We start from the raw sequence: 57,215 nt of genomic DNA, 5'->3' as shown, positions 1-57,215 counted from the left end.
GAAGACCTGCGCCTTCAAGATCGTCAAGATCGCGATGAATGGTCATGCGGGAAACGGCAAAGCGGTCGGAAAGCGCGTCCAGATCGACTTCGCCTTCTGTCACCAGCAGATCCATAATTGCCTGTTGTCGGTCGTCACGTTTCAAGCTGACCCCTCCTTTTCATAACATTGCACGCCACACAAATATCGTCAATAACGTTATTTTGTGATTTTGTATTGTGATATTTTTGGGATTGCGCTATCCAACCGCCAACGCAGAAGGACACCATGTCCAAGGATCCGCCGCCCCGACAAGGCCATAAAGGGGCTGCATCTGGCGCATTGGATCGGTGATGACGAAACACGCCTCACACAGACTATCTGGTCGGAAAATCCGACACAGGAGGACGGCACCCTTGCACGCATCCCGATCGTGCGGCCGCGCCAAAGCACCGGACATGGCCTGAAATGACATCGACTTACTGAAACGGAACCAAGGAGAAATGGAATGAAATTTTTTGTCGACACCGCCATCATCGCGGAGATCAAGGAACTGAACGATTATGGTCTGCTCGACGGTGTCACCACGAATCCGTCGCTGATCGCCAAGTCGGGCCGGAATTTCAAGGAAGTCATCGCCGAAATCTGCGAGGTGGTCGACGGGCCGGTCTCTGCCGAGGTGGCCGCGATGGATTACGACGGCATGGTCGCCGAGGGCGAGCATCTGGCACAGATCGCCGACAATGTGGTGATCAAACTGCCGCTGACACTGGACGGGCTGAAAGCCTGCCGCCACTTCACCGCCAAAGGCATCAAGACAAATGTGACCCTGTGTTTTGCCGCCAATCAGGCGCTCCTGGCCGCAAAGGCGGGTGCGACCTATATTTCACCCTTCGTCGGGCGGCTTGACGATCTGAACATCGACGGCATGACCCTGATCCACGAAATCCGCGAAATCTATGACAATTACGGGTTCGAGACGCAGATTCTTGCGGCGTCGATCCGGTCGGCCAATCACGTCAAGGATGCGGCGATCGCGGGCGCGGATGTGGCCACGATCCCGGCCTCGGTGATCAAGGGGCTGGCCAATCATACGCTGACCGACAAGGGGCTGGACCAGTTTGCCAAGGATTGGGCCGCAACCGGGCAGTCGATCCTTTGACAGTGGCTTGGCCAGGCCCCGTCAGCGGGGCTTGGTCGAAACCTCGTCCAGGAGCGCGCGCGCCGTGCGTTCGTCCGTAATCAACCCCGACAGGCGCCCGCTTTTCAGCACGGCGCGGATTGGTGCGATCTTCTCGGGCCCGCCTGCCAGCGCAATGATCCTGTCGTCGCGCGTGCCATCGAGAGAGACAGAGAGCGTCCGCAGGGTCAACGGCGTTTCCAGCGCATTGCCGTCCGCGTCAAAGAAATGCCCCAGCAACTCGCCAACCCCGCCAGCGCCGGCAATTTCCTCGATCTCGGCAGGTTCGATCATGCCCGAGGTCACAAGCTGGGTTTCCGCCCCAACCGTGCCGATGCCGACGATCTTCAGCGGGGCCGTCTCGGCCATCTGGAACACCTCCGCCACGCCGCGTTGCGAAAGCAGAACCTCACGATCCTCGGCCGTATTCGCAAAGAACGGAACCGGCATGACATAGGCGCGCGCGCCGGTTTTCTCTGCCAGAAGGTGCATCACATCATGCGGGTTGGCGGCAAAGTTGCGGGTCAGCCCGCCCAGCAGCGAAACAAAGCTGAGACCCGCAGTACCGAAATGGGGCATTACGCGGACGGCATCGGCCAGGGTACGGCCATGGCCGATGCCGATGGTCAGTTCCTCGCCGCTTTCCATCCAACGCCTGAGCCGGGACGCACCGGCCAGACCGAGCGCCCGGAACGGTATCCCCTCTTCTTCCAGGTCCGGGGCGACTTCGCAGTTTTCCAGCCCGTAGCGAATGCAGAGCGCCTGTTCCAGCTCGATGCACTCAATGATATCGCCCTCGATCGAAACCTTGACGGCACCCTCTGCCACAACCCGAGCGATCAGCCGATGAGCCTTGACCGACGGAACGCCAATCCGTTTGGCAACCTCGGCCTGGCGCAAGCCGCCGACATAATAAAGCCATGCGGCACGGATCGCCAAGGAATGCTCGGCGTCCCCCGAGTTGCGGTCCTTGGCCATGTCACATCCTCCGTTGGTCAGCGCCTAGCGCGCTTTGTCCATTATCTCCGCCAGTGCCGCCGGATCCAGCGGCACCGGGTTGGCTTTCATCGACGACGAACTGGCCGCCATCCGGGCCGCCGTTGCGCGATGTTCTGCGGTGACGCCTTGCGCATCCAACCTCGGCAGCCCGGCGTGTCGCGACCACTCGGCCAGCGATGAAAAGGCGTTGTCCGGGCTCGTCGACAGCGCGTTCGCCAAACAGTGTTTTACCCTGTCGATACGGCGAGCGGTGTCGCCCGTGGCCCGGGCGGCGTTCGCGGCCAGCCCGTGCGGCAACAAGGCACCGCAAATCGCACCATGAGACGCGCCCGACAGCCCGCCCAGCGGTCCGGCCAGCCCGTGCACAACACCCAAGCCCGCATTGGCCAGCGCCAAGCCGCCGCACAGGCTGGTCCAAGCCATGGCGTCGCGCGCGCGCCCATCCTCGCATTCCATCAAGGTCATCAGCGCGGGCAATCCGTTTTCTATCGCAGAAAGACACAGCGCATCTGTCACCGCATTGGCCTGCGTACACAAATACGGCTCGATCACTTGCGTGAGGGCATCAAGACCTGACGCCAGCGTCACGGCGCGCGGGCAGCCATCAGTCAGGGACGGGTCCACAACCGCCAAACGCGGCAACATGCGTGCATCCCGCAGGGACACCTTGCGTCGGGCCTCGGGCACCGCGATCACGGCGTTTCGCGTGACTTCCGCCCCGGTCCCGGCGGTGCTGGGCAGCGCGGCGAATGGCAGGGGGTCCAGATCCAGCGGCAGACCCTTGCCGACCACCTCCAGATGATCGTGGATCGGCCTCGTCGCAGGAACAAGCGCGGATATGGCCTTGGCCGCGTCGATCGCCGCACCACCGCCAATGGCGATGACGGCCCGTGCGTTGGCCTCGCGCGCGGCGAGAACGCCCGCCGTGATCAGCGCAATATCCGGTTCGGCCGAGACCGCGAAATTCGTCACTGCGCAGCCTTCGCCGGTCAAGGCATCGCGCAGCCAGTCGGCACGCGCTGCCGAAGCGCCATGCACCAACAAGACAGCCCGCCCGAGGCGCGCCAGATCCGGCACCGCCCGCCGCGCTTCGCCACGGCCAAAGCGAATTTCGGCAGCAGTGGCAAAGCGGAAGGCAGACAGGTTCATTGCTTAGAACTCCAACGCCGAGATCATCAATACCGCATCCGCAGCCTCTTCGCCCTTGCTGACGAAATGCTCACGGAAAAATCCGATATGTTCTGGCGTCGGTTGGAAATGATGCGGCGTCAATGAGACCGAAAAGGTCGGCACGCCGGTGTCCAACTGCGCGCGCATCAGCCCGTCCACAACCGCTTGCGCGACGAAATCATGGCGATAGATGCCGCCATCGACAACCAGGGCCGCACAGACGATGGCGTCGTATTTGCCGCTTTGGCCCAGCTTCTGCGCGAGCAGGGGCATCTCGAAGGCACCCGGCACATCGAAGGCGACAATCTCTACCGCCTTGCCTGTCTCGGCGAGGCGTTTTTCGAAACCCGTCAGCGCCTGATCCACGATCTCGGCGTGCCACCTGGCTTTGATGAAGGCGATTTTGGTCTTTTCAGTCATGGAACCATCCTTTGCTGTTCAAAAGTGGTCCCAAGGCGATTCCAACCGTCCGGGCACAGGGTGCCAGACGGCTGGTTCTCTTCCATCCGGACTTTGACCGTCGGCCCCGGAATTCCACCGGTGTCTGCTTGTCCTTTTCGACATTCATCGAAAAGCGCTCGCGGGCTGTCACCGCCGGTGGGGAATTTCACCCCGCCCTGAGAACGCGCCTCACATGACGGCAATTTCCGGAAAAGGCAAGTGTCTGTCATGCGCGCCGTTTCAGACATTCAGATCATCGACCCCACTGTCGATATGCGGTGCCCAAAAGGCCACACTTTCGACGATTTGCGGGATCACCTGCCGGTCATTTGGTTCGCGTTCCTTGAACGACAATTCCAAGCAGATTTCATTGTCCCCTGCCCCACCCTCGGTGAGGGTCTTCAACAAAGGCTCCGGCTGGATTGCCCCCTTTGCGTTGAACTGGGCCGTGAACGGGCGGTGGCCCGATTTATCCATCATGGATTGCTTGATGTGAATGATCGGCGAAACCCTGGGTACGGCGCGGGCCCAAGCATAAGGATCGGTATCGTCGGGATCAGGCGACGTGACGTCGCCGTGATCAATGTCGGCCATCATCCACATCGGCACCGCCATGTCCGCAGCAGTCAGACGGTCCTGAAGCTTCATGCATTCCGCAATAGTGTGGCCAAATTCGCGTCCCACCGACATCGGCTCCCAGAAGACATTAGTTAGCCCGGCGCGTTTTGCGTGCTCCGCCACCTCGGACCAGCAGTCGATGGCAATTTGAAGCAATTCCTCGCGGCGGGTGGGATCATCAAAGTCCCGATAGGTGAAGATCGCGAATTGCGTGCCGATCGACGTGCCGCCGAGATCGCCGATGATATCCGCGAAGGTCTTGAACCAATCGACGTAATAGCGCCGCACGTCCCGGTCAGGATGACCGAAATGATTGAGCCGTCCGTACGGCCCTGTCATGCCCGACGTAACCCGCGCGCCGGTGCGCGTCAGGGCCGCGCCCATATCTCGGGTCAGACGACGGATCACCGGGGCGGGCCAGGACGGGTTGATGAATTCATGGGTCAACTGGATGTCGCGAATGCGGATATCGCGGGCGATGGCGTCGATCAGGTCATCGGGTTCAGCAAATCGATTGACCAGCGGATTGGTGTTGAGCGACAGCGTCAGCGCCATTACGCGGCCTCCCGCTTGTCTTCGAACCATTTGGTAAATGCGGCCTGTTCGGCATCGGTAAGATGCAACCGATGCTTGGTTCGGCGCCAAAGAATATCCTCAGCGGTCTGTGCCCATTCATGGCTTTCAAGATAGGCCACTTCCGCTTCATAAAGGGTGCCGCCGAAATACCGCCCCAATCCGTCAAGCGAGCTTGCACCGTCAACGATCTGCGCAATCCGGGTGCCGTAAAGCCGCCCGTAATGCCGCCGAAGATCGCGCGGCATCCAGGGGTAGTCCTGCTTCATCCGGTTGCGGAATTCCCCATAATCGGCCGCGTCCATATCGCCGCCGGGCAGAGGCGCATCTTCGGTCCAGTCGGCACCCATCCGGGGAAAAAACTTCTGGATCTTGTGCAAGCCGCGTTCAGCCAGTTCGCGGAAGGTAGTGATCTTTCCACCGAAGATGTTCAACAGCGGCACGCCGCCCGTTTCGTCGATGTCGAAGACATAATCGCGAGTCACAGCCGACGGGTTGCCCTGCCCGTCGTCGAAGAGTGGCCGCACACCCGAAAAGGTGGTCAGCACGTCTTCGCGGGTCAACTGTTCCTTGAAGTATTTGTTCACCGCGTCAATCAGGTATTGCACCTCCATCTCGTCGGCGGTCACGTCTTCGGCGCGGCCTTCATAGGCGATGTCGGTGGTGCCGATCAGCGCCTTGTCGCGTTCGTAGGGATTGATGAAGATCACGCGCTTGTCGTGGTTCTGTACCAGATAGGCATTCTCGCCCTTCCAGAATTTCGGCACGATGATGTGGCTGCCTTTGACCAGTCGCACGTTGCGCGCGCTGTTGGAGCCTGCCACGCGGTTGACCACGTCCGTTACCCAGGGGCCGGCGGCGTTGACCAGTAGTCTGGCCTCGAATTCGCGGGTCTCGCCGGTCACGGTGCTTTCTGTTGTCACCCGCCAGATATTGCCGTCGCGCCGCGCCGAAACGCATGGCGAGCGGGTGAGCACGGTCGCGCCGCGTTCGGCCGCATCCACGGCGTTCAGCACGACAAGTCGCGCATCATCCACCCAGCAGTCGGAATATTCGAAACCCCGTTTGTATTGGTCCTTGATGGCCGCGCCTTCCGGATCGCGGTGCAGGTTCAACATGCGGGTGCCCGGCAATTTCCTGCGCCCGCCCAAGTGGTCGTAAAGAAACAGGCCAAGACGCACCAGCCAGGCCGGACGGTCCTGCGGCGAATGCGGCAGAACAAAGCGCATCGGCCAGATGATATGCGGCGCGTTCTTCATCAGCACCTCGCGTTCGATCAGCGCCTCGCGGACCAAGCGGAACTCGTAATATTCCAGATAGCGCAGGCCCCCATGCACCAGCTTGCCCGAGCGCGAAGAGGTGCCCTCGGCCAGATCGTCCTTTTCGCAAAGAACAACGCTCAGCCCCCGCCCGGCTGCATCGCGGGCGATCCCGGCACCGTTAATACCGCCGCCAATCACGAACAGGTCGACTTTCTGAATATCTGTCATCTCTCAGGCTCCTTGCGAGGCACGCCCCGCCGCCAGCCCGTCCCAGACGGGGGCAAGGCTTTCGCGCGCATGTCTATAATTGGTAAAAAGGGCGTCGTAGACTGGCACCAGATCCGGGTCGGGTGCCTCCGGTTCTCCCAAAAGCGGCGTTGTCCAGTCTGCAATGCAGGCGTCCATCGTGTCGTAGGCACCGATCGCGACAGCGGCCATCATCGCGCAGCCCGCGGCCCCCGCCTCATCACGCGACGACACCCGAACCGGCGTATTGAGCGATGCCGCCAGAACCTTCCGCAAGGCATCGGATCGTGCCGCCCCGCCGGTCAGGCGCAATTCGCGGGGCATATCGCCCATGGCGGTGTAGCAATCACGCGCGGCCATCCCCAGCCCTTCGATCACCGCACGAATCACGTCGGGGAAGCGATGCGCTGCGTTCAATCCGACAAGACTGGCCCGCGCATCGGCATTGACGAAAGGTCCGCGTTCGCCCGCTTCCGAGATATAGGGATGGTAAATCAGCGCGCCGGGGCGCGACCGCGCCATCCAGCCGTCGATTTTGGCAACCATCTGGGCATGGGTGGGCGCGCTGCCGACCTCTGCCATCAAATCTTCGGCCAGCGCCAGCGCCCAGTCGATATTAAGCGTCGCTGCCATGTTGGTCTGCACCTGCGTGACAAGGTCAGGGATGGGCAGGCAGATGACATATCCCGTCCCCTCGGCATTGAGATGTACCTCGTCGGATCTGACCGCCCGCATATGTACGCCGGTCGACCCCACCGTGGAACAGGCCGCGCCTGCGTCGCCGGTATGCACGCCCGCGCCAAGCGCCGTCATCACCATGTCGACATAGCCCAAGGAAACCGGCGTGCCTGCACGAAGGCCGGTTTGCGTCGCAGCTTGGGCGGTCAAGGCCCGTGTCTCCTGCGCACCGTCGATAATCTCGGGCAGCAGGCGCCGGTGATTTTCCAACCCCAGCGCCGCGATCACGGTGTCGCTGTATCGCCGGCTCCGGAAGTCACCAAAGGTGAAGCTCGCCTCGGAGGGGTCGGTTGCCCGAACTCCGGTCAGATTCAGAAACAGCCAGTCCTTGCAATGCAGCGCCACATCCGCACGATCCAGCAATTCAGGGCAAGTGGCAGCCATATGCGCCATCTGACTGCCTTGCTGGCATGTGTTCAACCCGGTGCCCGTCGCCTCGAACCGCGCACGGTTCGCTTCGCCCGAGGACAGCCGCCGTACCGTCGGGGCCGCCCGCGCATCAAGCCAGAGCCAAGCATCGCCGACGGCCTCGTTGGATTTGTCGACGAGCCATGTCCCATCGCCTTGACCCGTCAGCGCCACGGCAACGGTACGTTCGGAAAGCCGACCGACCTTTTCGCCCAAACCGCGCAGGGCGGCGACGCAATCGGCCCAGGTCTGAGGCAGCGATTGGGTGGCCGATCCGTCGGCACCCATGACATAGCAATTGCGCACCGAGGCAGACGCCAACTGCTGACCCTTCAGGTCGAACGCCACCGCCTTGATGACGGATGTTCCTGCATCCACGCCGATGATCAGATCGGACGAATCGGCCATTTGCTGTCTCCTTGCAGGGGTTTGTCACCGCGGTCTTCCCTACGCGACGCCCTTGTTTATCCCACGTTTCAGCGGTGTTTTTCGAAGACGTCTCAATGTCCTTGAAAGTCGAACCTCACTGCGCTTGGTTAAACTGGATGTATCACAAATAAATTGCGCCGTGTGAAATTTTTTACAGACAGAGTAATTTTTTTCTACTATGGTCTGGTTAACTAGTCGCACAAAGGGTGCGGCGAGTCGCTAATCCATACGCAGGATTGAGGAGTCCTTTGGATCAGTGACGGTGGAGGAGAAGCCCAACATCGAAAGGTGGGCATTTCCATTCAATGACGGCGCCAGAGGTTTCTGACGCAGAATCACGCGGCCCGGCTTTCTGGGTCGGACAGCAAGGGGGCACGTCCGCAATGGCAAAAACCGGCACCGTATCTGCCAGCGCATCCAAGGCGACGCGACGCAAGGCAATCACAGCTATCGCGGCGGCTGTACTTTTGGGCGCGATCGCCTTTGACACCAAGGTGGTCACGATAGGCGGCGACGAGGATCTGCGCCAGCAAGCCTTCAATCCCGACAGTTTCGGCACGCGGGAGTTTCCCCGCATCCGCGACCATGTGACTGATAAAGCGCCCGATGCGGCACGGCTGGCCGAAGAACTGGTGGCTGACAAAAACGCCGCCATCGCCGCCTATGGCACGATGGCCGGGGCTTTCCCGGTGATGCCGGTGACATTCACCGGCACCGTCGCGGATGGCAAATCCGGCATCTTCACGGTTGACGTCGAAGGCTTGCCCGAAGGTTTCGGCCTGCGGGTTCAGACCGGTCCGGCAATCAACGGCACGGAATTGCGCGACGTCACCGGGGACATCGAATTTGGCGCTTTCAAGAACCAGATTGAATACCAAGATGCCGGCGCAGGCATCAACCGCGCCATGGCCGCAGAAATTCTGGCAGATATTGACCGTGAGTCGTTAAGTGGCAAGACCATCACCGTCACCGGTGCCTTTACCATGATCAACCCGAAAAACTGGCTGGTCACCCCGGTGGCTTTCGAGGTGCAGTGATGAAAACCTCGGTCCATGACGAAACCTTGACGCGCGCGCCGGAAACAGCCGATGTGGTTCTGGCCGCGCGGGATGTCACCAAGAGCTTTGGGGCTGTTCACGCTTTGAAGGGCGTGAATTTCGATGTGCGGCACGGACAGGTCACCACGCTGTTCGGGGAGAATGGCGCGGGCAAGTCGACATTGATGAAAATTCTCTCGGGCGTGCAATTACCGACATCCGGTGAGTTGCTTCTTGATGGCAATCCCGTCGAGATCAAATCCACCGTCGAGGCGCGCGAACTGGGCATTTCGATCATTCACCAGGAACTGTCGCTGGCACCCAACATGAACGTGCGGGACAACATCTTCATGGGCCGCGAGATCATGGGACCGCGCGGCGTGAATTTCGCCGAAGAAGAACGCCAGTGCCGCGCGCTGATGGAAGAGCTGGAGGAAGACATCGACCCGCTGACGCCGGTCGAGGAGCTGCGCCTTGGCCAGCAGCAGATTGTCGAGATCGCCCGCGCGCTTTCGGTAAATTCCCGCATTCTGATCATGGACGAGCCAACATCGGCACTGTCCGCATCGGAAGTCGACGTGCTGTTCAAGGTGATCCACGACCTGACGGAACGCGGGGTCTCCATCGTCTATATCTCGCACCATCTGGAAGAGGCCCTGACCATCACCGACCACGCGGTCGTGCTGCGTGACGGGGTGATGACAGCCTATGCGCCGCGCGCCGACATCGACCTGGAATGGATCGTGCGCAACATGGTCGGCGAGAATTTCGACCTTGGGTCGCCGCCCGACACGACCTTTGGCGACGTGGCGCTATCGGTTCAGGATCTCACGGTGCCCGCTCCGGGCGGTTCGGGCTATTCGGTCGTTGATCGGCTGTCGCTGGATGTACGTCAGGGCGAAATCGTCTGCATCTACGGTTTGATGGGGGCGGGCCGTACCGAATTGATGGAATGCATTGCAGGGCGTCTGTCCTCCTCCGACGGCAAGGTGGCCCTGCATGGCCGCGACATCGCCGGTATGACCATCGCACAGAGGATAGACGCGGGGCTCGTCCTTACGCCCGAAGACCGTCAGCGCGACGGGCTGGTGCAGACCATGACCGTCGGTCAGAATCTGTCTCTGGCCTCCATCGGGGCCTTTACCCGGCGGCTGTTCACCTCGAAAGCCGATGAACAGGCGATCATCGACCGTTCGATCCGCGAGGTCACGATCAAGACCGACGGCGGCGGGGCGGCCATCGGGTCGCTTTCAGGGGGCAACCAGCAGAAGGTGGTGATCGGAAAAATGCTGGCGACCAAGCCTTCGGTGGTGCTTTTGGACGAACCGTCGCGCGGCATCGACATCGGCGCAAAGGCGGAGGTGTTCGGTCTTTTGGCCAAGGGTGCGCAGCAGGGTCTCGCGGTGGTCTATTCGACGTCCGAAGTCAGCGAATGTCTGTCCATCGCCCACCGCATCATCGTCATGCACAAGGGCAAAATCTCGGCCACTTTCGGCCCCGACGCCACCAAGGAACAGATCATGGCGGCCTCGGGCGAGGTCGATCTGCGACAAAGCCTGATCGCGTCTTTCGGACTGGATCATTGCGAGGTGGTGACAGATCTGCACCAGGACGATCTGGCGCTTCGGGCGCTTGGCATCGCCGGCGGCAAATTTCTGTCGGCAGAAATTTTAGATGGGCGCGACAAGATAATCGGCGCGGGTCATGGTCGGACGCTCATAGCCTGTGTCGAAAACCTGGATGGGAAACCGGCCCCCGGCCTGAAGGTCGTTTCGCTGATGGGGGCGCTGACCACCGGCGCGGATCTGAACCCCCATGCCATTGTGGCGAAACTGGCGGAACTGACCGGCGCGGAACCGGCGTCGATGCCGGTGCCGTTCATCGCAAACTCCACCGCCGACCGGAATGTTCTTCTGGGCCAGAAGGCGGCGCAGAAGGCGATAGATCTGACAAGTCGGGCGGATCTGATGATCGTCGGTATCGGCACCACGGCCCCGGAGGCCGAACTGGTTGCCACCGGCATGATCGAGCAGGAAGAAATGGTGGAAATCTACCGCGCCGGGGGCGTTGGCGAGATGCTGGGCCATTTCTTCGACGAGCGCGGTAAATCGGTGGGGCAGGACATCAGCGATCGCATCCTGACGCAGCCGCTGGATAAATTGAAAGGCCGTCGGATCGTCGCTGTCGCAGGGGGAGCCGTCAAGATCCATGCGATCAAGGCGGTTCTGGAAAGCGGGCTATTGAGCGGCCTGATCACAGACGAACACACTGCTCGGGCCATTGTCGACATGGACAAGCCCGACGCGGCGCAGCACTGAAACGGAGATCCTCGACATGACCGATGTCACCACCAACAAGAAACATGGCTCCGGCGGGTTGTTCGCCAGCGTTTTCGGAAAAAATGCCAGCATTGTGCAAATCCTGCTGGAAGGCCGGGCATTCTTTGCTCTGATCCTGATTATCGCGGTATTCTCCTTCCTGTCACCGAATTACGCGACGGTGTCGAACTTTTTGATCATGGCCAACCATGTGGCGATCTTTGGTCTTCTGTCGGTCGGCATGTTGCTGGTCATCCTGAACGGCGGCATCGACCTGTCGGTGGGTTCGGTGCTGGGTCTGACCGGAGTGTTTGCCGGGTACCTGATGCAAGGGATCGAGGTGGAAGCGAGCGGTGTGATCCTCTATCCGCCGGTCTGGGCCGTCGTGGTCCTGACCCTCGCGCTTGGTGCTTTCGTCGGCGCGGTCAATGGCGTGCTGGTGGCGTTCTTCCGGGTGCCGGCCTTCGTCGCGACGCTCGGGTCGCTTTACGTTGCGCGGGGTGTGGCCCTGTTGATGACCAACGGGCTGACCTTCAACAACCTTTCCGGTGATCCCAGTTTCGGCAATACAGGCTTTGACTGGCTGGGCTTCAACCGCATTGGCGGAGTGCCGATCGGGGTGGTTGTGCTGGCCGTGGTGGCGATTGCCGCCGGGCTGCTGCTGTCGCGAACTGCCTTCGGCCGCTGGCTTTATTCGTCGGGCGGCAATGAACGTGCAGCGGAATTGTCCGGCGTTCCGGTCAAGAAGGTGCAGATCGCCGTCTACGTGCTGTCGGGCATGTGCGCGGCAATCGCGGGCCTTGTGCTCAGCTCGCAGCTGACCTCTGCCGGGCCGACCGCAGGCACCACCTATGAACTGACCGCCATCGCAGCGGTCGTGGTGGGCGGCGCATCGTTGATGGGCGGGCGCGGCTCGGTACGCGGCACGCTGCTGGGTGCCTTTGTCATCGGCTTTCTGTCTGACGGCCTCGTCATCATCGGCGTCTCGTCCTACTGGCAGACCGTTTTCACGGGTGCCGTGATCGTGCTCGCCGTGATGCTCAATTCCATCCAATACGGGGGCAAGACCCGCAAGGGCTGACCCCGACCCAGTTTCGCGCTGTTTCGGGCGGAAAGACCCGACGCGAAGATCCGCCGGGCAACCGGCAACAACCAAAATACCATGGGAGACATCAAAATGATCAAGTTCACCAAACGCGCCCTTCTGGCCGCGGCAACCGCTCTGCCCCTGATGGCAGGGTCCGCCTGGGCCGAAGGCCTGATCTCTATCATCGTGACTGATCCGGCGAACCCCTACTGGTTCACCGAAGGCGAAGTCGCGAAGGCCACCGCCGAAGAACTGGGATATGACGCCACCGTGGCCGCGCACAAGGGCGACACCAACGTTGAATCCAATCTCATCGACGCTGCCATCACCAACGGTGCCAAGGCGATCATCCTCGACCCGGCCAATGCGGACGGTTCTGTCGGTGTCGTACGCAAGGCCACCGAGGCCGGCATCCCGGTCTTCCTGGTGAATGCCGAGATCAACGAAAGCGGCATTGCAATCGCACAGCTGGTGTCGAACAACGCCCAGGGTGCGGCGCTTGGTGCGGTTCAGTTTCAATCGCTCGTGGGTGACGAGGCCAAATATGTCGAGTTCTTCGGCAACCCGGCCGACAACAATGCGGCCACGCGATCAAATGGCTACGAGACGGTGCTGAGCCAGTATCCGGACCTTGAAAAAGTGGCCGAGGAAGTCGCCAACTGGGACCGCACGCAAGGCTACAACAAGATGCAGTCGATCATTCAGGCAAACCCGGAAATCGATGCCGTTATTTCGGGCAACGATGAAATGGCGCTTGGTGCGATTGCCGCGCTGAAGGAAGCTGGCAAGCTGGAAGGCATGATCGTCGGCGGGTTCGATGGCTCGCCCGACGCGGTGGACGCGGTCAAGGCCGGTGAAATGGCCTATACTGTCCTCCAGCCCGTCGCGGTCTTTTCGCGCGAGGCGGTGATCCAGGCTGACCACTACATCAAGAACGGTGAGCCGATGGTCGACACAGAAAAGCAACTGTTCGACTGCCTGCTGATCACAGCCGACAATGTGGGCAATTACACGGCTGCATTCACGCTGTCGGAATAACGACATGGATGGGCGCGCGAGACCGGGCGCGCGCCCATCATCTCCTTCTTTCGTTTGAAATGCCCCGAGGTGCCGACCTTATTGAATTACAGCCGGAACAAGACGGTTGCCATTGTGGACGCTCATGGAAAGTCACGGTTGGGTGCCAATTGACCTGGCAAGGAACCGTTTGTGCCATGAGCGTCCTGCAACACCTACCCGCCGAGTTTGGGACGGGCCTCGGCAGTGGTTTCAAGTACTGACATCGTCATGATGTCGTCTACTTTCGGTGGATCTTGTGCGAATTGGTTAAGTGACGAATAGATATCGATCTGCTTTTGCCATGTGGCTGGGTCCATCGTGCCCCATCCGTTTGCTGCGGTTTTTTCGTCAAAGGAATAATCCATTGCAAGGTCCACGGCTGCCATTTCATTGTCCCGGTCGAGGTTCGGATAACGTTCAACGAGAAAATCAACGGCCTCTTCGCGGTTGTCATAGACCCAGCCCCAGCCCTTTGAGCCGGCTCGGATCATGGCGTCCACCTGAGGCCGGTAATTCGCAAGCGTCTCATCCGTCACATAGTACGGGTTGGCGTAGAGTTTGACGCCTGCATCCCACAACGTCATGTCCACCCGTTGATCGCCCAGAATTTCAAGCGCGCTGGTATTTGTATTCCACCCAGTCACGACATCGACCTGGCCGGTCATCAGCGGTGTCATGTCCGCCCCCATCACCGAGAGCTCAATATCGTCTTCGGACATTCCGTTTTCAGCCAGCAATGCCTGAAGCAGCACCCGAGCCAAGCCATTGGTCGCAACCTTCTTGCCAATGAGATCTTCCGGCTTGTTGACCGGGTTGCTTTTGAGAGAAAAGTAGGTGAACGGATGCTGCTGATATCCAACGGCGATACATTTGACCGGTATCCCGGCGGAACGCGCCAGCATGAGCGACGGACTGGACGAGATGGACCCCAGGTTCGCGCGCCCACTGGCCACCGACGCCACACCATCAATCTGCGGGCCACCTGGCATTACCTTTAACGTCAACCCTTCGTCCGCGTAATAACCCAGTTTGTCGGCGGCGACTTCGCCGATGATTCCGTTGCTGGCCAGCCAGCCAAGCTGCAAGGTTACGGCAAAACTGTCCTGCGCGTGTGCCGGCGAGATCTGGAACAAATTTCCGGCGCAAGCCATGCCGGCGGTCGCACCGGCAGATTTCAAAAGGCCCCGGCGGGTGAAACCGGTTTTGGAAGTGCTCTTCATTGTACTCTCCTGTTGGGTATTTTGTTATTTTCAAGTTTGCGTGTCGGGCACTCTGACAATCATGCCGTCCATGCTTTCGTCGACCGTCAACTGACAACTCAGACGACTTTCCGTGGCGGGATCGATCACGAACTCAAGCATGCCCACTTCGTTATCCCTGGCCGGTGTCAGCTTTTCGCGCCAGGGGGCGTCGATGTAGCAATGGCAGGTGCCGCAGGCACAGGATCCTCCGCACTCTGCTATGATCCCGGCCACCCCGACATCAATCGCAGCCTGCATGACGGTTCCGCCTACGGAAACCTCTGCTTCTGTTTCTTTACCATCTGCTTCGACAAATTTAATCAACGGCATATCAGGCTCTAGGCCTCCTTCAGTTTGATCATGAGGGTTTTTGGTCCCCGCACCGACAATCCGCGCTTGTATTCCGGGTTCTCATCGACAAGCTCGATCTCGCTGTAGCGCTTGAACAAGGTGTTGAAGATCACGTCCATGTCCAGACGCGCGAGGTGGTTGCCAAGACAGAAATGCGTACCGCCCCCAAACGAGATATGTCGGTTGGGTGAGCGCCCGACATCGAAGACATCGGGATCATCAAACTGTGCCGGATCGCGATTTGCGGCCCCGTAAAGCAGACCGAACCGTGTGCCGGCGGGGTAGTCGTAGCCCCCGACCGTGACATCCCGCGTCGCGAAGCGGTGGAAGTATGGCAGCGGCGAATTATAGCGAAACATTTCCTGGATCGCGGTCTTCATCAACTCGGGCTGAGCCCTGAGCCGTGCCATCTGATCCGGAAACTGAAGCAGCGCATGCATGCCGGACCCGATCGTATCGATGGTTGATCCGTGACCTGCGCGCAGAACCTGCATGGCAAGCGCGACCAACTCATCTTCGGTCAGTTCACCGGCCTGCTTGGCCTCGAACATCCGGGTCAGCAGGTCATCCTGAGGTTTGACTGCCCGTTGGTCCAGAAGTGTCGACAGATACTCGTAGAACTCTCGTGTTGCATTCTCTGCCAGATCCTTGCCGGCCTGCGTCCGCCCGATATTCCAAAACGATACGATGTCTTCCGACCATTTGCGCAACCGCGCACTGTCATCAGCCGGCACACCGAGGACACGACCAATGATGTGACCCGGCACATGGGCTGCAAAATCCGCGATGAAATCAATTTCGGACTGATTGGACACCTTGTCGAGCAACGCGTTGACGATATCCTGCACCGCAGCCCGCTGGCGCTCCACTATTGCCGGGGTAAATTCACGGAAAACCACTTTGCGAAGACGGGCATGGGTATCGCCTTCGCTGTCCAGCAGGCTGTTTTGCACAAACCTTTCATGATGCGGCATGTCGTGCATGTTCATCCGGGTCTTGCGCGCCAGTTTTTCGGTTTCGCTCAAATTCTCGTCGACGACCCGCAGCATCGACTTGTCCAGGGCGACTTCCTGAACATCGGCAAACCGCGTGAGCATCCAGGTCTTTTCGCCCTCGTAGAAATAAGGCCGGTCGAGCTTTCGCATCGCGGCATAGGTAGGATACGGGTCTTGGGCGAATTCGGCCGAAAGCGGCCGGAAGTCGATCGTATCGCCTTGTTCATCCAGCATGTCCTGATCTCCCCTGCTTGATGTTGATGTTGTGGCGTCAGATTGCTTCTATCACCTGCGAGCGACAGGAAGGATGTTCCCAACTCTCAAAGAAATGGATATTACTATCACATGTCAGACCCCCTGAAGCCGCCAGCATTCCATCGCTACCGTGAGATTCACTACTACACACCCGGTACGCTGGATCAGCCTTTCCCCTATCAGATCCTTGCGGCAGGGCGCAGCCGAACCGGGCCTGAGCGCCCTGCCCACACTGCGGTCTATCAACATCACACGTTTATCCTGACGCTCTCCGGAAAGGGCAGGATCACATGGGCTGGCCGATCAACGGATGCATGTGCCGCTACGGTCACTTGGTTGGACACTTCACAGAAATATGCACATTCCTGCCATCCCGATAGCGACCATTGGGAACATATCTGGCTCGGCATGTCCGGCTACGGGCTGGATATGCTGTTCGAAAGGATAACCGGTGGCCGAAATCCCGTACATCGGGCGAATGTGAAGATGCGTGGAGTGTTCGAGGACGTATTGCAACATCTGAAAGACACCAGTGGTGTCAAGGCACCGATATCGGCACTATTGGCGGCACATCTGGTCGAGATCCTGGCCAATACCGACGAAGTTCTGGAAGAGCCGTCATCCTCGCCATTCCATCTCCTCATGACGGCGGTGAAGAACGAATTGAACGAGCGATGGGACGTGCGCAAAATGGCTTCACTCGCAGCGTGCAGCGCGTCACATTTTCACCGGAAGTTTCAGAAAATCCAAGGGGTATCCCCAATGGAGTGGCTCAAACTTGAGCGGATCAATGCGGCCAAGTATCTTCTGTCCGCGACCGATCTTTCGATATTCGAGGTTGGTCAGAAATGCGGATATCCGGACCCATATCATTTCAGCCGGGTCTTTTCCCGCACGGTCGGAATATCGCCGACCGGATTTCGAAAGATGACTGGCCGTTAGCAGGTCTATGGTTCCGCATGAAAAGACCGGTCCATGCGGTTATACCTGCATAGAACCAACCGAACGAAACATAGGCCGTCTTGACGGCAATATAGAAGCCGGTTCCAACTTCGTGACATGCAGATTGATCGTGCCCGCATTCAGCGACCTCCTGACCCACTTGTCCAACAAGGACAGCAGCGGCTGAATTTTTAGCACGAGCCGCTTTCGAGGCGAATTGAGCAGTCCGAACCGATATTGCGCTACGCGAGCATCAGCCAGCTGCCTGCCGTAGGAAAGGCGGCATTGTCGAGTTGGGTCACCGTGAAAAGAAAACGTAGGGCAGAGATGCGTCAGTTCTTATCAACCGGTCGGGATCGCATCCGCGCGGCGGTCTCCCGTTCCGCCCGTTTACAGCACATCGGTGGCAGACCGCGGTCCATCAAGTCCATATCTTCGAGAACCATGTCCCCCATCTGCTTGAAGGCAACATCCAGCGCGCCCGCCCGGTGCGCAGAGCGCAGCAATCCAGGCAGCGTCCGCGCCCGATGACCGGTTGGTAGTGGTTCTTCCGGGAAGACATCGGTGGCGGCGATGATATGCCCTTCGGCCACCGCATCAAGCAAGGCGTCAAAATCGACTACATCCGCGCGGCTGAGCAAGATAAACGCCGCACCCTCGCGCATCTGCGCAAATGCATCGGCACCCAGAAAACCGCGATTGTCCGTCGTCACAGCAGCAACGACGAAAACCACATCAGACTGCGCCAACACCGTATCAAGGGTCGCAGGTATCACTTGATGGTCGCGCAGGATGGAGGGTGCAATCCATGGATCATGAACCTGAATGTTGCAGCGAAACCCGGCCAGAACACGGGTCAGCGCACGCCCCAGATCGCCAAAGCCAATGATCCCGACATCGGCACCTGTCAAAAGCCGTGCTTGCGCGTTGCCATCCCCGCCCCATTGTTCGGTTCCATCGGCAAATCCGGTATCCGCAGGGGTAATGCCGCGCAACAGGTCCAAAGCAAAGCCTAGACCAATCTCTGCGACGGGTAGCGCGAATGCGGCACCCGTTGTCAGAACATGGATGCCTCTGCCAAACACTTCATCGTAAGGCATGTTATCTTGCAAGTTGGATTCGACGTTCAGAACCGCGCGCAGTGACGTAAGTCGCGCCAGTGTCTCTGACGACAAGGGCGGCTGGCCAAGGATGTAGCGCGCACCCGCCAGCACCGAACCGTCCAATTGCGCCACGTCTGCCGCGCTGGTTTCCACGATCTCATACTTTGCGCGCAACTGGGCCAGTTTGTCGGGTGTAAAAATCAGATCCAGGCTGCGCGGCTCGGGTGCAGATATGACGATTGGCTTGTTTCCAGACACGAGAGACTCCTGTTAACTTCGGCCGTTGAACCGATTTACTTTTGATATAAACCGATTTATCTTTCGATTCGAGCCATATTTTCGTTTTCATTGATTTCGATGGCCCAGGGGGAGCATGACAAACAGCAGGCGCGCGACCATCCACGATGTTGCCCGTATGGCAGACGTGTCGGCAGCGACCGTATCGAAGGTCATGCGTGGGGTCACCTCTGTGAAACCCGCCAATGTCGTGCGCGTCAAAGAAGCCATTTCGCAACTCGATTACCGGATGGACCCGCTTGCATCCGGCTTGCGCAACGAACAACGCCGGATCATCGGGGCCGTCGTCCCTGATCTGGAAAGCCCTTTCTTTGGCGCACTTGTTACCGGGCTTGAAAGTGCCGCAGAGGACGCCGGTTACACGATGATCATCGCCAGCTCTTGCGAGGATGAGGGGCGCGAGGCGGATCTGATTACCCGGATGGATGATTGGCGTGTGGCTGGGACCGTTCTGGTGCCGGTCCGGTCCGAACGCGGGCGTGGTGCCGAACAGTTGCACGCGCTCGATATGCACGCAGTGCTTGTTGATCGGGTCTCTGCCAGTGATCGGTTCGATACAATCGCCGCAGATAATTTTGCGGCATCCGCCAGCGTTGCCGATCTCCTGGTTGGGCAAGGGCACAGATCCATTCTGCTCCATAGTGCGACGCGGATTTCAAAGGCGGCGCGCACCCGGCAGGAAGGGTTCATCTCACGGGTGCAGGCTCTTGATCCCACTGTGCGCATCGACACACTGATTTCGGACGGCGGCGTCGAAGGACACCGCGCAGGGATCCGCTCTTATTTTGACAAGATGGATCCCAATGATCCAATCACTGCGGTTTTTTCGCTATCGCAACACTCTACCCTGATCGTGCTGGGCGAGATCCGGCGCCGCGAAATGCGAATCCCCGATGACGTGGCGCTTGTGGGTTTCGACGATGCCGAATGGATGCGGATCACCTGGCCTTCGATAACCGCTGTCGCTCAACCTGTCGAACAGATCGCGCGGCGGTCGATTGCCACGCTTTTGGGCCGGGTCGAAGGCAACATCGATGGGTTTCGCGTGCAACATCTGGAGCCGTGTGAATTGCGGCCTCGTCAATCCAGCGGGCAGCGCCCGATGATGCTGCGCAATTCAAGACAATACCAACGCGATTAAAACAAAGTGGAGGAGAGACCATGTTCAACAAGATGTTCAAAACAAAACTGAGTGCTGCCGTATTGGCTGCTGCGGCAGCGGCAAGCCCCGTACAGGCCGAAGGGGAATACGGCATTTTGATGAAAACCCTCGCGAACCCGTTCTGGGGTGCGATGGGTCAAGGCGTAGAAGACGGCGCAAAGGCCGCTGACGTCGAATACTTCATTCAAGCTGTAGAAAGTGATCAGGCGGCAGAAAGCCAGCTGAACGTGTGCAACACGATGTTGGAACGCCGCCCCGTCGCCATGATCACAGCGGCGATCAACTCGACCAATCTTTTGCCTTGCCTGAAATCCGCGCAAGATGCCGGAATCAAGATCGTTGACCTTGACGGGAACCTTGACCCCGCAATTCTGGACGCAGAAGGGATTGAAATCACCTTCCGCATCGGGTCGGACAACGTACTTGCCGGGGCGCAGGGTGCCGAATTCATGGTCGGCCAGCTGGGCGCGGATGCCACAGGTCCGGTCCTCGTGATCGAAGGGCTGTCGGGCAATATCACGGGTCAAAACCGGACCTCTGGCTTTGCTGACAAACTGGCGGAACTGGCCCCCGGACTTGAGATCGTGGCCTCCCTGCCGGGTGACTGGGATCGCGGCAAAGCGGCGAACATCACCAACGATATCCTGACCCGCAACCCTGATCTGGTCGGCATTTTTGCGGCCAATGACGGTATGGCGCTAGGGGCGGTTGAAAGCGTGTTTGCCGCAGGTAAGGGCGGTGATGTCGTCATCATCGGAGTCGATGGCAACTCGGACGCTGTGACGTCAATTCAGGCCGGACGCTTGACAGCTTCGGTTGCGCAATTGCCGTATCTGGTTGGTCAGCAAGCGGTCGAAAACGTGAAGGCCGTGCTCGAGGGCGGCGATGTCGAGCCCCAGATCACCGTTCCGACACTTGTCCTGACCAAAGAGGTCATGGATGCAGGCACTGATCCATTGCTCGAGTCCGTCAAGTAATCCTTCCGGTGGTGCAGGATCAATTCCTAGCCTGCACCATATCACCGGCGCGTACACCGTGCCGGTGATACATTTCTTAACACGAGGGCAATATGGCAACTTCACCAACCCGGACAGACGCACGGCGACCGGGCCGATGGGCGCGTCTTCAAGCCCGATCCATCGAACAACTTCACGTCCGACTTGAAAGCCTGATCGTCCTGATCGCGTTGTCGACGTTGATGGCGATCCTGTCACCGTATTTCCTTTCGGTCAGCAACTTTCTGAACATATTGCTCGCCACGTCGACGATTGGCGTGCTGGCGATTGCGGCGACGTTCGTGCTCAGTTCCGGCGGGCTTGATCTTTCCTTGGGCTCTGTTCTGGGCTTCTCGGGTGTCTGCGGGGCGGCCGTTGCGGTCAAGCTGGGTGCGCCCATGCCGATCGCAGTGATTGCAACGATCGGGGCCGGGGCGTTGGCCGGGTTGGTAAATGGGCTGATTATTACGCGGGCCTTTGTTCCGGCATTCATTGTAACGCTGGGCATGCTGGGAATTGCGCGCGGCCTCGCTCTGGTCATCTCGGACGGACGGGTCATTTACGGTCTGCCCAATGCGATGGTCTATTTGGGCCAAGGACGACCGTTTGGTATTCCAATGCCTGTCATTATCTTTATCGTGACCGCCATCGTCACGCATATGGTGCTGGCCTACACACGGTATGGGCGGCACACGCTGGCCATTGGCGACAGCGAGAACGCCGCGCGCACCTCTGGGATCAACGTCGATTTTCATCGATTGACGCTTTATGTCCTTTCAGGCGGTCTGGCTGGCCTTGCCGGTTTGCTTTTTGCAACCCGGATCAACTCTGGCGATCCGACGGCGGGAATTGCCTATGAACTGACCGCGATCACGGCAGCGATCATCGGCGGCACAAACCTGTTTGGCGGGCGGGGTTCCATCCTCGGGACGATGATTGGCGCGTTGATCATGGGTGTTCTTCAGAACGGCCTGAACCTGCTGGCCGTCCAAAGCTACTATCAGCAGATGGCCATTGGTGGTGTGTTGATCCTGGCCGTTTTCATCGACCAATATCAGGTCCGCAAGGAGAGCCGGATATGACCCTTTTGACCGTCAGCGGTATCCGAAAAAGCTTTGGCGCGGTTGATGTGCTGCATGGCGTCGATTTCAGTGTCGGTGCCGGCGAAGTTCTAGGCCTTGTCGGTGACAACGGTGCTGGAAAATCGACCCTGATGAAAATTGTGACCGGCATGTATAAGGCAGACGCGGGTGACGTGGTTCTTGGCGGGACTTCCGTTCTGGACCTTTCGCCGGGCGAGCGGCGCGCCAAGGGGATTGAGATGATCTATCAGGACCTTGCGCTGGCCAAACAACAGGATGTCGCCGCCAACATCTTTCTGGGTCGTGAACCTGTACGGCGGGTCTTTGGCGTGAACTTTGTCGACCGCACCAAGATGAAACAAGATGCGCAAGCAATGATCACGCGACTGGGTGCCAACCTGCCCGCGATCAACAGACCTGTTGGGTCCTTCTCTGGCGGTCAGCAACAATCGGTCGCTATCGCCCGTGCACTGACTTTCAATCCCAAGGTCGTGATCATGGATGAACCGACCGCGGCCCTTGCGGTCCGCGAAGTGCAAGGCGTGCTGGACCTGATCCGTCAGTTGCGGGATCAGGGGATCGGCGTGATCCTGATCTCACACCGCTTGAACGACGTATTATCTGTCACGGATCGGATCGTCGTTCTGCATCACGGGCGTGCAGCGGCCAATCTGGTCACCAAGGAAACAACGATGACCGATGTCGTCTCCGCGATAGTCGGTGGTGGTGACATGGCAGAGGCCGCAGCACATGAGGCACAGGGTTAGATATGGCACAACTTGGATTGCACACATTCGCCGTCGCCCCGAAATGGGATGTCGCGACCATGCGCACACTGCGCATGAAATTTGAAACCCACAAGGTGCGCGTTCTGGAAATCCCTTTGCTCGACCCATCGGAAATCGATGTCGCGGAGACACGCGCGTTCTGCGAGGAAACCGGCATCACACCTGTGTGCTCGCTTGGTCTTCCGCCAGAAATTGATGTGATCACCGATCCGGATGCAGGCATGGCGTTTCTCGAACCTGCCTTTGACGTAGCTTCTGGCATTGGGGCGCCGTCGCTGTCGGGCGTGACCTATGGAACCATCGGCAAAATCTCTGGTAGCCCGCGCACGCAGGCTGAATTTGACGGCACGGCCAGCTTTATCAAGCGCGCGGCGGCGCGCGCAAAGGCGTTCGGCTTGGGTCTCGGCATCGAACCTTGCAACCGATACGAGACCCATATCATGAACACTGGCGCAGACGGGCGTGCCTATTGCGAGGCCGTGGGGGCGGACAACCTTTTCATCCATCTTGATACCTACCACATGAACATCGAAGAGGTATCATTCGCCCAAGGTTTTGCCGACTGCGGGCCACATCTGGGTTACGTCCATCTGTCAGAAAGCAATCGCGGCGCACCGGGAACAGGCATGATCGACTGGCAGGCAGCATTTCAGGCCCTCGTCGACGTTGAATTCGATGGCATCACTACCCTGGAAAGCATGAATCACGTCCATGAGGCCATTGCGTCCGCCCTTGCCATCTGGCGACCGGTGGCGGCAAACCCAAATGACGTGATCGATAATGGTCTACCTCACCTGCACAAAGCTGCAAGAATGGCAGGGTTTCACTACAGCTAGGGCAAATTGGCGCTTCAGAAAATAGTGGGGCCATTATCGTTACCAGCTGCGCAGATCGCACGCACCGACCCTCCAGAGGCGCGGCAGAATGACACCATGAAATCGCAAAGTGCCTTGCGTGCGGAAAGCGCAAACAGACAGATTACTCCTCGCTTTGTCCGCGTCCCGAGACATCCGTTTGATCGAGAAAGCGCAGCCGATTTCCAAACGGATCGAGAACCTGCATCTGAAGACCCCAGGGCAGTTTTTCCAACCCTGGTCGGCTGTTCGGATAGGGCAGCAGAGAGCTGTGCCAGTCCCGCAATCCGCAAACGTAGACCATAGCGGCCGCCCCCGGCGTGCCATCGCCATGATGCTCGCTCAGATGCAAATGAAACTCTCCCAGCCGCAGAAAAGCGTAAAGCGGCGCGGTCGCATCAAAGCGATGCTCGCCCTCCCATGTGAAGCCCAGCCAGCCGACATAGAACTCCCGCGCCTTTGACTCGTCGAAACTGCGGAAAATCGGCGCGATCTGTGTGACCTTCGGGATCATGCCGGTTGTTTTGCGTCGATTTTCTGAATGGCGCTGAACCCCTCAAAACGTGGCGCTCCCTCATGCAGCTTGCGGCTTTGACCGGCTTTCGCATGGGCGGCGCGGAATTCTTCACTGGTTGTCCACGCGCGGAAATGCGCCTCGCTTTGCCATGTCGTGTGCGAGGCATACAGAATGCGTCCCTCTGTCTCAGCGCCTTTCAGCATCTGGAACGACACGAAGCCCTCCATGTCCTGCAAGCGGCTTTCGCGGGTGAGCCAAAGCTCTTCGAATTCCGCGGCATTTTCAAGCGGTACGGTAAAGCGGTTCATGGCAAGATACATGGGGTGTCTCCTTAGTTCGATGTCAGGGAATTGCAGGGATCTTCACGCTCGGCGCGCGGGACGATCCGGGTTTCGTCAAAGGGCGTGTCCGTGTCGCCTTCGACAAAGCCGATGGAATGGGTGGTGACGTCGGGCGCTGCAAGATCGATCAGCGCGGGCACGCCCCAGTCCGTTCGCGCATGGCCGTTGCCCGCTATCAGCGCCACTGGCGGCCCGTAGGTTTCAAGCGCCGCCAGTGCCGCGCGCGCAAAAACCGCATCGCGGTAGCGTTGAACCGCAACCATGCCTGCCATCGCCTCCAACGGCATCGCCTCGCAATGCGCTACAAACTGCATTTCATCACGGGCTTTCTGCTGGTCGCCCGGCAGGGGCTCGTTCAGTCCGAAACGCGCCGCATCAGGGCCGAACAGGCCCTCTGGCCCGTCGCTGTAGACGGTGCGCACCGTCTCGCGCGGTGCAGCGGCTCCGATGATGCGCGCATTGCCCAAAGCGTCGAAGATCGGTGCGTAGATCGGAAAATCGCGCCAGCCGCTTGCGTTCCATGCCTCGGCGATCAGGGTCCGGTCGGCATCGGCTCTGGCGGCCTCTTCGGCGGTCAGCATCTCGAACACGATTGCCGTGGGCCGCAGGTCCTCCAGCACAGCGGCCTGTCCCAGATGCGCATCGGAGTTGTCATGGACTTCGCCCAGAATGACGATGTCAGCGACAGGTTGCGCCAGCGCGGGCGTGGCAAGACAAAACAACAGGATGGCAAGGCGCATATGCGCTCCTTTCAGGCGGATGCCGCATGCGGCAGAATAAATGGCACACCCGAGGGCGGTGTCGCCGAGACCCGCAGAGCACAGCCATAGGCTCGCGACAGGGTCTCGTCTGTCAATACCTCGGCAGGGGTGCCGAAGGCGAGGCGTTCGCCGTCGGCCAGCACCGCCACACGGTCGGCATAAAGCGCAGTCAGGTTCAGATCGTGCATGACGGCAAGCACGCCACCACCGGCGCGGGCAAAATCGCGGGCGATCTCCATGACCTGCAACTGGTGCGCAATATCAAGGCTGGACACGGGTTCATCCAACAACAGCCAACGAGGCTGTCCGTCTTCAACCGGTGCCCAGACCTGCGCCAGCACGCGGGCAAGCATGGCGCGCTGTGCTTCGCCACCCGACAGTTCCTGAAACGTGCGATGGGCGTAATGCGCAAGGCCGACGCGCGCCAGCGCCTGCATTGGCACTTCGGGCCTGTCGCCCGCGGTGCCGGATTGAAGACCGATGCGCACGACCTCGATCACGGTGAAGGGAAAGGCCAGCCGCGACGCCTGAGGCAAAACAGCCCGTATCGCCGCCAGTTCCCAGGGTTTCATCCGCTCGACGCACCGACCGTTCAGGCTGACGCGGCCCTGATAGGCAAGAGAGGCGGTGATCGCGCCCAGCAGGGTGGATTTTCCCGACCCGTTCGGACCAACGATGGCCGTGACCTCACCCGGCAAAGCGGTCAGGCCGACACCCCTCAGCGCCTCTCGCTTGCCGTATGACACGCGTATATTCTCGGCGATCAGGCTCATAATTCGACCAGTCCCCGCCGCTTGAGCAGGATCCAAAGGAAAACCGGTGCCCCCAGAACGGCCGTGACGATCCCGATGGGCAGTTCGGCGGGGGCGATCACCACGCGGGCAATCATATCAGCAAGGATCAGCAAGGTCGCGCCAAGCAAAGCCGCGTTCAGCAGCAACGTCCGGTGATCCGGCCCCGAGGCCAGCCGCAGCAGATGCGGCACGACAATGCCGATGAAACCGATCCCCCCCGAAACGGCGACCGCGGCACCGGTCGCCCCGGCCACGGCCAGAATGCCGGTGGATTTCATCCGCTGAACGTCAATGCCGATATGGGCGGCGGTCGCTTCGCCCAAAGCCAGTCCATTCAACCCCCGGCCCAGCGTCAGGGACACCCCGATGGCAAGCAGGATCATCGGGCCGGCAGCAAACACTTTGGCCCAGCTTGCGCCCGCCAGCGATCCAAGCCCCCAGAAGGTCAGGTCGCGCAGCTGCGTATCATCGGCGATATAAACAAGAATGCCCGACAGCGCGCCTGCCAGCGCCCCAAGCGCGATCCCTGCAAGAAGCATGGTGGCAACAGAGGTGCGCCCATGGCGTGTCGAGACGCGATAGAGCAGGATCGTCGATCCCCAGCCGCCCAGAAACGCAGCAAAAGGCGTCAACTGGTTGCCCGTCAGGTCAATGAGCCATGCAGGTAGCAACGTTCCCAGCACAATCGCCAAGATCGCCCCCAACCCGGCCCCCGCACCAACGCCGACGATCCCCGGATCGGCCAGCGGGTTGCGGAAAAGCCCCTGCATCGCGGCCCCCGAAACCGCCAGCGCGGCCCCGACCAGCACACCCATGGCAAGCCGGGGCAAACGTATGTCGAACAGCACAACACGCTCGATCTGGCTCAGCGTTTCGCCATGGATCAGCTTCGCCAGCATTGTAGACAGCGTCACATCGGTGGCCCCCACCTGAAGGCTGGCGAAACAGGACAGGACCAACGCCCCTGCGAGCGCCCAATGCAGGGTGTTCGCGCGGGTTTCACGGTGGTGGGGGATGGTTTCGATGTCGCTCAGGGCTGCCAAATTTCACGCTCCCTTGCCGTAAAGCGCGTCGTTCAGCGTGGCGATGGCCTGCGCTGTACGGGGGCCGAAGCCCAGCATCAGCAAACCGTCCATGCGGATGGCGGAACGGGTCTGCGCGGCCGGTGTCAGCTTGATCGCCGGCATTGCGAACAGTTCGTCCTTTTGCGCGCCGTGATCTCCGCCGCGATCCATCATCAGGATCACATCCGGTGCCGCCAGTCCGATGGCTTCGTCCCCGATCTGCTTGTAGCCTTCGAAAGCGGTCACGGCATTCACGCCGCCGGCCATGCGGATGATCGCGTCCGCCGCCGTTCCGGTGCCGGACACATTGATCTTGCCGCCCTGGGTGGACAGCACGAAAAGCACGCGCTTCTTGCTGTTCGCAGGGCGTTCTGCATCCGCCAATGCCGACGCCATCGCGCCTTCGACCTCGGCCGCAAGACCTTTGGCGCGAGCCTCCACGTCAAGGGCCGCTCCGATAACCTCGATCTTGCGGATGATGCCCTCGGCGGTCAAGGCGTCCGGCACTTCGACAAAGTCCACATTCGCGGCGCGAATGACATCGAGCGCTTCCGGCGGCCCGGCCCCTTCCTCTGACAGGATCAATGACGGGCCGACCGACAGCACCCCTTCGGGCGACAGTGCGCGCATATAGCCGACATCGGGCAGGTTCGTCACGTCAGGCGGGTAGCTTGACGTGGTGTCGCGCGCCTTGAGCCGATGTTGCTGCCCCAGCGCCACGACAATCTCTGTCACGGAGCCGCCGATCGACAGGACATCCGCATGTGGATCGCCCCCCTGCTCGGCCTGCTGCGCGCTGACTGTCAAGGCCGCGACCGCACCGAACATCGCGATCCATATGCCTGTGAAGGCGGCAAAACCATTGCGCTTGCGGGTCATGCGGGCACCTCTGCCAGCGCGGGCAGCGCCGCGACAATCCCGCCCCATTCGGCGCGCGAATCCCGGCCTTGCTTGCCAACGCCAAAGGCCTGAAAGATCAGCCCGCCTTCGGCATCGAAGGCCTCGACGGAAACCGCAGGCCCGCGTTGCGTGGGCTTTTCGACGGCCCAGACCTCGGCCACCTTGTCCAGACGGAGATGCAGGTTGAAGCCCGGATCCATGACGTTCTGCCACGGCCCCATCGGGTGCAGCTTGTGGATCGGGCCGGTATGAATCTGGATGCAGCCGCGATTGCCGACAAAGATCATCACTTCGATCCCGGCATCGCGCACCGCCTGCAACATCGCATCGGCGGCCTGCGGTTCAAGCCGGCGCACCCAAGGCGCGCCGGCGATCCGGTAGGCGCCCAGCCGGTTCATCTTGAGCTTGGCGCACAGCCGCAGAAACTGATGCGTATCGGTCAGGCGCGCCCATTCCTTGCGCAGGATGTCCACTTTCTCCGGGTGGGATTTCGCGCCCTCGACGGGTTTGCGCGGCTCCACCTGCTGTGTTTCGGATTGATCCTCGATGGCCAGATCGGCCAGGATCCCGGCCCATTCATCCAGGTTCGATCCGTCGCGCAAATGGATCTTGTGAACCGCATCGCCGGCCGCATCGAATACTTGCAACGAACGACGCACGCCCTGCTCGGACAGTGTTTCGACCGCATAGGCATGCACCCAGTGGGACGGAAAGATGCGCAGGTCGATATTTTCGGTCAGCGTCATCGCGGCATGTTCGCCGGGGTGATAATTGCCGTATTGCCCGACCTTTTCATGCACGCAGGCCGCGACACGGGTCAGCGCCATGACCTCGCCCAGCTTTTCGGCGGCGGGAATGATCCGGTCAGGATGCGCGTCGATGCGTGTTGTCCCCTGCCCCATTCGGGCCGCGACAAGCTGCGCCTCGGAAATGCCAAGCGCATCCGCTGCATCCCTGGCACGCAGCTTGGGGTGTTCAGCCTGATAGGCACGGATGTCTTGCGGGGAGACAACGGTTTGCTGTGTCATGGGCGTCCTCGGAGAGTGGTTGGGGTCCGATGGCTGCGCCCGAACAGATGCGGTGCGTGGCTTTTCAAATTATTTGACTGTTTTAGTTTGATACGATTAACGCTGCAACCCATTGCGGTTGGATTTATCGCATAACCACCAAAAACACCCGCGCCAGCTTTCGCAAGCAACGGAAATGGAACTCAAGAAGGATGGCGCATATGCTTACCCCCCTGTTGCGCGGCACCACCGCGCTTGTCTGCCTGTCACTGGCCGTGCCTGTCGCGGCACAAGACGCCGATACCTCCGGCTTTCTGGGCACATTGATTCTGACCGGGGGCAAACGCGACCTCAGCTTTGGCACTGCATTGTCGCGCACCGTGGTGGGCGAAGAAGAGATCCAGGATCGCCAAGCCAGCACGGTCGCGCAACTGATCGACTCGGTCCCCGGCGTCACGTTGGTCAATGGCACAACGCCGCAAGGATCAGGCATCAACATTCGCGGCTTTGGCGCGAACACGACCTTCGGCTCGGACCAGAAGATCGCCGTTCAGATCGACGGTGCCAGCGTCGGCTCGGAAGAGCTGTACCGGATCGGCACGCAGCTTTTCACCGATCCGCTGCTCTACCGCGAAGTCGAAGTGCTGCGCGGCACCATCGGCAGCTTTGCCTATGGGTCGGGGATCGTCGGCGGTGTGGTCAAGCTGGAAACCAAGGATGCGTCGGACTTCACCGGTGGCGCGCCGGGGGTCGGTGGATCGCAGACATTCGAGTATGGCTCTAACGGCAATGGGTGGGTCAGCTCGACAAACCTGGCCTGGATGCCGACGGACCGCGCCGAATTCCTGCTCAATTATTCGCTGCGTGATCAGGATGACCTGACCGCCGGCGATGGCTCGACAATCGGCAACAGCGCCTTCCGCACGCCTTCATACCTCGCGAAAGGGAAATTCACTTTCGGGCAGGACGACGCCCATTCGCTGATGCTCAGCCATTCGCGGACCGTGGCGGATGACAAGGATGTGCCCTACGATCAGTTTGACACATCCGGCGGCACTTTTGGCAATGTGGACCGGCTGACAGAAACCGCGCAAACCGTTCTGGAATACCGTTTCAACCCGGCCAGTGACCTGATTGATCTGCGCGCCAACCTGTCCTACGCCGATCAGCAGATCGCGTATGACTACATTCCCGGCTCATCTCCGGCGGAAGGCACCCCGTCGTTTCCTTTCCTCGTCAACACGGTCAATGCCGATCAGCGCTACGAGACGACGAAACTGACCCTGACCAACCGGGCGCTGCTCGACACTGGTGCTGTGTCGCATGACATGCTGTTCGGGCTTGAGGCGCAGCGGCGTGTCCGCGCGGACAACACCGATGCGGGCGCGCCGGGTGGGCGCAATGACCGGTTCGCGCTGTTTGTCGTCGATGAGATGGCGATGGGCCAGGTCACCCTCACACCTGCCCTGCGCTACGAGACGTCCCGGATCGAAAGCGAGAACGACCTGGGCACATTCCCGACAAGCTACGAGTCGGATGCGCTGATGGGCGGGCTGGCGCTTGCCTATGATTTCGGCAACGGTCTGTCGGTCTTCGGCAGCGCGGCCTATACCGAGGGTCTGCCGATCATCGACGATCTTGGCACCAGCGCGACCGCACAACGGCGCATCGACATGACGGAAAAGTCGCAAACGTTCGAGCTTGGGGCGGAATATACCGGCACGGGCGTCTTCACCGCGGATGACAATTTCACCATTCGTGGCAACCTGTACCAGACAAGGCTATGGGACATCACCAGCTATACCGTTGCCGGATCCACCTCGACAGAGCTGGAACGGGTTGACTCCCGCGGCGTCGAACTGGAGGCCTCTTACGGGATGGCAAGCGGGGTCTATGTCGATATTGCCGGGCATCTGGGCGACGCAACAGAGTTCAACCCCGATGGGTCCGATACGACCTGGCGCAACAGCCCGGCCGACCGTGTTCAGTTGACCCTGGGCAGGAAATGGACCGAGACTCTCGATCTGAGCTGGGAAATCGTGCACAGCGCTGATCGCCGTGATGCGCTAGGCGATGGTTTGCCCGACAGCACGGTCCATAACCTGCGCGCCACCTGGAAACCCGAGGGCCAAGGCTGGCTAGACAACACCGAGGTTCGTTTCGGAGTCGAAAACATCCTCGATACCGATTATGTCGGCCACCTCTCATCCCCAACCCGCAAAGCCCCGGGAAGAACACTCAAAGTCGCCCTGACAAAAACGTTCTGAAAACCATGGCCGGAGCAACTGCTCCGGCCATCTTTGCCGTGCGGTAATGCACAACTCAACCCCAACCCAAACTTCCCCGGATCCTGATCCAGGCACATTGAGTTGACGCGCGGTCCAAACACTCCACCACACCGTTTCCGCGAACAAGCGGATCACGCCCGGCCTGCCCCGGATCGCTGAGCTTTCCCAGGCAATAGGGTTCGATGATCACCCGTTGCACGTTGGTTAAAACGTGCCGGATCAAGGCTGCTCTCCTTATGTTTGCAACCTTGACCCAAAGCCAGAGGATCTGAAGATCCTAGACGTCAAAAGCACCCAGATCGAATGTGTAGAGTTCGGCATTTGCGGCGACATCTTACATGTGGTGGAGAATGACGGGCTTTCCGTCGATCGACACAACACGGATCGGCATTCCGAAAAGATCTGACAAGATGGGTTCTGTCAGTACTTGGTCGGGGGGGCCTGAAAACACAAGGGCTCCATCTTTGAGCGCAACAATGTGGTCTGCCCAGGCCGCGACATAATTGATTTCATGTACAACCATGACGATGCTGCGGGAACGCTCTGTTCCGGGGCGGCTCATTGCGTGCAAGCCGGCCGTGAGCTCTTTGGCGTGGTACATATCAAGATTGTTGAGCGGCTCGTCGAGCAGCACCCAATCGGTATCCTGAACAACGCCCATCGCGACGAACGCACGCTGTTGCTGACCGCCGGAAAGCTCATCCAGAAAGCGGTACTGAAGAGCCTGCAAATCAAAGGCAGCAATGGCTTGGTCGACGGCATCTTCATCCCGTTGCGCTGGACGTCCTCGGTGGTGTGGCCAACGTCCGAACGCCACAAGATCGCGGACGCGCAACCGCGAAGACACACCAAGCTGTTGCGCAACGACGGCAATTTTCAGGGCCAGTTCTTGCGTGGGCGCCGTGGAAACATCCACATCATCGACAGTGATCTGACCGCTTTGCAGTGGCGTCAGCCGCGCGATGAGGTTCAACAACGTGGATTTTCCCGCACCGTTGGGGCCAATCAGCGCGGTGATGCCGTGACGCGGAATACGCGTCGTAATCCCCGTAAGAATTGGCGACTTGCCGATCACATGGCTGACGTTCTGGATTTGAATCATCGCACGCGCCCCCTGAGCACGAGATAAAGGAAAAGCATACCGCCGGCGAATTCGACAATCACCGAAAGCGTAGACTGCATCCGCAAAACCCTTTCAAAAATTGCCTGCCCGCTAACGAGGATAAGCGCAGAAATCATTGCGGCGGCGGGAAGCAACAGCGCGTGGCGATGGGTTCGCATCATAGAATGAGCAAGCGCCGCAACCAGCAATCCGAGAAAAGTGATCGGTCCGACGAGCGCGGTAGAGACTGACACCAAAGCCGCCACGAGTGCCAGCAATCCAAGCACCATCCGGTCGTAAGGCAAGCCAAGCCCGATCGCGGATTTGCGCCCCAGCCCCACGACATCGAGTGCGCGGATCAAGGGCCGTATTGCCGTGAACGCCGCAAGACAAACGACGCCGGCCAATGCCAGTTGCGCCGTATCGACGGAATTGAACGAAGCAAACATGGCACCTTGCACGACCGAGAATTCCGATGGATCAAGGATGCGCTGGAAGAACGCAGTGAGCGAACGGAAGAGAACGCCGAAGATCACCCCGGCAAGGATCATCCGGTGAAGATCGGTCCGGCCTCGGCCCATCAGGACGGAAAACAGCGCCATTGCAGCAACCATCATGATGGCCGTTTCTATCAGAAACTTTGCGGGACCAAGCAATCCGATATAAGCCGACCCGCCCAAGACAATCACCAGAAGCGTTTGGATCAGAAGAAACAGCGCGTCGAACCCCATGATCGCCGGAGTCAGTATACGATTGCCGGTGACGGTCTGAAAAATCATCGTGCTGACGCCTATTGCAGCACCAACCAGCAAAAGTGCCGCCAGCTTTACAACGCGCAATTCCAGAATGAACCCCACTGGACCTTTGAGACCCCAGAACAGGAAAAAGCTACACGCAGCAAGCAGCAACCCTGCGAGCAGTAAGAGCCGACGGTCAGGCACGGGCGGGCCTCGCAAGCAGAAGCCAGAGGAAAACCACCGCGCCAAACACGCCGAATATCGTTCCAGCCGGAATTTCATAAGGAAAACGGACAAGTCGACCAAGCACGTCACAGGCCAGGACCATCCCTGCGCCCATACCCGCGACGACAGGCAAGGACGCACGCAGATTGTCGCCCATCATGCGCGCTACGATATTCGGCACCACCAGACCGACGAAGGGCACCATCCCGACCGTGACAACCACCAGCGCAGTAACCATCGACACAGTCACCAGCCCCAGTGCCATCACTTGCCGATATTTCAAACCAAGAGATATTGATGCGTTCCTGCCCAATCCTGCGATCGTGAATTGGTCCGCCGCGATATAGGCAATGACCGTCATCAACCCGGCAAGCCAGAGCAATTCGTAGCGCCCGGCAAGGACACCGGAAAATTCTCCGCTCATCCACACGCCGAGATACTGCATCATGTCCCATTGATACGCTATAAAGGTGGTTCCCGCCCCGATGATGCCCGAATAGATCAGCCCGATCAGCGGCACGAGTAGCGGCTGCGACGGGGGCAATTTGCGGATCAAGATCAGGAAACCGCCCATGCCCACAAGCGCTGCAAGCGCAGAGACCGACATCTTCAGTATCAATGGCATGGCAGGTGCGGCCAGCGTGACCGCCAAAAGGCCCAACATCGCGGCCTCTGTCGTCCCTGTGGTGCCCGGCTCGACAAAGCGGTTACGCACCAGCAGCTGCATGATAACACCAGCCACGGCCATTGACGCACCGGTCAGGAGGGCGGCAAAGGTGCGGGGCAGACGGCTGGCCAGCATCAGACGAAGCGCCTCTGGGTCGCTGCCCAATGTGCCCAGATCAAGCGTTGCCGCCCCGATCGCAGCCGAGATCAGCGATAGGACCAGCAAGGCCACGAACGTGAGGAGATAAGAAAACCGCATGGCACCTTGCGAGCGGTGTTCCGGACCTTATGCGACCCGGAACAGGTCTAAATTTAGCCTTCGAAACCGGCCCGTATCTGGTCCAGAACGCCGGTCATGGCCTGAATGCCGCCGCCAGCGATATAGATCATGGCCGGATCGACGTAGATTACGTTTCCAGCTTTCCAAGCGCTGGTGCCTGCAACCAGCGCGTTGTCCAGAGTCTCGACTGCCGATGCGCCTTCTGCACCGACAGCAGCTCCACGGTCCACGACGATTAGATAGTCGGGGTTCACTTCGGCGATGAACTCGAACGACACGGCCTCGCCATGGGTTTGGGCATCAACGTTTTCTTTGGCTTCCGGCAACTCAAGAGCCTCGTGTATCCAGCCAAAGCGAGAGCCTTTTCCGTAGGCAGAAACCTTGGGACCGTTGGTGAGGATAATCAGGGCATTGCCCTTGCCTGCCACCGCCGCCTTGGTTTCCTCCAGCTTTTCCTCAAACGCCTTTCGAAGGTCTGCGGCCTTTTCCTGTCGTTCGAAGATCTCGCCATAGGTCTCAAGTCGGGTCAGAGCCTGCTTCACTTGCGTGCTGTTCTCATCCGCCCAGATGGTCATGTCGATTGTCGGTGCAATGCGTGACAGGGGCTTGGTCTGGCTGGACGACCGCCCACCCGCGACGATCAGGTCAGGTGCCATGATCGCGAGGCTTTCGAAATCCGGCTCGAACAATGATCCGATGCTGGTTGCTTGATCGGCAACCTCGTCCAGATAGCTGACGTAATGGGGTTGCGGAACGCCCGCGACCTTAACTCCGAGCGCCGTAAGCGTATCCAGTGCAGCAATATCAAGCACAGCAATTTTTGCGGGATTTGCCGGGACACTCGTCTCGCCCTGATGGGTTTCAACGGTGACCTCGGTGGCCCAGGTGGCGGTGGCAACCAGAGCTGCGGCAAGCGGCAGCACAGCCCGGCACAGGACATGTTTCATCTTAAACCTCCAGTGATGTGGAAGAGCGCAACACTGGCGTCTGGCTTGCATCTCGCTTCTGGGAACAGGGTGTATTCGCTTGCTTCCGCAGGGTCCAGCACTTATTCTGACAAAAACATTCAGGATAAGACATGCACAAGCTAATCGGCCGATTTGAGACACCAAATGCCAGTAAATATCTGCAACAACTCTGCAAACATTTTGCCCATAAGATCAAAGTCGATCACACCGCGCAGGAAGGCATCTGCCATTTCGTCATGGGACCTGCGTATCTCAGCGCCGATGAGGTCGCATTGACGGTGCGTTTTGAATTGTCCTCGCCAGATCACACTGACGCCGCGCGCGGCGTTATCGACAGCCATCTTGAGACCTTCGCCTTTCGTGAGGGGTTTAAACACATGAGTTGGTCAAGCTGATACTCGGCCAACGCAGCTCTTGGTACTGTGGCGCAAAGGCAACCCGTGGATGCAATTACCCTACGAAAACACTCGGAATGCTTCCGTACCACTTGTGGTCGCGGCATGGCACGTCCAAGACAGCCGGTAACGGCAGCTACGATCCTTTGATTCAGCCACCTGGTCTTCGCAGTTTTGCGACAAACAGGGGGCTACCTATGCGCGCTAGAATTCTTAAAACCGTATTTCTATCCAGTGTCTTCACTGCACCAGCCTATGCACAGGACGCACCGTTCGAGTCCAACGCAATTTTTCTAGGTACGCTGGCCATCAACAGCACCGGTGGAGACGCAATAAACGACAAGGACGTCACCAGCGACGATCTAGACCGCAAGAACCCCGCCGACCTTCAGGAGTTGTTCCGGTCCGAGCCAACCATTTCCGTCGGAAGTTCCATTCCGATGTCGCAGAAAGTCTATGTGAATGGGATTGAGGAGACTCGGCTCGGCATCACAATCGACGGCGCGCGCCAGAACAACAAGGTGTTCCACCATGCCGCCACCAACCTGATCGACCCGGCGCTGCTGAAATCGGCGCGTGTCGATCCGGGTGTTGCCCCTGCGGACGCTGGCCCCGGCGCGCTGGCGGGCACGATCGCTTTCGAAACCAAGGATGTTGAGGATCTGCTGGACCCCGGTGCAACCGCTGGCGGCCGCGTGAAGCTTGAATATGACAGTAATGGTGATGTCGGCACCGCCAGCAGTGCGGTCTACAGCCGCCAAGGTGGGTTTGAGTCGCTTCTGTTTCTGAAACGCGCCGAGGGCGACACCCGGCAGGATGGTGCCGGCGATGACATCACTGGCTCTGGCACCAACCTTGCAAGCGGCTTGCTGAAGCTGGCCTATGAGACAGACGAGGGCCACCGGTTCGAACTGTCCTACGAGCAGGTCCATGACGACGAAGCGCGCCCTTACCGCGGCAATATCCAACGGTTGATCGGCGGGCGGCCTGTGCCGCTGACGCGGAACTATGTTCTGGATCGCAGGAATGTGGTGCTGACCTACACGGATGAGACCCCGGAAGGTTGGTGGGATCCGAAATTCCAACTGTCCTTCGCCAAGACCGAACTGGATCTGCCGGAAGAGGATCAAAGCACCTATGGCCGCACGCAAAGTTTCTCTGGTGTGTTCCAGAACACGTTTGCAGTTGCCAGCGGAACAGTCACCACCGGACTCGACTTCTTCCGCGACGAAGGCGAAATGGATTATAAAAGCTCCACAAACCCCGCGTGGAATGAACACCCGATTGAAAAGCTGCGCAACGTCGGGGTCTTCGGCCAGGCCCGGCTTGAACCCCTCGGCGGATTACGGCTGACCTTCGGCGCGCGTGCTGATTTCCGAGAGCTTGAAGGTGTTGATGGGTCAAAGCATGACGATTCCGGTATCTCGGGCAATTTCGCGGCCGAATATGACCTGACCGACAGCGTGACCCTCAGCGGTGGTTACTCGCATGTCTGGGGCGGGATCGATCTGGCAGAGAACTTCATCATGAACGCTGCCTGGACTTACCCGTCTGACGGGTTTGACTCGATCACCGCCCGCAACGCCTTTATCGCTGCGGAATTGCGGACCGGGGCTTGGGTTTTCGATGCAAAGCTCTTCCAGACCGACATCGACAATGCGCGCAACGCCTCTTACGGCGGTGGCCCAGCGTTGACTGCGGATGTGGAAACCCGTGGATATGAGGTTGGCGTGGCCTATGCATGGGCCAATGGCTCTGTCCAGCTTGGCTATGCCAATATCGAAAGCGATGTGGATGGGCGCATTGCGGATTCTTATTCAGGAAATTACCTGACCATGCCCTTGGGTGAGGTCATCACCCTGTCAGCCGTGCATGACTTTGAGACGCTCGGATTGCGTATTGGTGGCGATGTGGAACATGTGTTGAAAAACACCCGCACCTACAGCTTTGCGTCCGGCGGCTCGGGTCCGGCGTTGCCATCCTACACCGTTGCCAATGCCTTTGTGGAGTATACACCGCGACAGATGGACAACCTCACGTTCCGGGCAGAGGTAAACAACATCTTTGATGAGCAGTATGCTGCGCGCGCAACCTACGGTCAGGATTTTGCAGGCGAGGTTGTGCCCCTGTATGAACCGGGCAGAGCACTGCGCATTTCGGCGGCTATCAGGTTCTAATGCTCCCCGCCTGAATACTATCAAAAAGCGACCGGACTTACCCAAAGGGTGTGGTCCGGCTCGCCCGTTGGAGTATCACGCCATCTTGCAGGGCTGGCTGATGCGTCGCTTGAACTGCCCGCCTTGAATCTATTATCGCTTAGCGCGGGTCGGCAATTTCGGGTACTTGCGTCAAAACACTGAGCGCCGGTTCAAAGTGATCGTTTGAACCAGCGCGCCAGGACGCCGATGATCCCTTCTCTGAACATCAGCACCCCGACTACGAAGATGACACCCTGGATGACGGTGACCCATGCTCCAAAAGTGGCCAGATAGTTCTGCATCGTGACGATGATGCCCGCCCCCACCAATGGCCCAAAGACTGTGCCCATGCCGCCCAGAAGCGTCATCAGCACAACTTCGCCCGACATTGACCAATGCACATCGGTCAGGGAAGCAAGTTGGAACACTTGCGCTTTGGTGGCTCCGGCCACACCTGACATCACGGCAGACAATGTGAACACGATCAGCTTGTACCGGTTCACGTCATAGCCCAACGAGATGGCACGCGGCTCGTTCTCGCGGATGGCTTTCAGCACCTGGCCGAAGGGCGAATGGACGATCCGGTACAGCAGCAGGATGCCACCGAATGTCACGGCCAGCACGAAGAAATACAATGCCATGTTGTCGGCCAGCGGGATCAACCCGAACAGATCGCCCCTCGGTACGCTTTGGATACCGTCCTCGCCGCCGGTGAATTCTGCCTGCAAGGCAACAAAATACACCATCTGGGCAAATGCCAGGGTGACCATGGCAAAATAGATCCCCTGTCGGCGGATCGCGAGCGAGCCGATGACCAGACCCAGCACACCGGCTGCGGCCGCTCCACACAAGACCGACAGTTCGGGCGTCAGACCCCAGACCTTGGCGGCATGGGCCGAGATATAGCTGGCGCCGCCGAAATAGGCCGCGTGTCCGAATGAGAGCAGCCCACCGAAGCCCAGCAACAAGTTGAAGGCGGCGGCGAACAGGGCAAAGCACATCACCTTCATCGCAAAGACCGGATAAACAAAGAACGGCAGGACAATCAGCCCGGCAAGCAGGACGCCAAAGATGACCTTGTGAAGGGCCGGCATTCCGACCGCCTGCGCCTGTGGTGCGGCGTCACTTGTTTTTTCAGCCATAGCCATTATGCGGGCCTCCCGAACAGACCTTCGGGCTTGATCATCAGAACGATTGCCATGATGACGAAGATGACCACGGCGGATCCTTCCGGGTAGAAGACGCGTGTCAGCCCTTCGACGATGCCAAGCATGTAACCTGTCAAGATAGCCCCCATAATTGACCCCATGCCGCCGATCACCACGACCGCGAAGACGACGATGATCAGTTGTTCACCCATCGTGGGGTTCACCGAATAGATCGGCGCGGCCAGCACGCCCGCGAACCCCGCCAAAGCGACGCCGAACCCGTAGGTCAGCATGATCATCAGCGGGACGTTCACACCGAAGGCACCAACCAGCACCGGGTTTTCCGTGGCGGCGCGCAGATAAGCACCGAGCCGGGTCTTTTCGATCATGAACCATGTGCCGAAACACACCAGAACCGATGCTACGACGACCCAGGCGCGATAGTTGGGCAGGAACATGAAGCCCAGGTTCTGTCCCCCGGAGAGGAGGTTTGGAATCTGATAGGGAAGCCCTGAAATGCCGTAATAGTTGCGGAACAACCCCTGAATGATCAGCGCCAATCCGAAGGTCAGCAACAGCCCGTAAAGGTGATCCAGATGATACAGCCTTGAAAGCATAGTGCGTTCCAGAACAATGCCGAAGGCACCCACGATAAGCGGTGCCAGAATAAGTGCGGGCCAGTAACCGATGCCGAGGTAGTTGAGCAGCATCCAGGCAACAAACGCGCCGGCCATATACAGCGCGCCATGGGCGAAGTTGATGATGTTGAGCAACCCGAAGATCACGGCCAGCCCCAGCGACAGGACCGCATAGAAAGACCCGTTGATCAGGCCCAGCAAAAGCTGACCCATCAGAACCTGCGGCGGTATTCCCAGAAGTTCAAACATTTTGCGGTCCTGTTGGTCGATTGATCAGATAGCCTCTGCCCGACCGTTACAGTCGGACAGAGGCAGGACAATGTTCACTGCTTGGTAAAGTCGCACTCTTCCAGCATCGGCAAGAACGCTTCTTCGCCGCTGATCGAGGAGATCTGGTTGTACAGGTCCCACTCGTTTTCGGACTGGTCGGGTGTCTTCACTTCGAACAGGTACATATCGTGGATCGCCCGCCCGTCGCCGCGCACGGTGACTGTGCCGAAGAGCGGATCGTCGAACTCCATCTCTTTCATCTTGGCGGATACGGCTTTGCCGTCATCGGCGCTGCCCACGGCCTCAACCGCTGCTAGATAGGCCATCGTCCCCGAATAGACGCCGGCCTGGACCATCGTTGGCTGCGCGCCATGCGTGTCCATGAACCGCTTGGACCAGGCGCGGGTCTCGTCGTTCTGATCCCAGTAGAACGCTTCGGTCAGCGACAGACCCTGTGCGGTCTGCGCGCCCAGAGCATGCACATCGGTGACAAAGAACAGCAAGGCGGCCAGTTTCTGTCCCGCCTGAGTGATGCCGAATTCCGACGCCTGCTTGATCGCGTTGACGGTGTCGCCGCCGGCATTTGCCAGACCGATCACGTCAGCGCCCGATCCTTGAGCCTGCAACAGGAAGGACGAGAAATCCTGCGCCGGGAACGGCACATTGACCTGTCCGACGACCTCACCGCCGTTTTCCTCGACGACGCGCGACGTATTTTCCTCAAGCGAGTGACCAAAGGCATAGTCAGCGGTCAGGAAGAACCATTTCTTGCCGCCCGCATTGGTCATTGCCGCACCTGTGCCGGTGGCCAGGGCTGCGGTGTCATAGGTCCAGTGAACCGTGGTGGGACGGCATTGTTCGCGGGTCAGCGATGTAGACCCGGCACCAGAGTTGATCATCACGCCGTTTTTCTCGGCCGTGATGTCGCCAACCGCAAGCGCCACAGAGGATGTCGGCACGTCGAGAATGGCGTTCACACCATCCACGTCATACCACTGCCGCGCGATGTTCGAGCCGATATCGGGCTTGTTCTGGTGATCTGCCGAAATGATTTCGACGGCGATGCCTTTGTCGGCTGCTTTGAAATCCTCTACCGCCATGCGCGCGGCCACAACCGATCCTTCGCCGGACAGGTCCGCATAGACGCCGGATCGGTCATTGAGAACGCCGAGCTTCACCGCGATATCCTGCGCCAGCGCGGGTGAGCCGATCATCGCGGCAAGGGCCGCGGAACTGACTGCGAGTTTCTTGAACATGGGGTTCCTCCTGGTTACGGCGCAGACGCGCCTTTATTATTGGTTCAGACGCCCAGATAATCGTGAAGTTTCTGGGTGTTTTCTTCAAGCTGATCGTTGGGGATCATGTCCACGACGCGGCCTTGGTCCACGACGTAATGCCGGTCGGCGACCGATGCCGCGAAACGAAAGTTCTGTTCGACCAGAACAATCGTGAAACCCTCGTTCTTGAGCGCGGCGATGGTATGCCCGATCTGTTGCACGATGACCGGTGCCAGTCCTTCGGTCGGTTCATCTAGCAAAAGCATCTTGGACCCGGTGCGCAGAATGCGGGCAATCGCCAACATCTGCTGTTCGCCGCCCGACAGTTTCGTGCCCTGACTGCTGGTGCGCCGTTCTTTCAGGTTGGGAAAAAGATCATAGATCCGTTCCACGGTCAGGCCGCCATCAGCGATGCGCGGGGGGAGCATCAGGTTTTCCTCGACGCTCAGCGAAGAAAAGATGCCGCGTTCTTCGGGGCAAAGCGCGATACCCAGCCGGGCGATGGCGCGCGGCTGCATCCCGATCGTCTCGGTGTCCTTGAACGTGACAGAGCCGGTGCGCTTTCCCAGTATTCCCATGATCGCCAGAAGCGTCGAGGTCTTGCCCGCGCCGTTGCGTCCCAGCAGGGTCACCACTTCGCCCTGGCGCACTTCGAAATCCACACCGTGCAGAACATGGCTTTCGCCGTACCAGCCTTGCAGGTCGGACACTTTCAAAAGCACTTCGGACGCGTCAGTCATGGCTTGCTCCGATATATGCCTCGATCACTTCGGGCGCTTTCGAAATCTCGTCATAAGTGCCTTCCGCCAGGATTTCGCCGCGTGCCAGTACCGTGATGCGATCCGACAGGTCGGCCACGACCGACAGGTTATGCTCCACCATCAAAACGGTGCGGTTTTCGGCAATTTTCTGGATCAGCTTCGAGATCCGCTCAACGTCTTCGCGCCCCATGCCGGCCATTGGTTCATCCAGTAGCAGCATGTCGGGGCTCAGGGCGAGCGTCGTGGCAATCTCAAGCGCGCGTTTGCGCCCGTAGGGCAAGGCAGCGGCACGCTCATCGGTGAACTCGGTCAAGCCCACCTCGTCGATAAAGGCGCGCGCGCGGTCGTCGAACCTCGACAATATCTTGTCGGAGCGCCAGAAATCATAGCTTTCCCCGCGCCCTCTTTGCAAAGCCACCCTGACATTTTGCAACACGGTCAGGTCCGGAAAGATCGCCGATATCTGGAACGACCGCACCATGCCCAATCTGGCGATTTCGGCGGGCTTCATGCGGGTGATGTCGCGGCCTTCGTACTTGATTGTTCCACGGGTGGGTTGCAGGAACTTTGTCAGCAGGTTGAAACAGGTCGTCTTGCCAGCGCCGTTCGGGCCGATCAAGGCGTGTATCGTTCCCTTTTCTATCGAAAGATCGACATTGTTCACGGCAACAAAGCCCTTGAACTCTTTCGTCAACCCTGTCGCCTGAAGCGCGATTTCCATTGCTTCCCCATGTATCAATCATGCAAGAAATGCACATTTTTCGAGTTGTTTTAGAAGTAAGTGCTACCTGTTCAGCCCGAAAAGTAAACAATAATAGTGCGTCTACTAGGTGGGTTGATCAAGTTGACGTGGGGGTAGCGCTTCCGCGTTTGACGGCGTGGGCGAAACTTGGGATTCGTAAAGTGTGTTATCCCACGTACTTTCGAGGAGCACGTTGGCGGAGGTTCAGATTTCGCTGGAAGCACGCGAAGGCATCAGGCTGGTCGGATCTTTCTATGGTTCAGGACTTATTGCGCGGCTCCCCATGACAATACGACAGTCAGCAACGCTGCGAAGGAGCAAAGGCGACAACAATCCCGCAGGCACCGTCAAGGTATCAGAGTTCCTGTCAGCGAAAGCCGGGGCGTTAGATCTCAGGTCGCCTTCAACGCACGCGTGATGTCATCCCAAATCCAGTGGGCATTGGTTCTGGTCTGGCGATGACATCGGCAGCACCAAGATGGGTGATTCAAGAGTTTGCGACGTTGCCATTGCTTATGCGGTCACTTTGCGTGGACAATCAAAGCCTTCGAGGCGCGGGACATGGGCTGGTCTTTTTATGTCCGCCTGTTACCTTTGGTGACGCACCAGCGACTTGGCAACGCCATGCAGAATATTTACCGCTCTCTGGATTGGATCTAGAGTCAGCGCATGGCAAATAACAACGCTGTTTGACCGATGCTCATCGCAAACACTGCAAAGGTCTGAAAACGACACCAAGGGCGACCGACACCCCTTCAAGAACGAAAGTGACGCTATGGAGACGCTGGACAGAAAATTCATGGAACTCGGCGCAGAGAATGCACCGGGTCAGGAAGTCAGGCAAGACAACAGCGCCCTGTCCTCCATGTCGCGCGGCGAACCACTGGACGGCATTGCCGTGGATTTTTCACATGGCGACGTTGATGCCTTCGCGCCAACCCCCGGCGCTCAGGCCGCGTGGCAGGAGGGCTATGAACGTGGGGGTCAGCAGGCCTATACGGAATATCGCGGCGATCGTTCAATTCGTAGCGATGTGGCAGAACGGCTTGCCGCGTTCACCGGCGCGCCGCTTGATGCGGATCAGGAGTTGATTGTGACGCCGGGCACCCAGGGCGCGCTATTCCTCGCGCTTGGATCGGTCGTCGAGAACGGCACGAAGGTGGCCGTTGTCGAGCCCGACTATTTCGCCAACCGGAAACTGGTGCGGTTTTTCAACGGTGTGGTCGTGCCCATCCCCCTTGACTACGGGATGGACTCAAACACCAGGGGACCGGATCTTGCGATCCTTGAGCAGGCGTTCAAAACCGGCACGCGGGTCATGGTGTTTTCGACGCCGAACAATCCGACGGGACTGATCTATTCCCAGTCCACGATTGAACGGATTGCGGAACTGGCCGCGCAATACGACGCGACGGTGATTGTCGACCAGCTTTATTCCCGTTTGCTTTACGAGGGCGAGAGCTTTTGCCATTTGCGGGCCTGCCCGTCTCGCCCCGAGAACCTGATCACGATCATGGGGCCGTCCAAAACGGAATCGCTCAGCGGGTTCCGGCTTGGCGTCGCGTTCGGGACGCCAAAACTGATCGAACGGATGGAAAAGCTTCAGGCCATCGTGTCTTTGCGGGCAGCCGGGTACAATCAGGCGGCGCTCTCGACCTGGTTTGCAGAGCCTGACGGATGGCTGGCAGACCGGATCACGCAACATCAGGCGATCCGCGATGACCTGTTGAAGGTGTTTCGCGCTGCCGGGCTGGAGACCTCGACGCCGCAAGGGGGAAGCTATATTTTTCCAAAGCTGCCCGAGTTGGTGCATGAACCCGACATATTTGTACGTCTGCTGCGCAGTCAGGCCAATGTCACCGTGACTCCGGGCGCAGAGTTCGGGCCGAACTCTGCCAATAGTATCAGGCTCAATTTCTCGCAGAACCATGATGCCGCCGTGGCCGCAGCGCATAGAATTGTCGAGCTGGTTGAGAGGTACCGCGCATGAAAATCGGAATTTCCGGAATGGGTGCAGTGGGAATGACCGTGGCCAAGGCACTGGATCGTGGTGCGTTGCCCGGCATGAAATTGGCTGGCTTCTGCGCACGTTCACAAACACGCGGCGCAGAACTGAACGAAGCACTCGCAACGCCCGTCCCGATCTATGACATGGACGCCATCGCGGATCACTGTGACATCGTTCTGGAATGCCTCCCTCCGCAAATGTTTGCGGATATTGCGCGACCGGTTATCGACGCCGGGAAAACGCTTGTCGTGCTGTCGGCCAGCCAGCTTCTTGGTCGGGAGGATTTGATCTCGCGCGCGAAGGCAACCGGCGCACGGATCGTCGTCCCGTCAGGTGCGATGCTTGCGATTGATGCATTGAAGGCAGTCGCTGTCGGTGAACTCAAATCCGTCACGATCAAAACGTCCAAACCCGTTGCGGGGCTTTTGAATGCGCCCTACCTGACCAAGATCGATGTCGATTTGACGGCGATCAAAGAACCATACCGGCTAATGGCCGGTAGCGTCACCGAGATTGCGAAGGAATTTCCCGCAAACGTGAATGTGGCCGCCGCACTCAGCCTTGCGGGCCTTGGGCCGGACCAAACGCAGATGGAAGTCTGGGCTGATCCAGCCCTGCAACACAACCTGCATTCGGTAAGCGTGGTATCGGACAGTTCAGACTTTACCGCGACCATCCAGAACCGACCCAGTGACGAAAACCCGGCAACCGGGCGGATCACCGCGCAGAGCGTCATCGCTTGCCTCCAACAAATGACCGCAACCGTTGTTGTCGGCACCTGACAAAGGCAAACCTGTATCCAAGTTCATTGCAACAAACCGGAACACGATCCAGCCGGATCGTCAAGTTGTGGGACATGTCCATTCGCGGAATGCAATCGTATGACCAAACTCAAGGCATCCGGTGCCTTTCAGGCCATCGTTTTCCTTCTGAAATCATCGGATACGCCGTCTGGCGTGTATCACCGATTTCCCTTGAGCTTGCGTCGCTGTTAGAAGGCACCCTCTCATTCAGCGCGCGCCTTGTCACCCATTCGGATCTGTTCAATGCCAGACTGTTGTTTCGATTCCGTGCCCGAAGCTCGCAAGCGGTGCTGCGGCACCTCAGTTCACAGCAATTCGACCTCGGTTTCACCGCACTCGACACCGATCATCCGGCGGTCAAACGCAGGCCGGCCTACACCGCTCCGATGCAGGCCGTACTCCCGGTCGGCCATCCGCTCGGGCGGAAAATCCGCTTAGAGCCCGGCGATTTCCACGAACAGCCCTTCGTGGCGCTCGGAGCCGAAATCGCTACGCGGTCTGAGACAGACATATTCCTTGCTACCGGAAACGCGCGGCCGTGTATCGTCGCGGAAGCGCAATTGTCGGCCTCAATCCGCGAACTGCTGGCAAACGGGGCGGGCCTTTCAATCGTCGAGCCTGTGACGGCCGCCAATTTCGCGGCGAGCGGCCGAGTCCTCTACACCCCGAACAACCTTTCCGCTACGACTTGCTCATGCCCGCACTGCGCGAACCTTCGCGTGGCACGACACGATTCCTGGACCCGATCGAAGCACAGTTCGCAGCGTTTTTCAGCCGGTGATATATGCCGTCTTAGCCAAGCGTAAAAGCAATCTCGTATTTCGCGAGGCGCAGGAGGTCAGTCGCGACTATGGAGGACTGGTCGAGATATCGGCGTGAGGTGAAGCAAAGGCCTAACCGCCGTCCAGATCCTCGTAGTAGACCAAGGCGGGCATGTTGCGGCGCTGGTGCACGATGCGCAGGATGACCGCTGCGCCCCCCGCCGCGTCGAGCCGCTTGAAGAATATCACATGGCGCTGGCAGTTGACGGACCGCATGCCCGGCACGAACAGGCTCCGGTCTCGGCCAGTGTCGGGATCCTCGGTGATCCGCTCGAAGGCGTTGACCAGTTGGCGGTAGTAGATCAACCACTGGTCCCTGCCCCAAGTTTCAACAGTGTAGTTTCGGATGTCTTCGAGGTCGAACCTGGCCAGACCGGATAGCCTAATGGTCATGCCATTCAGCGGTCAAATGCACCCGGTTCGAAGGCTTGGGCATCGAACTCCGAGAAATCCCCATTCTCCGCCAGAGTGGCCGCCTTCTCGAGATCGGCCTTGAGGGCATAGAACTGTCTGGCACCGTCTTTCTCCATCAGCAACCTCACGCCAGCGCGCACGACTTCGCTCAGATTGGCATAGGCACCGGACTCTATCTGCGACTGCACATATTTTTGCATCGGTTCGGTCAAGTGGATGTTTGGCATCAGGCACTCCTTATATGCTCAATCATATCAGATACTGACATAAGCTTGCAAGTTCACCCTCCGGCCAACGAGCAGCCTGATGCATCAATAGTTAGTCAGGCCGCACGATTTCACCGTGGAGATCGTCTTGCCCGAACGCACTTTCCAGAAGGCAAAAAAATACGATTGCTGTCAATCGTGGCTGCGACGCCATATCATGCCGCTGGCGATGAAGGCCCACCACGCGCCAAAGAACGTGCTGTGGGTCAGGCGTCAGCAAGAGATCAGGGACCGGACGTTGGAAGGCCAGTACCATCGGATGGCAGCGTTGAATCTGCTCGACGCAACCGTGATTCACAGAAACACGGGCCGTCTGGACGAGGTTGTGGTGGAACGCACAGATGCCAATCTGTGCGGAACGAAGCCGACAATGTCGGGGGTCTTGTTCAAGACACCATCAAAGACCGGACGCATCAAATCTGTCCGAAAGCGTTGTCACATTAGCCCAAGAGGACGCTTTCTGCCGCACTCTAAGGTTTCACTTGATGAAACGGCGCTTTGACCGTCTCATCGGTGCGAACCACCGTCCTGTAAAATTGTGGTTGATGGAGCAAACCGTCATTATGACGCAGGAGGCATGATATGAAAACTCAGAACCCAACACCGCTTGTAAAAGCCGATGGCATGACAATTACCCCAGGCTATATGCCGGGTTTCGGCAATGATTTTGAGACCGAGGCGCTGCCCGGTGCCCTGCCGCTAGGCATGAATTCGCCTCAAAAGGTGAATTATGGACTTTACGGCGAGCAACTCTCGGGAACGGCATTTACCGATGTGCGGCCCGAACGGACTTGGTGCTATCGTATTCGCCCCTCGGTCAAGCATTCCCACCGCTACGAGAAAATCGATCTGCCGCATTTCCGCTCAGCACCCGACATTCATCCCGACGTGACGTCATTGGGCCAGTACCGCTGGGACCCCATCCCGCTTACGGAGGAGCCGCTGGACTGGCTTACGGGTATGCGCACGATGACGACGGCGGGCGATGTTCACACTCAAGTAGGCCTGGCCACGCATATCTATCTGGTGACGCAATCTATGGAGGACGCGTATTTCTTCTCTGCTGACAGTGAAATGCTGGTGGTACCGCAAGAAGGCCGCCTGCGTTTCGCAACCGAACTAGGGGTCATTGACCTGGAACCCAAGGAAATCGCGATCATCCCGCGTGGTCTGGTTTACCGGGTTGAGCTTCTCGACGGCCCTGCGCGTGGATTTGTCTGCGAAAACTACGGCCAGAAATTCGAGCTGCCCGGCCGTGGCCCGATTGGCGCGAATTGCATGGCCAACCCGCGCGATTTCAAGGCACCGGTTGCGGCCTTTGAAGACCGCGAGGTACGCTCGACCGTGACGGTGAAATGGTGCGGCCAGTTTCACACGACGGTGATCGGACAGTCTCCGCTGGACGTGGTTGCCTGGCACGGCAATTACGCGCCTTACAAATACGACCTGCGGACCTACTGCCCGGTCGGCGCGATCCTCTTCGATCACCCCGACCCGTCGATATTCACGGTCCTGACAGCACCCTCTGGTCAGCCCGGCACGGCCAATATCGACTTCGTGCTGTTCCGCGAGCGCTGGATGGTGATGGAAGATACCTTTCGGCCCCCCTGGTACCACAAGAACATCATGTCCGAGATGATGGGCAACATCTATGGCCAATATGATGCCAAGCCGCAGGGATTTGTGCCCGGTGGCGTGAGCCTTCACAACATGATGCTGCCGCATGGTCCGGACCGCGAAGCTTTCGAGAAAGCCTCGAACGCCAATCTCGGCCCGGACAAGCTCGACAACACCATGTCCTTCATGTTCGAGACCCGATTTCCGCAGCAACTGACCCAGTTCGCCGGCAAGGACGCCCCGCTTCAGGACGACTACATTGATTGCTGGAAGGACATTGAGAAAAAGTTCGATGGCTCGCCGGGCAAGAAATGAAGCGCGACACCTATCGGCGCTCCACCACCTCCTACCGTGTCAGGATCGGGTTGAACCTCAAAGGGACCACCGTCACGGCGATCCCGGTGGGCCAGGTTGCCGGAAAGCAGAACACGACGAGTTATACCGCGCTCAACAAGCTGATCGGTTCTTACGCGCCGTTCTGCTTTGGCCAGGTAACGGAACTGGGGGCGCTGTATCTTGTGCCGCAGCTCTGCAATGCGCATCGCGGGGGGCTGGCCTGACGCCCTTTGCCCACCTGACCGCAAACGAGGCACGGTGACTTGACCTCGCCGCCTTTTTGTTGCGGCCCGGCCCCGAAAACCAACCAGAAGCTACCTGACAAAGGATATTCCAATGCCCGATCTGATCCGCTCCTGGGTTGAGACTGCAAACGCTCCCCAAAGTCCTTTCCCTCTGAACAACCTGCCCTACGGCGTCTTTTCAGCGGGTGACTCACCGCGTTGCGCCGTCGCCATCGGCAACAGTGTGCTGGACCTTGGAGCACTGCAATCTGCCGGGGTGCTGCCAGAGCACGGGTTCGCCTCCCCTGCCCTCAACACCTTTATGGGCAAGGGCAAGAAGGTCTGGACCGACGTCCGTCAAAAGCTGACCGAGCTGCTGCGTGAGGGCAACAAGACCCAAGCGGTCGCCGATGCCTTGCACGACATGAGCAGCGTCACGACGCATCTTCCTTTCACAGTGACGGAATACACCGACTTCTACGCTGGCCGGCAACACGCGTTCAATGTCGGCTCTTTGTTTCGCGACCCGAAAAATGCTCTGCCACCAAACTGGCTGCACATGCCCATCGGCTACAATGGGCGTGCCTCAACCGTCGTCGTCTCCGGCACCGACTTCCACCGTCCCATGGGCCAGCTCAAGGGGCCGCAGGACGACACGCCCCGCTTCGGCCCCAGCAAACGGCTCGACATCGAGTTGGAGATGGGCGCGGTCGTGGGCACGCCTTCGGAGATGGGCCAGCGCATCAGCGTGGATCAGGCCGACGACATGATCTTCGGCTATGTTCTGCTCAACGACTGGTCGGCGCGCGATATTCAGGCCTGGGAATACCAGCCGTTGGGACCGTTTCAGGCCAAGGCCTTCGCCACCACGATCGGCGCTTGGGTGGTCACCAAGGCGGCGCTTGATCCGTTCCGCTGCGATACGCCACCGCGTGAACATGATCTGTTGCGGCATATCAAGGACACCGGGCCGATGCTCTATGACATCGACCTCTCCGTAACCATGGCTGCGCCAGATGGGGAGGCAACGGAGATCTGCCGGACCAATTACAATACCTTGTATTATTCGGCCGCCCAGCAGCTTGCGCATCACGCCTCGTCGGGCTGTGCAATGCGCACTGGCGATCTGCTCGGCTCCGGGACGATCTCCGGTCCCGAAAAAGGCATGTTCGGCTCGCTTCTGGAAATGACATGGGGTGGCAGAGACGTCATCACCCTGGATGACGGTCAAACTCGCACCTTTATCGAGGATGGCGATACCCTGACACTGAACGGCCACGCGCAAGGCGACGGCTACCGTATTGGGTTCGGACCATGCACCGGGACCATTTTGCCGGCACGGCGCGCAAAAGACGGCCGATCATGACCGTCGATAACATACGGCCCCCCTCAAAGCAGCGCATCGCGGCGGCGGATCGTAACCGGTGCGCATACACGGCAGTTTCTGCCAGGTAACGAGAATATTATTCGGATCATCAGACGTGATACTGGAAAGTGGCATCAACCAACCAGCGCGTGACGGAGAGCTGGTCCTCGGTCACGCTGGCGGTCTCGTCCAGCATTTGCTCACCAAACGGCGAGATCTTTCAAGATTTGCCCTGCGAAATGCGGAAGTGAAACCGGCGAATTCTGTGGCAGTTCCCAAGATCGCCAGCACAATGGGGACAAAAATGTTCAATTCGCTTTGTGGAATGGACGAAATTAGCTGTCGTTGCAGATAGGTATTTGAATGGCGCACAGGTTGCGTCGCGGATGTGTCGCGGTGTTTTTGGTCGTTTGGAATTCAACGAGGCAGAAATCGAGTTAAAAATAGGGCTCTGGATAACGCCATGACGTTTCTCGCCCTGGTGATTTTCATGCTCCTTCTGGGCCCGCGCGTCACTGGCGTCACAGCCGGTTGAAGAACGCCGCGTTTCTGTTACCGCCGGATTGTCTGGTGCTACTATTCATGGTCAAATCACCGGCTCGCATATCGACGACTGTCTGCTCGAGGCCGGTGCCGGCAGGTCGCCTAACTGTCTTGTGGTCTGTTCACATGGCTTGATAATATTTCGAATATTTCGAATATTTCGAATATTTCGGATGATTGATAGCCTATATCTAACCCAAACTGTAAGAACTGGAGAGACAGGATGAACGCTCTCGACAAAGCGGCGTTTTTTATTCTCCTGCCCGACGAGGTGGAGATCAAGAACGCCGAACAACTCAAAGCAATTGTCGCTTCCCAAATCAAGGAAGGCGAGCCCACAACCCTATCGTTTGCCCATTGCAGCGGCGAATTTCAAACCGTGGCCCTTGCACCAGCCTTGACGGCAGCTCTCCTCGAGATCTTGCGCCTCGTGTCGAGCGGTCGTGGGTTTCGGATGATCTCGGTCGAGGAGGAACTGACAACACAGCAGGCAGCAGATTTGCTCAACGTTTCACGCCCGTTCCTGGTGAAACTTCTTGAGACGAAAGAAATTCCGTTCACGAAAACGGGGCGGCACCGCCGCGTTCGAGCGAATGATCTGTTCGCTTATAAAGAAAAGCGTGACGCCACAAGATCAGACGCGTTGGGCGATCTTTCTGTGACGGCTGCCGAGGACGGCCTTATATGAGCCAAGGGAAACCGGTGATACACCCTGACCGCGTATCTAGTGATTTCAAAAGGAATACGATGGCCTGAAAAGGCACCAGACTGCTTGGGCCTGGTCCTACGAATGAATTCCGCGAAGAAAAATGCGCTACAACTTGACGACACAGGATAGGTTGGCCCAGAGCTAGAAACTGTCCATCTGGCCCTTGGCGCTGCCCGAAGGCGTTTCCGGATGCGCGACGCCCGACCCGAGACGGCCACGATTTCTCAGCCAAACTGCGGATCATCTTTACGAAAATCAACCATCATCAGAAATGGATCGGTCAACGACGGACCGCCAATCCGACCACGCGATGCACATGACCCCCCTGCCCCGCTATTGCAGGTTGTGCCTTACTGGCGGCTGTGACCAGTCTGATTTTCGTCGGCGGCTCCTATGTTCTTTCTTATGCGTCCAAGATTCGCCTTGGAGGCGAAATCCTTGTTGGCGAAGATCTGACACCTTCTGTTCGATTACCCTCGATTTCCTGTGCCGGACAAGCTTTCGCGCCATCCAGTCGTGCTGAAGCGATCACGGTCATACGCGTGCGAAACCCCGGCTCGCTGCGCTTGGGAGCGCAACGCGTCGAATTGATGGCCCGCTAGCATATGGTAATGTTGGTAGGCACCGTTCACTTGCAGGGCCGCTCACTGTATTTGGGACGGCATCACATGTGAATTGAAGGCCTGTTGGCCAAGGGTGTGTGGTTTGTTTTCGGCAAGCGTTCCAGCTTCGTCACGAGCGACTGGGTCTGAGATCATTGACCATCAGCCGCGGTTTAAGTTGGATGCTCAGATTAGGGGCAATTCTCAGCGGGTGATGTTCTCGGCAGGCACCTTGACCGATATGCTAACCTTGCCGCGGGCTATGTTCGATCAGCTTAACGCGACCTTATCGAAGACGACATCTCGGGAGAAAGGCAGGGTCACTTTCCCTACTACGTTCACATCATATGTTCAACAGAGAGTTCTAGAGGCCACGTTCACGAATTGACTTTCAGTTGTTCTTTTCGCAGGTACCTTCGTCCTTTCAGCTTGTCCACCGCGGTGGACATCATGCAGGGGTTGCCGGTGAATGAGAAAGCCTTTCCAACAAGCGCGATGGATTGAAATCGATTTCTCTGCGACCGAGAGTGATACTATGAAAATAAGCTCCAAAGTCTCGGATACGGTTGCCTAGCTGTAGGATTATGAAGATGGCGCAGGATGTTTTTCGAGAACCCACCTTGCTTGTAGCTTTTTCGAACGTACTTGTGTGAATCCCCATCATCGGAGCGAGGGCCCTGGCATGGCTTTCGACGTCATCCCAGTTTTTTAGTGAGGCCGTTGCGAGAGATGTGGCTTGATCGCAGACCGCGGTCAGGGTTTGCAGGACGGGCGTTTCGCCGTTATGGGCGCTTTCTAAGTCTTTTTCTTCTTTTTTAGACTTAGAATGGTGCCGGACATTTTGTCCGTCATTGGCGGGCAGTTCCATTGTATTTGGCGTGTCCACCGCGGTGGACATCTGCTCGCAGTGAGCATCCAACTCGTCAAGCAGTGCGCGATATTCTGCGATCGAGAGTTTCCTCCGAAGAACTCGACGTATGCCATGAGAGTGTATGCTTTCGGGGTCTGCCTCCTCTAGATGTGCAAGTCTCGACAGGATTCTCTTTCGCAAGAATATGCGATCACGGCGTGCGTTTTCCATCTCTTGAGCCGCGGCAAGTAGCTCGTTGGCACGGTCCAACAACGGTGTGAGTGATAGGCCATAGCTGATGGATTGGCCGCTGGATGACCTCACTCGGTATCGTTTGCGATTAGGGCTGTCTTGGCGCTTCATGAAGCCGAGTTCTACAAAGCGATCAATGTGCCTACGAAGGGTCCGTTCATCGATCCCGCCAATTCGACGGCAGATCGCTGTATTGGAAGCGAATACAGTATCGCCGTGGCCAGGCTTGAGAAAGCTTAGCATCGCTTGAAGCGTTTGGACATGCCCAGGGCGGAGCCCGAACAGGCTACGAGTGTCTCTGAGTGCGCGAAAAATAGCCCAGATGTCGGTTTCAGGTGTGGACGCGTGGGCCATGACCTTGCCGACGTCCGAGGGTTGAACGGAAAGTTTTGTGAATGCCATGTTTTCTGGACGACGACCGTTGCGGCCCACAACTTCCCCGGCTCTTCCCGCAGTTTAAAGCAAGAAAAGGCAACAAAAAGACGTCCACCGAATCGGTGACGCTTGACCGGCATGTCGGAGATTGCTACATCATAGGTGCAAACTGATGATGAGGGCTCTCCAGGGGAAACTTTGGGGGGCTCTTTTCTTTCTGGTCGTCGCCTTTCTCCTCTGCTCGTGTTTATAGTTATGACCGGGGATCAGGCCCCCGAGTCACTCTCATTCTGCCATTGTTCAAAAAGCCGTCGCAGTGTGGTTTCCGCGCGCTCTTCGAGCCATTGGCCGAATTCCGGGTTCTCCTTGCGGGTGATCTTGATGGCAATTGACTTGCCATCAACTGAAACTGTGCCGACAGGGCGACCGCTCTTGTCTTTCACCACGGTCGTTTGGCCTTGGGTGACTTTGGCCGTGCGACGCGCTTTTCTGGAACAAGCGACGTAGACGGCTTGAAATCTGTCTGCGCTCGGAGTGGCGTCAGGGAGGGCGGTCAGTGTCTCACGCGCAATGTCGACAAGCGGTGCTTTCTTTGAAAGCGCAGCCAAATCACTCCATTGCCGTCGACCCACGCCATGCGCAGGACCGATCAGTCGGACAAGTTCGATGGGCAGTTGCTCGATGACCACGCGATGGTTCGACACACCTTGCCGAGTTAGGCCCAAAGCGTCCTGAATTACGCCTGGCTTGTATCCGGACTCTTGCATCTCTTTGATAAATATAGATTTTTCAATGAATGAAGGATCCAGCCGCAGGTTGTTTTCCTGACCTTGCGCGATCAGTGAGGCATCGTCATCGAGTGTTCGAACGATTGCTTTGATCGTTCCGCCAACTTTTCGAATGGCCGCAAGTCTGCGCCGACCGTAGATGATGCGGTATCGATCCGGTTGGTCTGAGGGGCGAACCATGATCGGTACTTGCTGACCATGCTTGCGAATGCTCTCGGCGAGGTCATCAATGCTGCTATCTTCTAGGATCAGCCGATCCCGGAGACCATCCATAATGATCCGGTCGGGCTCGATGTCTCGGATTGAGTTGGCAGTGATCTCGCGGAGCGAATCCCGCAATCCGCCAACGGAGCCAGGTAGCTTCGCGGACTTGACCGGGGCAGGGGAGGGGGCTGCCGGCTCTTTCTCGTCTTTCGGAGGTTGGTTGAATATATTTCTGGCCATCAGCGACGCCCCCATGCCATTTGGATTGCCTGCTCCAGTTCATCGGCAACGCTATTCACGCTGGTCGAAGCGCGATCAATCGTCTTCCGAATGAACTGGCTTGGGTCTACCTCGTAGATGGTTTGCTGCGTCATTCCGGCGTCAGATATGGCTGTCGACTTCAGCATCGGCTCAGTCATGACTTGGCCTGCGAGGATCGAACGCAGGTATCCGGCCATTTGCGTTTGTGGCCCATCCGAGGGCTCGTAGCGCGTGATCAGAAATTTCACCAAATCCCAAGTGACTTGCCGTCCAATCGCTTCCTCGACGGCTTTGACCGTTTCCGAAGCAAGCTTGAGAAATTGGCTCATCGACGCGATGTCGAGCATGCCGGGAACGACCGTCACGAGCAGGCCCGTCGACGCCGCCAATGCTGTCAGTGTCAGGAAGCCCAGCTGCGGAGGGCAATCGATCAGCACGATGTCGTAGTCGGAATCGACTTCCTCCAAAGCCAGGGCGAGACGCTCCGCGAAAATCGGCTGAACACGGCGCGCGAGCGCGTTTGCTGTCTCGGTCTCGTACTCGGACAACATCAAGCCGGCCGGGACCATATCGAGCTTATGAAAATATGTTTTCTGGATCACCTCCGAGAGTGGGACCTGGTCTTCGTACCTCAAGGCGTCATAGATCGTGCCACCTTCAATGAATTCGAGCTCGGGCCGGAAACCGAAAAAGGTTGTCAAACTGGCTTGCGGGTCAAGATCCAGCACAAGCACACGGTAGCCACGCAAGGCATAGCGGTGAGCAAGATGAATCGTCGCCGTTGTCTTCGAGCTTCCGCCCTTGAAATTCACGACCGATATGACCTGAAGGCGGTCGCCCTCTCGGCGTCCGGGCCGGTATGCGTCAGCGTTCTTTCCTGTCCGGGCTAAAATGCTGCGGAGTTCGTCAATATCTTCGGCCGAGTAAAACCTGTGGCCGCGACCGTCCGTGTGAACTTCAGGAAAACTGCCATCTTTATGGCGATTGCGCAGGTTCGACGGGCTGACGCGTAGCAATTCGGCAACTTCAGTGGAGCTGAAGCGCCGCAAAGATTTGCGTTCTTCTGGCTCAAATGCAACTTTCATCTGCCGGTCAAGCGACTCAGCAAGACTGTCTGCGTATGCTCCGATGTCCGAAGAGCCTATCCCTTGCGTGTAGCCCGTATTTTGATCATCCATGTACTGCCGCCTCTCATGGCCTTTGCTAAGGCTCTTTATCGTTCTGACGGATGAAGCCACGTCTGACGCGTTTTGCCGTCAGAACTGAAATGCCACGAACGACTGAGTCCGGCAAGTAGAATCTAAATGTAGTAAAAGAGTTATCCACAGCCCCAATGGGCGGACATCCCGTTTCCGCTTTCTAATATGTTGATTATACGTCAAAAAATATGAACCTAGCGAGACGTGCGTGCCTCGCGAGTTTTCTTGCGCGTCTGAACTACTCTTAAGCCCTGATTGGATGTTTCGGTGTCTCTCTGTTCGTGGTGCCGATGATTCTGGGAGTTGCCGGTCAAGCAAGAACAGTAGATCTCCTGCCACGGCGGACTACAACAGCCCGAGGCGCTTGGCCCGTTCGAGCAGCATCTTTGCGGACGACGGCTGCCAACGTGTTCGTCGACGCGGGGTACGTTCGCGCATGGATTCCAGCCGGTCACAGATTGCGTGCAGCGTGATGTTGGGATCTGCCCCCTTAATGGCCGCAATGATCGCCGGCAAGCGGTCGTCGGTGTTGCGGCGTCCGGCACCGGCCAGCACTGGCCGCGCGCGATTGCCGCCTGAAGCGTGTTCTTCGAATATCTCGACACAGCCTACGGATTGCAGGGCCTTTGACTGGGGCAGGGGGGGCTGATCCCCTGTGGAAACGCGCGCATAACCTATCATGAGTGTCGCGTTTAGTTCCCGATTTCAATTGAGTCGCTAAGCTGAGACCGCAGCGTCTGAATTTCACCTTAGCGCTTCACCAGAACGGAGGGATTTGCAAGGCTCAGAGCCCTGCGGCCTTGGTCAGGTTGACCCGGAACCTATCGCGCCTGCGCTGATAGCGGCGCGTCATCTCTGCCGAGGTATGGCCGAGCTGCTTCTGGACATA

General features: G+C 58.6%; 55 protein-coding genes, 2 pseudogenes and 1 riboswitch (1 of these 58 running past the window's edge). Of the genes and pseudogenes, 23 read left to right on the top strand and 34 right to left on the bottom strand.

The annotated features are described in order from the left end of the window. Positions 1-145: the 5' portion of a DeoR/GlpR family DNA-binding transcription regulator gene (locus tag B8991_RS11305; protein WP_084353100.1), read on the bottom strand. 644 nt of this gene lie to the left of the window's left edge; only the first 145 of its 789 coding nucleotides appear in the window; it begins with the start codon at positions 143-145; the stop codon falls past the left edge of the window. A 342-nt stretch (positions 146-487) separates the two neighbouring features. Here B8991_RS11305 and fsa point away from each other — a divergent pair, with 342 nt between their 5' ends. Beyond that, positions 488-1,141 carry a fructose-6-phosphate aldolase gene (fsa, locus tag B8991_RS11295; RefSeq protein WP_084353098.1) on the top strand — a complete coding sequence of 218 codons (654 nt, stop codon included), beginning with the start codon at positions 488-490 and terminating at the stop codon, positions 1,139-1,141. Positions 1,142-1,162: 21 nt separating this feature from the next. Here fsa and B8991_RS11290 read toward each other — a convergent pair whose 3' ends face one another. From B8991_RS11290 to B8991_RS11265, 6 genes are all read right to left on the bottom strand, one after another. Next, positions 1,163-2,137: a sugar-binding transcriptional regulator gene (locus tag B8991_RS11290; protein ID WP_084353097.1), complete on the bottom strand. Its 975-nt coding sequence runs from the start codon at positions 2,135-2,137 to the stop codon at positions 1,163-1,165. Positions 2,138-2,161: 24 nt separating this feature from the next. Then, on the bottom strand, positions 2,162-3,301 hold the full coding sequence (locus tag B8991_RS11285) for an iron-containing alcohol dehydrogenase (RefSeq protein ID WP_412780789.1): 1,140 nt from the start codon (positions 3,299-3,301) through the stop codon (positions 2,162-2,164). A gap of 9 nt (positions 3,302-3,310) precedes the next feature. Beyond that, positions 3,311-3,748 carry a 6,7-dimethyl-8-ribityllumazine synthase gene (locus B8991_RS11280; RefSeq protein WP_084353095.1) on the bottom strand — a complete coding sequence of 146 codons (438 nt, stop codon included), beginning with the start codon at positions 3,746-3,748 and terminating at the stop codon, positions 3,311-3,313. 70 nt (positions 3,749-3,818) lie between these two features. Next, a riboswitch (FMN riboswitch) is annotated at positions 3,819-3,957 on the bottom strand. Positions 3,958-4,009: 52 nt separating this feature from the next. After that, entirely contained in the window at positions 4,010-4,942 is a 933-nt protein-coding gene (locus B8991_RS11275; RefSeq protein ID WP_084353094.1) for a sugar phosphate isomerase/epimerase family protein, read from the bottom strand. Continuing rightward, entirely contained in the window at positions 4,942-6,450 is a 1,509-nt protein-coding gene (locus tag B8991_RS11270; protein ID WP_084353093.1) for a glycerol-3-phosphate dehydrogenase, read from the bottom strand. Before B8991_RS11270 ends, B8991_RS11275 begins: the two co-directional genes overlap by 1 nt. A 3-nt stretch (positions 6,451-6,453) precedes the next feature. Further along, positions 6,454-8,022 (bottom strand): FGGY-family carbohydrate kinase, encoded by a 1,569-nt coding sequence (locus B8991_RS11265; protein WP_084353092.1) that lies wholly within the window; start codon positions 8,020-8,022, stop codon positions 6,454-6,456. A gap of 404 nt (positions 8,023-8,426) precedes the next feature. Between B8991_RS11265 and B8991_RS11260 the strand changes: the two genes are divergently transcribed. The 4 genes from B8991_RS11260 to B8991_RS11245 all read left to right on the top strand — a co-directional run bounded on the left by B8991_RS11260 (position 8,427) and on the right by B8991_RS11245 (position 13,523). Continuing rightward, the gene (locus B8991_RS11260; protein ID WP_084353173.1) at positions 8,427-9,080 is read left to right on the top strand and encodes a DUF2291 family protein; all 654 of its coding nucleotides are present in this window, start codon (positions 8,427-8,429) and stop codon (positions 9,078-9,080) included. Beyond that, entirely contained in the window at positions 9,080-11,398 is a 2,319-nt protein-coding gene (locus B8991_RS11255) for a sugar-binding domain-containing protein (protein WP_084353172.1), read from the top strand. The genes B8991_RS11260 and B8991_RS11255 overlap by 1 nt, the downstream gene beginning before the upstream one ends. A 16-nt stretch (positions 11,399-11,414) precedes the next feature. Continuing rightward, a complete protein-coding gene (locus B8991_RS11250) occupies positions 11,415-12,479 on the top strand; it encodes an ABC transporter permease (RefSeq protein WP_084353091.1) in 1,065 nt (354 codons plus the stop codon). 81 nt (positions 12,480-12,560) lie between these two features. Then, positions 12,561-13,523, top strand: a complete 963-nt coding sequence (locus B8991_RS11245; RefSeq protein ID WP_235866608.1) for a D-ribose ABC transporter substrate-binding protein — start codon at positions 12,561-12,563, stop codon at positions 13,521-13,523. 194 nt (positions 13,524-13,717) lie between these two features. Here B8991_RS11245 and B8991_RS11240 read toward each other — a convergent pair whose 3' ends face one another. Genes B8991_RS11240 through B8991_RS11230 form a run of 3 tightly spaced genes read right to left on the bottom strand, consistent with a single transcriptional unit; the run spans position 13,718 to position 16,365 of the window. Next, positions 13,718-14,764, bottom strand: coding sequence for an ABC transporter substrate-binding protein (locus tag B8991_RS11240; RefSeq protein WP_084353090.1), 1,047 nt, complete (start codon positions 14,762-14,764; stop codon positions 13,718-13,720). Between the two features lie 30 nt (positions 14,765-14,794). Next, positions 14,795-15,109 (bottom strand): 2Fe-2S iron-sulfur cluster-binding protein, encoded by a 315-nt coding sequence (locus B8991_RS11235; protein ID WP_412780774.1) that lies wholly within the window; start codon positions 15,107-15,109, stop codon positions 14,795-14,797. A 14-nt stretch (positions 15,110-15,123) separates the two neighbouring features. After that, on the bottom strand, positions 15,124-16,365 hold the full coding sequence (locus B8991_RS11230) for a cytochrome P450 (RefSeq protein ID WP_084353088.1): 1,242 nt from the start codon (positions 16,363-16,365) through the stop codon (positions 15,124-15,126). Positions 16,366-16,476: 111 nt separating this feature from the next. On the opposite strand from B8991_RS11230, the gene B8991_RS11225 reads away from it, so the two are divergent. Further along, on the top strand, positions 16,477-17,328 hold the full coding sequence (locus tag B8991_RS11225; protein ID WP_084353087.1) for an AraC family transcriptional regulator: 852 nt from the start codon (positions 16,477-16,479) through the stop codon (positions 17,326-17,328). A 332-nt stretch (positions 17,329-17,660) separates the two neighbouring features. On the opposite strand, the gene B8991_RS11215 is transcribed toward B8991_RS11225, so the two are convergent. Beyond that, positions 17,661-18,689: a hydroxyacid dehydrogenase gene (locus B8991_RS11215; protein ID WP_084353085.1), complete on the bottom strand. Its 1,029-nt coding sequence runs from the start codon at positions 18,687-18,689 to the stop codon at positions 17,661-17,663. A gap of 115 nt (positions 18,690-18,804) precedes the next feature. Between B8991_RS11215 and B8991_RS11210 the strand changes: the two genes are divergently transcribed. From B8991_RS11210 to B8991_RS11190, 5 genes are all read left to right on the top strand, one after another. Then, complete coding sequence (locus tag B8991_RS11210; RefSeq protein ID WP_084353084.1) at positions 18,805-19,869, top strand: LacI family DNA-binding transcriptional regulator; 1,065 nt, start codon at positions 18,805-18,807, stop codon at positions 19,867-19,869. A gap of 20 nt (positions 19,870-19,889) precedes the next feature. Then, positions 19,890-20,867 (top strand): sugar ABC transporter substrate-binding protein, encoded by a 978-nt coding sequence (locus tag B8991_RS11205; RefSeq protein WP_218673218.1) that lies wholly within the window; start codon positions 19,890-19,892, stop codon positions 20,865-20,867. A 92-nt stretch (positions 20,868-20,959) separates the two neighbouring features. After that, complete coding sequence (locus tag B8991_RS11200) at positions 20,960-21,967, top strand: ABC transporter permease (protein WP_084353083.1); 1,008 nt, start codon at positions 20,960-20,962, stop codon at positions 21,965-21,967. After that, a complete protein-coding gene (locus B8991_RS11195) occupies positions 21,964-22,734 on the top strand; it encodes an ATP-binding cassette domain-containing protein (protein ID WP_084353082.1) in 771 nt (256 codons plus the stop codon). Before B8991_RS11200 ends, B8991_RS11195 begins: the two co-directional genes overlap by 4 nt. Positions 22,735-22,736: 2 nt before the next feature. After that, complete coding sequence (locus B8991_RS11190; protein WP_084353081.1) at positions 22,737-23,591, top strand: sugar phosphate isomerase/epimerase family protein; 855 nt, start codon at positions 22,737-22,739, stop codon at positions 23,589-23,591. Positions 23,592-23,733: 142 nt separating this feature from the next. On the opposite strand, the gene B8991_RS11185 is transcribed toward B8991_RS11190, so the two are convergent. Genes B8991_RS11185 through B8991_RS11155 form a run of 7 tightly spaced genes read right to left on the bottom strand, consistent with a single transcriptional unit; the run spans position 23,734 to position 29,014 of the window. Then, the gene (locus tag B8991_RS11185; RefSeq protein WP_084353080.1) at positions 23,734-24,123 is read right to left on the bottom strand and encodes a glyoxalase superfamily protein; all 390 of its coding nucleotides are present in this window, start codon (positions 24,121-24,123) and stop codon (positions 23,734-23,736) included. Beyond that, complete coding sequence (locus B8991_RS11180; protein ID WP_084353079.1) at positions 24,120-24,446, bottom strand: heme-degrading protein HmuQ; 327 nt, start codon at positions 24,444-24,446, stop codon at positions 24,120-24,122. Before B8991_RS11180 ends, B8991_RS11185 begins: the two co-directional genes overlap by 4 nt. Before the next feature lie 11 nt (positions 24,447-24,457). Continuing rightward, positions 24,458-25,207 (bottom strand): ChaN family lipoprotein, encoded by a 750-nt coding sequence (locus B8991_RS11175; protein WP_084353078.1) that lies wholly within the window; start codon positions 25,205-25,207, stop codon positions 24,458-24,460. Positions 25,208-25,218: 11 nt separating this feature from the next. Continuing rightward, positions 25,219-26,001, bottom strand: a complete 783-nt coding sequence (locus tag B8991_RS11170; protein WP_084353077.1) for a heme ABC transporter ATP-binding protein — start codon at positions 25,999-26,001, stop codon at positions 25,219-25,221. Then, complete coding sequence (locus B8991_RS11165; RefSeq protein ID WP_084353076.1) at positions 25,998-27,065, bottom strand: FecCD family ABC transporter permease; 1,068 nt, start codon at positions 27,063-27,065, stop codon at positions 25,998-26,000. The genes B8991_RS11170 and B8991_RS11165 overlap by 4 nt, the downstream gene beginning before the upstream one ends. A gap of 3 nt (positions 27,066-27,068) precedes the next feature. Beyond that, a complete protein-coding gene (locus tag B8991_RS11160; protein WP_084353075.1) occupies positions 27,069-27,965 on the bottom strand; it encodes a heme/hemin ABC transporter substrate-binding protein in 897 nt (298 codons plus the stop codon). Beyond that, positions 27,962-29,014, bottom strand: coding sequence for a hemin-degrading factor (locus tag B8991_RS11155; protein WP_084353074.1), 1,053 nt, complete (start codon positions 29,012-29,014; stop codon positions 27,962-27,964). The genes B8991_RS11160 and B8991_RS11155 overlap by 4 nt, the downstream gene beginning before the upstream one ends. A 200-nt stretch (positions 29,015-29,214) precedes the next feature. On the opposite strand from B8991_RS11155, the gene B8991_RS11150 reads away from it, so the two are divergent. Next, positions 29,215-31,260: a TonB-dependent receptor domain-containing protein gene (locus B8991_RS11150; protein ID WP_084353169.1), complete on the top strand. Its 2,046-nt coding sequence runs from the start codon at positions 29,215-29,217 to the stop codon at positions 31,258-31,260. Positions 31,261-31,615: 355 nt separating this feature from the next. Here B8991_RS11150 and B8991_RS11145 read toward each other — a convergent pair whose 3' ends face one another. Genes B8991_RS11145 through B8991_RS11130 form a run of 4 tightly spaced genes read right to left on the bottom strand, consistent with a single transcriptional unit; the run spans position 31,616 to position 35,238 of the window. Further along, complete coding sequence (locus B8991_RS11145; RefSeq protein WP_084353073.1) at positions 31,616-32,383, bottom strand: iron ABC transporter ATP-binding protein; 768 nt, start codon at positions 32,381-32,383, stop codon at positions 31,616-31,618. Continuing rightward, positions 32,380-33,324, bottom strand: coding sequence for an iron chelate uptake ABC transporter family permease subunit (locus B8991_RS11140; protein ID WP_084353072.1), 945 nt, complete (start codon positions 33,322-33,324; stop codon positions 32,380-32,382). Before B8991_RS11140 ends, B8991_RS11145 begins: the two co-directional genes overlap by 4 nt. After that, complete coding sequence (locus B8991_RS11135; RefSeq protein WP_084353071.1) at positions 33,317-34,270, bottom strand: ABC transporter permease; 954 nt, start codon at positions 34,268-34,270, stop codon at positions 33,317-33,319. Before B8991_RS11135 ends, B8991_RS11140 begins: the two co-directional genes overlap by 8 nt. 53 nt (positions 34,271-34,323) lie before the next feature. Next, positions 34,324-35,238, bottom strand: a complete 915-nt coding sequence (locus tag B8991_RS11130) for a siderophore ABC transporter substrate-binding protein (protein ID WP_084353070.1) — start codon at positions 35,236-35,238, stop codon at positions 34,324-34,326. A gap of 131 nt (positions 35,239-35,369) precedes the next feature. On the opposite strand from B8991_RS11130, the gene B8991_RS11125 reads away from it, so the two are divergent. Beyond that, on the top strand, positions 35,370-35,654 hold the full coding sequence (locus B8991_RS11125) for a DUF2218 domain-containing protein (protein ID WP_084353069.1): 285 nt from the start codon (positions 35,370-35,372) through the stop codon (positions 35,652-35,654). Between the two features lie 197 nt (positions 35,655-35,851). Beyond that, entirely contained in the window at positions 35,852-37,831 is a 1,980-nt protein-coding gene (locus B8991_RS11120) for a TonB-dependent receptor domain-containing protein (RefSeq protein ID WP_084353068.1), read from the top strand. 191 nt (positions 37,832-38,022) lie between these two features. Here the strand turns inward: B8991_RS11120 and B8991_RS11115 are convergent, their stop codons facing one another. From B8991_RS11115 to B8991_RS11095, 5 genes are all read right to left on the bottom strand, one after another. Continuing rightward, positions 38,023-38,994: a branched-chain amino acid ABC transporter permease gene (locus B8991_RS11115; RefSeq protein WP_084353168.1), complete on the bottom strand. Its 972-nt coding sequence runs from the start codon at positions 38,992-38,994 to the stop codon at positions 38,023-38,025. A gap of 5 nt (positions 38,995-38,999) precedes the next feature. Further along, positions 39,000-39,887, bottom strand: a complete 888-nt coding sequence (locus B8991_RS11110; RefSeq protein ID WP_084353067.1) for a branched-chain amino acid ABC transporter permease — start codon at positions 39,885-39,887, stop codon at positions 39,000-39,002. A gap of 74 nt (positions 39,888-39,961) precedes the next feature. Further along, entirely contained in the window at positions 39,962-41,164 is a 1,203-nt protein-coding gene (locus B8991_RS11105) for an ABC transporter substrate-binding protein (protein ID WP_084353066.1), read from the bottom strand. A gap of 44 nt (positions 41,165-41,208) precedes the next feature. Then, positions 41,209-41,925: an ABC transporter ATP-binding protein gene (locus B8991_RS11100; RefSeq protein WP_143514566.1), complete on the bottom strand. Its 717-nt coding sequence runs from the start codon at positions 41,923-41,925 to the stop codon at positions 41,209-41,211. Beyond that, positions 41,918-42,667 (bottom strand): ABC transporter ATP-binding protein, encoded by a 750-nt coding sequence (locus B8991_RS11095; protein ID WP_084353064.1) that lies wholly within the window; start codon positions 42,665-42,667, stop codon positions 41,918-41,920. The genes B8991_RS11100 and B8991_RS11095 overlap by 8 nt, the downstream gene beginning before the upstream one ends. Before the next feature lie 796 nt (positions 42,668-43,463). Between B8991_RS11095 and B8991_RS11090 the strand changes: the two genes are divergently transcribed. The 3 genes from B8991_RS11090 to B8991_RS11080 all read left to right on the top strand — a co-directional run bounded on the left by B8991_RS11090 (position 43,464) and on the right by B8991_RS11080 (position 46,305). Then, positions 43,464-44,678: a pyridoxal phosphate-dependent aminotransferase gene (locus tag B8991_RS11090; RefSeq protein ID WP_084353063.1), complete on the top strand. Its 1,215-nt coding sequence runs from the start codon at positions 43,464-43,466 to the stop codon at positions 44,676-44,678. Beyond that, positions 44,675-45,478 (top strand): aspartate dehydrogenase, encoded by an 804-nt coding sequence (locus tag B8991_RS11085; protein ID WP_084353062.1) that lies wholly within the window; start codon positions 44,675-44,677, stop codon positions 45,476-45,478. The genes B8991_RS11090 and B8991_RS11085 overlap by 4 nt, the downstream gene beginning before the upstream one ends. A gap of 74 nt (positions 45,479-45,552) precedes the next feature. Beyond that, positions 45,553-46,305 carry a LysR substrate-binding domain-containing protein gene (locus tag B8991_RS11080; protein ID WP_084353061.1) on the top strand — a complete coding sequence of 251 codons (753 nt, stop codon included), beginning with the start codon at positions 45,553-45,555 and terminating at the stop codon, positions 46,303-46,305. Between the two features lie 87 nt (positions 46,306-46,392). Here the strand turns inward: B8991_RS11080 and B8991_RS11075 are convergent, their stop codons facing one another. Beyond that, the gene (locus B8991_RS11075) at positions 46,393-46,713 is read right to left on the bottom strand and encodes a type II toxin-antitoxin system RelE/ParE family toxin (RefSeq protein WP_084353060.1); all 321 of its coding nucleotides are present in this window, start codon (positions 46,711-46,713) and stop codon (positions 46,393-46,395) included. Positions 46,714-46,718: 5 nt separating this feature from the next. Then, entirely contained in the window at positions 46,719-46,961 is a 243-nt protein-coding gene (locus tag B8991_RS11070) for a type II toxin-antitoxin system ParD family antitoxin (RefSeq protein ID WP_084353059.1), read from the bottom strand. 127 nt (positions 46,962-47,088) lie between these two features. Between B8991_RS11070 and B8991_RS11065 the strand changes: the two genes are divergently transcribed. From B8991_RS11065 to B8991_RS11040, 6 genes are all read left to right on the top strand, one after another. After that, positions 47,089-47,502 (top strand): Tn3 family transposase, encoded by a 414-nt coding sequence (locus B8991_RS11065; RefSeq protein WP_143514565.1) that lies wholly within the window; start codon positions 47,089-47,091, stop codon positions 47,500-47,502. Between the two features lie 80 nt (positions 47,503-47,582). Beyond that, complete coding sequence (gene hmgA, locus B8991_RS11060; RefSeq protein WP_084353057.1) at positions 47,583-48,932, top strand: homogentisate 1,2-dioxygenase; 1,350 nt, start codon at positions 47,583-47,585, stop codon at positions 48,930-48,932. Further along, on the top strand, positions 48,929-49,177 hold the full coding sequence (locus tag B8991_RS21455) for a glutathione S-transferase family protein (RefSeq protein ID WP_084353056.1): 249 nt from the start codon (positions 48,929-48,931) through the stop codon (positions 49,175-49,177). The genes hmgA and B8991_RS21455 overlap by 4 nt, the downstream gene beginning before the upstream one ends. A gap of 112 nt (positions 49,178-49,289) precedes the next feature. Beyond that, positions 49,290-50,543, top strand: coding sequence for a fumarylacetoacetase (gene fahA, locus B8991_RS11050; protein WP_084353055.1), 1,254 nt, complete (start codon positions 49,290-49,292; stop codon positions 50,541-50,543). 766 nt (positions 50,544-51,309) lie between these two features. Then, positions 51,310-51,774 (top strand): helix-turn-helix domain-containing protein, encoded by a 465-nt coding sequence (locus B8991_RS11045; RefSeq protein WP_084353054.1) that lies wholly within the window; start codon positions 51,310-51,312, stop codon positions 51,772-51,774. A gap of 383 nt (positions 51,775-52,157) precedes the next feature. Further along, positions 52,158-52,397, top strand: a complete 240-nt coding sequence (locus tag B8991_RS11040; RefSeq protein WP_084353053.1) for a hypothetical protein — start codon at positions 52,158-52,160, stop codon at positions 52,395-52,397. Between the two features lie 448 nt (positions 52,398-52,845). Here the strand turns inward: B8991_RS11040 and repC are convergent, their stop codons facing one another. The 5 genes and pseudogenes from repC to B8991_RS22300 form a co-directional block, all read right to left on the bottom strand. Further along, positions 52,846-53,901 (bottom strand): plasmid replication protein RepC, encoded by a 1,056-nt coding sequence (repC, locus tag B8991_RS11035; RefSeq protein ID WP_084353052.1) that lies wholly within the window; start codon positions 53,899-53,901, stop codon positions 52,846-52,848. A gap of 239 nt (positions 53,902-54,140) precedes the next feature. Further along, entirely contained in the window at positions 54,141-55,106 is a 966-nt protein-coding gene (gene repB, locus B8991_RS11030) for a plasmid partitioning protein RepB (protein ID WP_235866607.1), read from the bottom strand. Further along, complete coding sequence (repA, locus tag B8991_RS11025) at positions 55,106-56,305, bottom strand: plasmid partitioning protein RepA (protein ID WP_084353050.1); 1,200 nt, start codon at positions 56,303-56,305, stop codon at positions 55,106-55,108. Before repA ends, repB begins: the two co-directional genes overlap by 1 nt. A gap of 366 nt (positions 56,306-56,671) precedes the next feature. Next, positions 56,672-56,884 (bottom strand): annotated as a pseudogene (locus tag B8991_RS22305) (recombinase family protein); the annotation flags it as partial. Further along, positions 56,885-57,007: pseudogene (locus tag B8991_RS22300) on the bottom strand (recombinase family protein); the annotation flags it as partial. Between the last annotated feature and the right edge of the window lie 208 nt (positions 57,008-57,215).

It is taken from the genome of Primorskyibacter flagellatus (assembly GCF_900176485.1).
GTDB lineage: Bacteria > Pseudomonadota > Alphaproteobacteria > Rhodobacterales > Rhodobacteraceae > Primorskyibacter > Primorskyibacter flagellatus.
The sequence above is the reverse complement of the archived record's forward strand: the minus strand, read 5'-3'. Positions and strand labels throughout refer to the sequence as shown.

Coding starts and splice junctions, on each gene's coding strand:
- fsa (WP_084353098.1), top strand. CDS start 488: ATGAAATTTTTTGTCGACACCGCCATCATCGCGGAGATCAAGGAACTG.
- B8991_RS11290 (WP_084353097.1), bottom strand. CDS start 2,137: ATGGCCAAGGACCGCAACTCGGGGGACGCCGAGCATTCCTTGGCGATC.
- B8991_RS11280 (WP_084353095.1), bottom strand. CDS start 3,748: ATGACTGAAAAGACCAAAATCGCCTTCATCAAAGCCAGGTGGCACGCC.
- B8991_RS11275 (WP_084353094.1), bottom strand. CDS start 4,942: ATGGCGCTGACGCTGTCGCTCAACACCAATCCGCTGGTCAATCGATTT.
- B8991_RS11270 (WP_084353093.1), bottom strand. CDS start 6,450: ATGACAGATATTCAGAAAGTCGACCTGTTCGTGATTGGCGGCGGTATT.
- B8991_RS11265 (WP_084353092.1), bottom strand. CDS start 8,022: ATGGCCGATTCGTCCGATCTGATCATCGGCGTGGATGCAGGAACATCC.
- B8991_RS11260 (WP_084353173.1), top strand. CDS start 8,427: ATGGCAAAAACCGGCACCGTATCTGCCAGCGCATCCAAGGCGACGCGA.
- B8991_RS11255 (WP_084353172.1), top strand. CDS start 9,080: ATGAAAACCTCGGTCCATGACGAAACCTTGACGCGCGCGCCGGAAACA.
- B8991_RS11250 (WP_084353091.1), top strand. CDS start 11,415: ATGACCGATGTCACCACCAACAAGAAACATGGCTCCGGCGGGTTGTTC.
- B8991_RS11245 (WP_235866608.1), top strand. CDS start 12,561: ATGGGAGACATCAAAATGATCAAGTTCACCAAACGCGCCCTTCTGGCC.
- B8991_RS11240 (WP_084353090.1), bottom strand. CDS start 14,764: ATGAAGAGCACTTCCAAAACCGGTTTCACCCGCCGGGGCCTTTTGAAA.
- B8991_RS11230 (WP_084353088.1), bottom strand. CDS start 16,365: ATGCTGGATGAACAAGGCGATACGATCGACTTCCGGCCGCTTTCGGCC.
- B8991_RS11225 (WP_084353087.1), top strand. CDS start 16,477: ATGTCAGACCCCCTGAAGCCGCCAGCATTCCATCGCTACCGTGAGATT.
- B8991_RS11210 (WP_084353084.1), top strand. CDS start 18,805: ATGACAAACAGCAGGCGCGCGACCATCCACGATGTTGCCCGTATGGCA.
- B8991_RS11205 (WP_218673218.1), top strand. CDS start 19,890: ATGTTCAACAAGATGTTCAAAACAAAACTGAGTGCTGCCGTATTGGCT.
- B8991_RS11200 (WP_084353083.1), top strand. CDS start 20,960: ATGGCAACTTCACCAACCCGGACAGACGCACGGCGACCGGGCCGATGG.
- B8991_RS11195 (WP_084353082.1), top strand. CDS start 21,964: ATGACCCTTTTGACCGTCAGCGGTATCCGAAAAAGCTTTGGCGCGGTT.
- B8991_RS11190 (WP_084353081.1), top strand. CDS start 22,737: ATGGCACAACTTGGATTGCACACATTCGCCGTCGCCCCGAAATGGGAT.
- B8991_RS11185 (WP_084353080.1), bottom strand. CDS start 24,123: ATGATCCCGAAGGTCACACAGATCGCGCCGATTTTCCGCAGTTTCGAC.
- B8991_RS11180 (WP_084353079.1), bottom strand. CDS start 24,446: ATGTATCTTGCCATGAACCGCTTTACCGTACCGCTTGAAAATGCCGCG.
- B8991_RS11175 (WP_084353078.1), bottom strand. CDS start 25,207: ATGCGCCTTGCCATCCTGTTGTTTTGTCTTGCCACGCCCGCGCTGGCG.
- B8991_RS11170 (WP_084353077.1), bottom strand. CDS start 26,001: ATGAGCCTGATCGCCGAGAATATACGCGTGTCATACGGCAAGCGAGAG.
- B8991_RS11160 (WP_084353075.1), bottom strand. CDS start 27,965: ATGACCCGCAAGCGCAATGGTTTTGCCGCCTTCACAGGCATATGGATC.
- B8991_RS11155 (WP_084353074.1), bottom strand. CDS start 29,014: ATGACACAGCAAACCGTTGTCTCCCCGCAAGACATCCGTGCCTATCAG.
- B8991_RS11150 (WP_084353169.1), top strand. CDS start 29,215: ATGCTTACCCCCCTGTTGCGCGGCACCACCGCGCTTGTCTGCCTGTCA.
- B8991_RS11145 (WP_084353073.1), bottom strand. CDS start 32,383: ATGATTCAAATCCAGAACGTCAGCCATGTGATCGGCAAGTCGCCAATT.
- B8991_RS11135 (WP_084353071.1), bottom strand. CDS start 34,270: ATGCGGTTTTCTTATCTCCTCACGTTCGTGGCCTTGCTGGTCCTATCG.
- B8991_RS11130 (WP_084353070.1), bottom strand. CDS start 35,238: ATGAAACATGTCCTGTGCCGGGCTGTGCTGCCGCTTGCCGCAGCTCTG.
- B8991_RS11125 (WP_084353069.1), top strand. CDS start 35,370: ATGCACAAGCTAATCGGCCGATTTGAGACACCAAATGCCAGTAAATAT.
- B8991_RS11120 (WP_084353068.1), top strand. CDS start 35,852: ATGCGCGCTAGAATTCTTAAAACCGTATTTCTATCCAGTGTCTTCACT.
- B8991_RS11115 (WP_084353168.1), bottom strand. CDS start 38,994: ATGGCTGAAAAAACAAGTGACGCCGCACCACAGGCGCAGGCGGTCGGA.
- B8991_RS11110 (WP_084353067.1), bottom strand. CDS start 39,887: ATGTTTGAACTTCTGGGAATACCGCCGCAGGTTCTGATGGGTCAGCTT.
- B8991_RS11105 (WP_084353066.1), bottom strand. CDS start 41,164: ATGTTCAAGAAACTCGCAGTCAGTTCCGCGGCCCTTGCCGCGATGATC.
- B8991_RS11100 (WP_143514566.1), bottom strand. CDS start 41,925: ATGACTGACGCGTCCGAAGTGCTTTTGAAAGTGTCCGACCTGCAAGGC.
- B8991_RS11095 (WP_084353064.1), bottom strand. CDS start 42,667: ATGGAAATCGCGCTTCAGGCGACAGGGTTGACGAAAGAGTTCAAGGGC.
- B8991_RS11090 (WP_084353063.1), top strand. CDS start 43,464: ATGGAGACGCTGGACAGAAAATTCATGGAACTCGGCGCAGAGAATGCA.
- B8991_RS11085 (WP_084353062.1), top strand. CDS start 44,675: ATGAAAATCGGAATTTCCGGAATGGGTGCAGTGGGAATGACCGTGGCC.
- B8991_RS11080 (WP_084353061.1), top strand. CDS start 45,553: ATGTCCATTCGCGGAATGCAATCGTATGACCAAACTCAAGGCATCCGG.
- B8991_RS11075 (WP_084353060.1), bottom strand. CDS start 46,713: ATGACCATTAGGCTATCCGGTCTGGCCAGGTTCGACCTCGAAGACATC.
- B8991_RS11070 (WP_084353059.1), bottom strand. CDS start 46,961: ATGCCAAACATCCACTTGACCGAACCGATGCAAAAATATGTGCAGTCG.
- hmgA (WP_084353057.1), top strand. CDS start 47,583: ATGAAAACTCAGAACCCAACACCGCTTGTAAAAGCCGATGGCATGACA.
- B8991_RS21455 (WP_084353056.1), top strand. CDS start 48,929: ATGAAGCGCGACACCTATCGGCGCTCCACCACCTCCTACCGTGTCAGG.
- fahA (WP_084353055.1), top strand. CDS start 49,290: ATGCCCGATCTGATCCGCTCCTGGGTTGAGACTGCAAACGCTCCCCAA.
- B8991_RS11045 (WP_084353054.1), top strand. CDS start 51,310: ATGAACGCTCTCGACAAAGCGGCGTTTTTTATTCTCCTGCCCGACGAG.
- repC (WP_084353052.1), bottom strand. CDS start 53,901: ATGGCATTCACAAAACTTTCCGTTCAACCCTCGGACGTCGGCAAGGTC.
- repB (WP_235866607.1), bottom strand. CDS start 55,106: ATGGCCAGAAATATATTCAACCAACCTCCGAAAGACGAGAAAGAGCCG.
- repA (WP_084353050.1), bottom strand. CDS start 56,305: ATGGATGATCAAAATACGGGCTACACGCAAGGGATAGGCTCTTCGGAC.